The sequence below is a fragment of the Thalassospira sp. B30-1 genome (genome assembly GCF_015767575.1).
In the GTDB taxonomy this organism is placed as follows: Bacteria; Pseudomonadota; Alphaproteobacteria; order Rhodospirillales; family Thalassospiraceae; genus Thalassospira; species Thalassospira xiamenensis.
On sequence record NZ_CP065232.1, the window covers coordinates 2,713,187 to 2,770,857 of the forward strand.

General features: G+C 54.9%; 54 protein-coding genes and 2 tRNA genes (2 of these 56 running past the window's edge). 27 read left to right on the plus strand and 29 right to left on the minus strand.

The window, feature by feature from the left end:
• Positions 1 to 621, plus strand: the 3' portion of a protein-coding gene (locus IT971_RS13090; protein ID WP_007090375.1) for a tetratricopeptide repeat protein. 141 nt of this gene lie to the left of the window's left edge; 621 of the gene's 762 nt are visible here — the last part of the coding sequence; the start codon falls outside the window, past its left edge; it ends in the stop codon at positions 619 to 621.
• 62 nt (positions 622 to 683) lie between these two features.
• Here the strand turns inward: IT971_RS13090 and IT971_RS13095 are convergent, their stop codons facing one another.
• The 4 genes from IT971_RS13095 to fliN all read right to left on the minus strand — a co-directional run bounded on the left by IT971_RS13095 (position 684) and on the right by fliN (position 6,939).
• Complete coding sequence (locus tag IT971_RS13095; RefSeq protein WP_063095609.1) at positions 684 to 1,712, minus strand: ribonucleotide-diphosphate reductase subunit beta; 1,029 nt, start codon at positions 1,710 to 1,712, stop codon at positions 684 to 686.
• 40 nt (positions 1,713 to 1,752) lie between these two features.
• Positions 1,753 to 3,627: a ribonucleoside-diphosphate reductase subunit alpha gene (locus IT971_RS13100; protein ID WP_063095883.1), complete on the minus strand. Its 1,875-nt coding sequence runs from the start codon at positions 3,625 to 3,627 to the stop codon at positions 1,753 to 1,755.
• A 470-nt stretch (positions 3,628 to 4,097) separates the two neighbouring features.
• Complete coding sequence (locus IT971_RS13105) at positions 4,098 to 6,434, minus strand: glucose/quinate/shikimate family membrane-bound PQQ-dependent dehydrogenase (RefSeq protein WP_063095607.1); 2,337 nt, start codon at positions 6,432 to 6,434, stop codon at positions 4,098 to 4,100.
• Between the two features lie 202 nt (positions 6,435 to 6,636).
• Positions 6,637 to 6,939 (minus strand): flagellar motor switch protein FliN, encoded by a 303-nt coding sequence (gene fliN, locus IT971_RS13110; protein ID WP_007090379.1) that lies wholly within the window; start codon positions 6,937 to 6,939, stop codon positions 6,637 to 6,639.
• Positions 6,940 to 7,122: 183 nt separating this feature from the next.
• On the opposite strand from fliN, the gene IT971_RS13115 reads away from it, so the two are divergent.
• Entirely contained in the window at positions 7,123 to 8,226 is a 1,104-nt protein-coding gene (locus IT971_RS13115) for a PLP-dependent cysteine synthase family protein (protein WP_063095604.1), read from the plus strand.
• Positions 8,227 to 8,307: 81 nt separating this feature from the next.
• Here IT971_RS13115 and IT971_RS13120 read toward each other — a convergent pair whose 3' ends face one another.
• On the minus strand, positions 8,308 to 8,811 hold the full coding sequence (locus IT971_RS13120) for an Hsp20/alpha crystallin family protein (RefSeq protein ID WP_063095602.1): 504 nt from the start codon (positions 8,809 to 8,811) through the stop codon (positions 8,308 to 8,310).
• A 309-nt stretch (positions 8,812 to 9,120) separates the two neighbouring features.
• Here IT971_RS13120 and IT971_RS13125 point away from each other — a divergent pair, with 309 nt between their 5' ends.
• Complete coding sequence (locus tag IT971_RS13125) at positions 9,121 to 10,215, plus strand: NADH:flavin oxidoreductase/NADH oxidase (protein WP_063095600.1); 1,095 nt, start codon at positions 9,121 to 9,123, stop codon at positions 10,213 to 10,215.
• 123 nt (positions 10,216 to 10,338) lie between these two features.
• On the opposite strand, the gene groL is transcribed toward IT971_RS13125, so the two are convergent.
• Together groL and groES are read right to left on the minus strand one after the other, a co-directional pair.
• Positions 10,339 to 11,994: a chaperonin GroEL gene (gene groL, locus IT971_RS13130; protein ID WP_007090383.1), complete on the minus strand. Its 1,656-nt coding sequence runs from the start codon at positions 11,992 to 11,994 to the stop codon at positions 10,339 to 10,341.
• 59 nt (positions 11,995 to 12,053) lie between these two features.
• Entirely contained in the window at positions 12,054 to 12,341 is a 288-nt protein-coding gene (gene groES / locus IT971_RS13135; protein WP_007090384.1) for a co-chaperone GroES, read from the minus strand.
• Positions 12,342 to 12,763: 422 nt separating this feature from the next.
• Between groES and rfbC the strand changes: the two genes are divergently transcribed.
• On the plus strand, positions 12,764 to 13,321 hold the full coding sequence (gene rfbC, locus IT971_RS13140) for a dTDP-4-dehydrorhamnose 3,5-epimerase (RefSeq protein ID WP_063095598.1): 558 nt from the start codon (positions 12,764 to 12,766) through the stop codon (positions 13,319 to 13,321).
• A gap of 8 nt (positions 13,322 to 13,329) precedes the next feature.
• Here rfbC and rfbA read toward each other — a convergent pair whose 3' ends face one another.
• The 5 genes from rfbA to glmU form a co-directional block, all read right to left on the minus strand.
• Positions 13,330 to 14,211 (minus strand): glucose-1-phosphate thymidylyltransferase RfbA, encoded by an 882-nt coding sequence (gene rfbA / locus IT971_RS13145; RefSeq protein ID WP_063095596.1) that lies wholly within the window; start codon positions 14,209 to 14,211, stop codon positions 13,330 to 13,332.
• Between the two features lie 3 nt (positions 14,212 to 14,214).
• Positions 14,215 to 15,117 (minus strand): dTDP-4-dehydrorhamnose reductase, encoded by a 903-nt coding sequence (gene rfbD / locus IT971_RS13150; protein ID WP_063095594.1) that lies wholly within the window; start codon positions 15,115 to 15,117, stop codon positions 14,215 to 14,217.
• Between the two features lie 2 nt (positions 15,118 to 15,119).
• Complete coding sequence (gene rfbB, locus IT971_RS13155; RefSeq protein ID WP_063095593.1) at positions 15,120 to 16,175, minus strand: dTDP-glucose 4,6-dehydratase; 1,056 nt, start codon at positions 16,173 to 16,175, stop codon at positions 15,120 to 15,122.
• A gap of 55 nt (positions 16,176 to 16,230) precedes the next feature.
• A complete protein-coding gene (gene glmS, locus IT971_RS13160; protein ID WP_063095591.1) occupies positions 16,231 to 18,054 on the minus strand; it encodes a glutamine--fructose-6-phosphate transaminase (isomerizing) in 1,824 nt (607 codons plus the stop codon).
• 64 nt (positions 18,055 to 18,118) lie between these two features.
• Positions 18,119 to 19,462 carry a bifunctional UDP-N-acetylglucosamine diphosphorylase/glucosamine-1-phosphate N-acetyltransferase GlmU gene (glmU, locus tag IT971_RS13165; RefSeq protein ID WP_063095589.1) on the minus strand — a complete coding sequence of 448 codons (1,344 nt, stop codon included), beginning with the start codon at positions 19,460 to 19,462 and terminating at the stop codon, positions 18,119 to 18,121.
• A 245-nt stretch (positions 19,463 to 19,707) separates the two neighbouring features.
• On the opposite strand from glmU, the gene IT971_RS13170 reads away from it, so the two are divergent.
• Positions 19,708 to 20,391 (plus strand): HAD-IA family hydrolase, encoded by a 684-nt coding sequence (locus IT971_RS13170; protein ID WP_063095587.1) that lies wholly within the window; start codon positions 19,708 to 19,710, stop codon positions 20,389 to 20,391.
• A gap of 79 nt (positions 20,392 to 20,470) precedes the next feature.
• Positions 20,471 to 20,547, plus strand: a tRNA-Val gene (locus IT971_RS13175).
• A gap of 154 nt (positions 20,548 to 20,701) precedes the next feature.
• On the opposite strand, the gene araD is transcribed toward IT971_RS13175, so the two are convergent.
• From araD to chvE, 4 genes are all read right to left on the minus strand, one after another.
• Entirely contained in the window at positions 20,702 to 22,450 is a 1,749-nt protein-coding gene (gene araD / locus IT971_RS13180) for an L-arabinonate dehydratase (RefSeq protein WP_007090392.1), read from the minus strand.
• 153 nt (positions 22,451 to 22,603) lie between these two features.
• Positions 22,604 to 23,791, minus strand: a complete 1,188-nt coding sequence (mmsB, locus tag IT971_RS13185) for a multiple monosaccharide ABC transporter permease (RefSeq protein ID WP_007090393.1) — start codon at positions 23,789 to 23,791, stop codon at positions 22,604 to 22,606.
• 11 nt (positions 23,792 to 23,802) lie between these two features.
• Positions 23,803 to 25,326 (minus strand): multiple monosaccharide ABC transporter ATP-binding protein, encoded by a 1,524-nt coding sequence (mmsA, locus tag IT971_RS13190; protein WP_063095585.1) that lies wholly within the window; start codon positions 25,324 to 25,326, stop codon positions 23,803 to 23,805.
• A 148-nt stretch (positions 25,327 to 25,474) separates the two neighbouring features.
• Entirely contained in the window at positions 25,475 to 26,554 is a 1,080-nt protein-coding gene (gene chvE / locus IT971_RS13195; RefSeq protein ID WP_007090395.1) for a multiple monosaccharide ABC transporter substrate-binding protein, read from the minus strand.
• A 223-nt stretch (positions 26,555 to 26,777) separates the two neighbouring features.
• Between chvE and IT971_RS13200 the strand changes: the two genes are divergently transcribed.
• The 5 genes from IT971_RS13200 to msrB all read left to right on the plus strand — a co-directional run bounded on the left by IT971_RS13200 (position 26,778) and on the right by msrB (position 30,688).
• Positions 26,778 to 27,764 carry a LysR family transcriptional regulator gene (locus IT971_RS13200; RefSeq protein WP_007090396.1) on the plus strand — a complete coding sequence of 329 codons (987 nt, stop codon included), beginning with the start codon at positions 26,778 to 26,780 and terminating at the stop codon, positions 27,762 to 27,764.
• Between the two features lie 122 nt (positions 27,765 to 27,886).
• Entirely contained in the window at positions 27,887 to 28,924 is a 1,038-nt protein-coding gene (locus IT971_RS13205; protein WP_037990931.1) for a hypothetical protein, read from the plus strand.
• 170 nt (positions 28,925 to 29,094) lie between these two features.
• The gene (locus tag IT971_RS13210; RefSeq protein WP_007090398.1) at positions 29,095 to 29,649 is read left to right on the plus strand and encodes an AAA family ATPase; all 555 of its coding nucleotides are present in this window, start codon (positions 29,095 to 29,097) and stop codon (positions 29,647 to 29,649) included.
• A 32-nt stretch (positions 29,650 to 29,681) separates the two neighbouring features.
• The gene (locus IT971_RS13215) at positions 29,682 to 30,146 is read left to right on the plus strand and encodes a thermonuclease family protein (protein ID WP_082822714.1); all 465 of its coding nucleotides are present in this window, start codon (positions 29,682 to 29,684) and stop codon (positions 30,144 to 30,146) included.
• Positions 30,147 to 30,247: 101 nt separating this feature from the next.
• Positions 30,248 to 30,688, plus strand: a complete 441-nt coding sequence (gene msrB, locus IT971_RS13220; RefSeq protein ID WP_007090400.1) for a peptide-methionine (R)-S-oxide reductase MsrB — start codon at positions 30,248 to 30,250, stop codon at positions 30,686 to 30,688.
• A gap of 45 nt (positions 30,689 to 30,733) precedes the next feature.
• Here the strand turns inward: msrB and IT971_RS13225 are convergent, their stop codons facing one another.
• From IT971_RS13225 to IT971_RS13250, 6 genes are read right to left on the minus strand one after another with little or no spacing between them, the layout of a single operon-like run.
• Positions 30,734 to 31,225, minus strand: a complete 492-nt coding sequence (locus IT971_RS13225; RefSeq protein WP_082822713.1) for an HAD family acid phosphatase — start codon at positions 31,223 to 31,225, stop codon at positions 30,734 to 30,736.
• The gene (locus IT971_RS13230; protein ID WP_063095584.1) at positions 31,222 to 31,812 is read right to left on the minus strand and encodes a histidine phosphatase family protein; all 591 of its coding nucleotides are present in this window, start codon (positions 31,810 to 31,812) and stop codon (positions 31,222 to 31,224) included. The genes IT971_RS13225 and IT971_RS13230 overlap by 4 nt, the downstream gene beginning before the upstream one ends.
• A 17-nt stretch (positions 31,813 to 31,829) precedes the next feature.
• Positions 31,830 to 32,918, minus strand: a complete 1,089-nt coding sequence (locus IT971_RS13235) for an MBL fold metallo-hydrolase (RefSeq protein ID WP_063095583.1) — start codon at positions 32,916 to 32,918, stop codon at positions 31,830 to 31,832.
• Complete coding sequence (locus tag IT971_RS13240) at positions 32,918 to 33,994, minus strand: ABC transporter ATP-binding protein (RefSeq protein WP_063095582.1); 1,077 nt, start codon at positions 33,992 to 33,994, stop codon at positions 32,918 to 32,920. The genes IT971_RS13235 and IT971_RS13240 overlap by 1 nt, the downstream gene beginning before the upstream one ends.
• Positions 33,982 to 35,718 carry an iron ABC transporter permease gene (locus IT971_RS13245; protein WP_063095580.1) on the minus strand — a complete coding sequence of 579 codons (1,737 nt, stop codon included), beginning with the start codon at positions 35,716 to 35,718 and terminating at the stop codon, positions 33,982 to 33,984. The genes IT971_RS13240 and IT971_RS13245 overlap by 13 nt, the downstream gene beginning before the upstream one ends.
• The gene (locus IT971_RS13250; RefSeq protein WP_037990943.1) at positions 35,718 to 36,701 is read right to left on the minus strand and encodes an ABC transporter substrate-binding protein; all 984 of its coding nucleotides are present in this window, start codon (positions 36,699 to 36,701) and stop codon (positions 35,718 to 35,720) included. The genes IT971_RS13245 and IT971_RS13250 overlap by 1 nt, the downstream gene beginning before the upstream one ends.
• A gap of 228 nt (positions 36,702 to 36,929) precedes the next feature.
• On the opposite strand from IT971_RS13250, the gene IT971_RS13255 reads away from it, so the two are divergent.
• Positions 36,930 to 37,703, plus strand: a complete 774-nt coding sequence (locus tag IT971_RS13255; protein ID WP_063095578.1) for a DeoR/GlpR family DNA-binding transcription regulator — start codon at positions 36,930 to 36,932, stop codon at positions 37,701 to 37,703.
• 2 nt (positions 37,704 to 37,705) lie between these two features.
• Here IT971_RS13255 and IT971_RS13260 read toward each other — a convergent pair whose 3' ends face one another.
• Complete coding sequence (locus tag IT971_RS13260; protein ID WP_007090408.1) at positions 37,706 to 38,500, minus strand: class II glutamine amidotransferase; 795 nt, start codon at positions 38,498 to 38,500, stop codon at positions 37,706 to 37,708.
• A gap of 220 nt (positions 38,501 to 38,720) precedes the next feature.
• Here IT971_RS13260 and IT971_RS13265 point away from each other — a divergent pair.
• The 12 genes from IT971_RS13265 (at position 38,721) to IT971_RS13320 (ending at position 46,491) form a co-directional block, all read left to right on the plus strand.
• Positions 38,721 to 38,796 (plus strand) — tRNA-Thr (locus tag IT971_RS13265).
• 197 nt (positions 38,797 to 38,993) lie between these two features.
• Positions 38,994 to 40,748, plus strand: coding sequence for a hypothetical protein (locus tag IT971_RS13270; RefSeq protein ID WP_063095576.1), 1,755 nt, complete (start codon positions 38,994 to 38,996; stop codon positions 40,746 to 40,748).
• Positions 40,748 to 41,389, plus strand: coding sequence for a hypothetical protein (locus tag IT971_RS13275; RefSeq protein ID WP_063095575.1), 642 nt, complete (start codon positions 40,748 to 40,750; stop codon positions 41,387 to 41,389). Before IT971_RS13270 ends, IT971_RS13275 begins: the two co-directional genes overlap by 1 nt.
• Before the next feature lie 259 nt (positions 41,390 to 41,648).
• Positions 41,649 to 42,863, plus strand: a complete 1,215-nt coding sequence (locus tag IT971_RS13280; protein ID WP_063095573.1) for an RNA polymerase sigma factor — start codon at positions 41,649 to 41,651, stop codon at positions 42,861 to 42,863.
• Between the two features lie 230 nt (positions 42,864 to 43,093).
• A complete protein-coding gene (locus tag IT971_RS13285) occupies positions 43,094 to 43,417 on the plus strand; it encodes a RebB family R body protein (RefSeq protein ID WP_007090412.1) in 324 nt (107 codons plus the stop codon).
• 202 nt (positions 43,418 to 43,619) lie between these two features.
• Positions 43,620 to 43,955, plus strand: a complete 336-nt coding sequence (locus tag IT971_RS13290) for a RebB family R body protein (RefSeq protein WP_007090413.1) — start codon at positions 43,620 to 43,622, stop codon at positions 43,953 to 43,955.
• Between the two features lie 126 nt (positions 43,956 to 44,081).
• The gene (locus IT971_RS13295) at positions 44,082 to 44,381 is read left to right on the plus strand and encodes a RebB family R body protein (protein WP_037990913.1); all 300 of its coding nucleotides are present in this window, start codon (positions 44,082 to 44,084) and stop codon (positions 44,379 to 44,381) included.
• Positions 44,382 to 44,392: 11 nt separating this feature from the next.
• The gene (locus tag IT971_RS13300) at positions 44,393 to 44,638 is read left to right on the plus strand and encodes a RebB family R body protein (protein WP_007090415.1); all 246 of its coding nucleotides are present in this window, start codon (positions 44,393 to 44,395) and stop codon (positions 44,636 to 44,638) included.
• Positions 44,639 to 44,873: 235 nt separating this feature from the next.
• A complete protein-coding gene (locus tag IT971_RS13305) occupies positions 44,874 to 45,098 on the plus strand; it encodes a RebB family R body protein (RefSeq protein ID WP_007090416.1) in 225 nt (74 codons plus the stop codon).
• A gap of 93 nt (positions 45,099 to 45,191) precedes the next feature.
• Positions 45,192 to 45,515, plus strand: a complete 324-nt coding sequence (locus tag IT971_RS13310) for a RebB family R body protein (protein WP_037990938.1) — start codon at positions 45,192 to 45,194, stop codon at positions 45,513 to 45,515.
• Between the two features lie 59 nt (positions 45,516 to 45,574).
• Positions 45,575 to 45,832 carry a RebB family R body protein gene (locus tag IT971_RS13315; protein WP_007090418.1) on the plus strand — a complete coding sequence of 86 codons (258 nt, stop codon included), beginning with the start codon at positions 45,575 to 45,577 and terminating at the stop codon, positions 45,830 to 45,832.
• Positions 45,833 to 45,921: 89 nt separating this feature from the next.
• Positions 45,922 to 46,491, plus strand: coding sequence for a hypothetical protein (locus IT971_RS13320; protein WP_063095571.1), 570 nt, complete (start codon positions 45,922 to 45,924; stop codon positions 46,489 to 46,491).
• 24 nt (positions 46,492 to 46,515) lie between these two features.
• Here IT971_RS13320 and IT971_RS13325 read toward each other — a convergent pair whose 3' ends face one another.
• The 3 genes from IT971_RS13325 to IT971_RS13335 all read right to left on the minus strand — a co-directional run bounded on the left by IT971_RS13325 (position 46,516) and on the right by IT971_RS13335 (position 50,252).
• On the minus strand, positions 46,516 to 47,820 hold the full coding sequence (locus IT971_RS13325; protein ID WP_007090420.1) for an adenylate/guanylate cyclase domain-containing protein: 1,305 nt from the start codon (positions 47,818 to 47,820) through the stop codon (positions 46,516 to 46,518).
• A 165-nt stretch (positions 47,821 to 47,985) separates the two neighbouring features.
• Entirely contained in the window at positions 47,986 to 49,530 is a 1,545-nt protein-coding gene (locus tag IT971_RS13330; RefSeq protein ID WP_063095570.1) for an ATP-binding protein, read from the minus strand.
• Complete coding sequence (locus IT971_RS13335; protein ID WP_063095568.1) at positions 49,527 to 50,252, minus strand: response regulator; 726 nt, start codon at positions 50,250 to 50,252, stop codon at positions 49,527 to 49,529. Before IT971_RS13335 ends, IT971_RS13330 begins: the two co-directional genes overlap by 4 nt.
• Before the next feature lie 211 nt (positions 50,253 to 50,463).
• Here IT971_RS13335 and IT971_RS13340 point away from each other — a divergent pair, with 211 nt between their 5' ends.
• Positions 50,464 to 51,114: a hypothetical protein gene (locus IT971_RS13340; protein ID WP_063095566.1), complete on the plus strand. Its 651-nt coding sequence runs from the start codon at positions 50,464 to 50,466 to the stop codon at positions 51,112 to 51,114.
• A 196-nt stretch (positions 51,115 to 51,310) separates the two neighbouring features.
• Positions 51,311 to 51,763, plus strand: a complete 453-nt coding sequence (locus IT971_RS13345; protein ID WP_063095564.1) for a GNAT family acetyltransferase — start codon at positions 51,311 to 51,313, stop codon at positions 51,761 to 51,763.
• A 17-nt stretch (positions 51,764 to 51,780) separates the two neighbouring features.
• Here the strand turns inward: IT971_RS13345 and IT971_RS13350 are convergent, their stop codons facing one another.
• The gene (locus IT971_RS13350; protein WP_223305153.1) at positions 51,781 to 53,592 is read right to left on the minus strand and encodes a Na/Pi cotransporter family protein; all 1,812 of its coding nucleotides are present in this window, start codon (positions 53,590 to 53,592) and stop codon (positions 51,781 to 51,783) included.
• An 85-nt stretch (positions 53,593 to 53,677) separates the two neighbouring features.
• Here IT971_RS13350 and IT971_RS13355 point away from each other — a divergent pair, with 85 nt between their 5' ends.
• Positions 53,678 to 53,968, plus strand: coding sequence for a TfoX/Sxy family DNA transformation protein (locus tag IT971_RS13355; protein ID WP_007090426.1), 291 nt, complete (start codon positions 53,678 to 53,680; stop codon positions 53,966 to 53,968).
• A 10-nt stretch (positions 53,969 to 53,978) separates the two neighbouring features.
• Here IT971_RS13355 and glpD read toward each other — a convergent pair whose 3' ends face one another.
• Together glpD and asnB are read right to left on the minus strand one after the other, a co-directional pair.
• Complete coding sequence (gene glpD / locus IT971_RS13360) at positions 53,979 to 55,517, minus strand: glycerol-3-phosphate dehydrogenase (RefSeq protein WP_063095558.1); 1,539 nt, start codon at positions 55,515 to 55,517, stop codon at positions 53,979 to 53,981.
• Between the two features lie 258 nt (positions 55,518 to 55,775).
• Positions 55,776 to 57,671, minus strand: the 3' portion of a protein-coding gene (gene asnB, locus IT971_RS13365) for an asparagine synthase (glutamine-hydrolyzing) (RefSeq protein WP_063095557.1). The gene runs 45 nt beyond the window's last position; only the last 1,896 of its 1,941 coding nucleotides appear in the window; its start codon lies beyond the right edge, outside the window; the stop codon is at positions 55,776 to 55,778.

Sequence of the window (57,671 nt, forward strand, 5' to 3'; positions counted from 1 at the left end):
GCGGGGAATTATGAAATGGCCCGCGCACAGTGGCGCGTTGCCGCACAGGAAGACGATCCACGTGCGCAATATGCGCTTGGCCTGCTTTACTATCGCGGTCTTGCCGGACCACAGGACTACCGACAGGCGGCAGATTGGTTTGCCCTTGCAGCACGCTCTAATCATGCAAATGCAATCTATTACCTTGGGCTGATGTATTTCAATGGCTGGGGGCTACGCTATGACCAGTTCCGCGCCACAGAATTCTTTAAACGCGCTCTTCATGCCAACGGGAACAATACCGATGCCGCCTTTCTGATTGGCGAACAGTATTTTCACGGGCGTGGAGCGGAACAAAACTATGTTGAAGCCGCCCATTACTACAGGATCGCCGCCGAAAAAGGCATGCATGCCGCCCAATTCATGCTCGGCGCGATGCTGGAACGCGGCTGGGGTATAGAACAGGATTATGCAGATGCCTATTACTGGCTGCGCCGTTCAGCCCTTGGCCCACGCCCCCTGCCTCCCGGTGTCGAACTTGAAATGGATCCGGCAACGGCAATTACCAATCTTGAACCAAAGCTGCGCCTTGAAGAAATCAGACGTGTTGACAAAAGGCTACAGGAATTGGCTGTTCCCTGAACCAGAACACAAAAGGCCACCCGAAGGCGGCCTTTTGCATGATATTCGTTCCTCAAACGGGATCAGGAAAATGCTTCGTCCCAAGTACCGCGCGTTGCGGCTTTTGAATATTCCGTCGCGCGGTTTTCAAAGAAGTTGGTGTGCTCAACCGCATTCAGCATCGCATCCATCCAAGGCAACGGGTTCTGTTCAATCCCGTATTGCTCCTCAAGACCAAGCTGGCTAAGGCGACGATCAGCGATATAGCGGATGTATTTCTTGATATCTTCCGCTGTCAGGCCCTGCACCGCACCGGCTTCGAAGGACAGATCGATAAACGCATCTTCGTGACTGACGATGGTTTTGCAGGCCTCGATCAGGTCGCTGCGCATTTCGTCATCCCAGATTTCCGGGTTCTCTTTGCAGAATGTCCTAAACAGGCGGATGATGCTTTCGCAATGCAGGCTTTCATCGCGCACAGACCATGTCACGATCTGCCCCATGCCCTTCATCTTGTTAAAGCGAGGGAAATTCATCAGCATCGCAAATGAGGCAAACAGCTGCAAACCCTCGGTAAAGGCGCCAAACACCGCCAGCGTTTTGGCGATGTTCCGTTTACCCTGTGTGGTCAGACGCAGGTCACCATGCTCGTCGGTATACTCGTCTTCCGGACCAATGCCCCAGATTTGCATATAGTCGTATTTGTCCTTCATTTCCTTGTACTGGAAGAAGGCTTCATACTCGGTTTCGGGCATGCCAATGGTATCAAGAAGGTGCGAATAGGCGGCTACATGGATGGTTTCCATGTTGGAAAATGCCGCCAGCATCATCTGGACTTCGGTTGGTTTGAATACGCGCGTATAATGGCGCATATAGCAGTTATTGACCTCGATATCCGACTGAGTGAAAAAGCGGAAAATCTGCGTGAGCAGGTTGCGCTCGGCATCGGAAATCGTGTGGTTCCAATCCTTGACGTCATCGGCCAGCGGCACTTCTTCCGGCAACCAGTGAATTTGCTGCTGGGTCAGCCACGCCTCATAGGCCCACGGATAACGGAACGGCTTGTAGACCGGGTTTTCCGTCAGAAGATCAATTACTTTATCGTCAGACATATTGTCACTTCTCGCAAAATTTCTGTGTGCTAAAGCCGCTTTACTGGCAGGCGAGACATTCATCATAATCGGGTTCGCTGGATGCCTGTGCGGCGGCGGCCGCAACCAGTGCCGGGATTTCAAACGAGCTTTCCGGGCTTGGCATATCGTCATCATTCGACTTCGCACGCCCCGGAATGTTCGCAACCACCTCGGCCCGCTGGATCGATTTCGACCGGCAGTAATAAAGGCTTTTGACCCCCTTTTTCCATGCCTGGAAATGGATCTGATGCAGGTCACGTTTATGAACATTCGACGCCAGGAAGATGTTCAGTGACTGTGCCTGATCAATCATCGGCGTGCGATCACCGGCAAGTTCGATCAGCCAGCGCTGATCCAGCTCGAACGCAGTCTTGAAGATGTCCTTTTCCAGATCAGACAGGAAATCAAGATGCTGAACCGATCCTTCATGCACCGTGATGGATGTCCAGACTTCTTCATTATTCCGACCTTTTTCTTCCAGAACCTCGGCAAGATACTTGTTCCGCACGTTAAACGAGCCCGAAAGCGTCTTGTGGGTGTAGGAGTTCGCCGCCATCGGCTCGATTCCCGGCGAAGCACCGCCGCAAATGATCGAAATCGATGCGGTCGGCGCAATCGCGGTTTTGTTCGAGAAACGGGCTTTGATGCCGTATTCGGCCGCATCCGGGCATGAACCGCGTTCTTCCGCCAACTTCTCGGACGCAGCATCGGCATGCTTTTTCAAGTGATCAAAAATCTGCTTGTTCCAGACCTTGCTCATCACCCCTTCAAGCGGCACTTTCTGCGCCTGAAGGAAGGAATGGAAGCCCATCACGCCAAGACCAACCGAACGTTCACGCATCGCGGAATATTTCGCACGCGCCATGGTATCGGGCGCATGATCGATAAAGTCCTGAAGCACGTTATCAAGGAAACGCAGAATATCTTCGATGAACTGCGTGTCATCCTTCCAGGTCAGATAATGTTCAAGGTTCAGCGACGACAGGCAGCAAACAGCAGTGCGATCCCCGCCCAGATGATCCTTGCCGGTCGGCAACGTGATTTCCGAACACAGGTTCGACGTCTTAACACTAAGCCCGGCCAGCTTGTGGTGTTCCGGCACCGCACGGTTCACAGTGTCGATGAACAGCATATAGGGCTCGCCGGTTTCAACGCGCGACGTCAGCAAACGTATCCACAATGAACGTGCGCTGATCTTGCGCACAACATGCCCGTCTTTCGGCGATGTCAGTGCCCATTCTTCATCATTTTCGACCGCACGCATGAAGGCATCCGAAATCGCAACGCCCTGATGCAGGTTCGGCGTCTTACGGTTCGGGTCACCACCGGTCGGGCGGCGCATTTCGGAAAACTCTTCGATCTCTGGATGGCTGACCGGCATATAAACCGCGGCCGATCCGCGGCGCAACGATCCCTGACTGATCGCCAGTGTCAAGCTGTCCATCACGCGAATGAACGGCACTACCCCGGACGTCTTGCCATTCTTGCCGACCTTTTCCCCAATCGAACGCAGATTGCCCCAGTATGAACCGATTCCGCCGCCACGTGCCGCAAGCCAGACATTCTCTGTCCAGATATCGACAATACCGCCAAGATTATCGTCTGCCTCGTTCAGGAAGCAGGAAATCGGCAAGCCTCGCGTGGTCCCGCCATTCGACAGGATCGGAGTGGCGGGCATGAACCAAAGCTTGGAGATATAGTCATAAAGACGCTGTGCATGCGCTTCGTTGTCACCATAGTAGCTGGCAACACGCGCAAACAGATCCTGATAGCTTTCGCCTGGCATCAGATAACGGTCGTTCAAAACCGCCTTGCCAAAGTCAGTCAGCAATGCATCGCGCGAACGATCAACAATAACGCGCGCACCTTTTTCGTGCTGCACCACATCCAGCATCTTCATGCTTGTAGTCCCCTTACCTGAACGGTCGCACGTTGGCGGCGATCCGCTTCCTGTTTGTTATCTTCATCAAACGGCGTTTGCCTGATCCGGCCCCGGTTGACGGCCTGCCAGATCATGAAAAATAGCCGTTTCCAATGCCCGTTTGAAAATGGTTATGCCTGCTCAAAGCCGGATTGAAAACACAATATGTAGTGGGAATGAATAAAAAATCGTCAATTGATTGTATCAGTTCCGTTACAATCCCGGATATCCAATGATTCGCGGCAAAGGCATTTTTTACTCCCCCTGCGGTCAAGCAAAAGATCAGCAAAATTTTTGCGAACAGCTTGATCCCAAAGGTTGAGTTTGGGGTGATCAGCATCCTACAAATTCGCAAAACGCCAGTTGCGATTCCCGATTTGAATTGTCCCAAACAAAAAGCGCCCGGACAAACCGGACGCTTTTTACAGATATTCGAAACGTGCTTAGGGCAGTTTATAGGCCACCACGTAATCACCGGCCTTGGTTCCGATGGAACCGTGCCCACCAGCAACGATCAGCACATATTGTGTGCCGTCATCGGTGGTGTAGGTCATCGGCGTTGACTGCCCACCAGCAGGCAGCCGCGCCTCCCAAAGCTGTTTGCCCGTGGTGACGTCATAGGCACGGAAGTAGTTATCAACCGCCGCACCAAGGAACGCCACACCACCCTTGGTGATGATCGGACCACCGATGCCTGGCACACCAAGCTCGAACGGTAATGGCAGGGGTGTCATGTCCTCAACCGTACCGTTTTTATGCTTGTAAACAACCTCGCCAGTGCGAAGGTCCGCCCCCGCGACATAGCCCCATGGCGGAGCCTGGCACGGTACGCCAACTGGTGACAGGAATGGCCCCATATTGACTGCATAAGGCGCGCCTTCATTGCGGTTGATCCCCATCTCGCTGGCTTTTTCCGTACCGCGCGGCGGCACTTCGTCGCGTGGGATCAATTGCGATGTGAAAGCAAGATATGTCGGCATGCCGAACATGATCTGTTTTTCGGGATCAATCGCCACACTGCCCCAATTGAATGTGCCGAAATTACCGGGATAAACCAGCGTCCCTTCCAAAGAAGGCGGGGTGTAACGGCCTTCATATTTCAACTGATGGAACTGAATGCGACATGCCAGCTGATCAAACAGTGTAATGCCCCACATGTCCTTTTCCGTCAGCGGTTCGGGCATGAAGGTCAGGTCCGATACCGGCTGTGTCGGCGCCGTGAAATCCTCCGGGATCGCACCGCCAGGTGCGGGAACTTCCCTAACCGGAATGATCGGTTCGCCCGTTCGGCGATCAAGGACATAGATATCACCCTGCTTGGTCGGTCCGACAAGTGCCGGGACATTTTCACCATCGGATGTGGTGATATCGAGCAACGCGGGCTGGGCCGGAACATCCATATCCCAAAGGTCGTGATGCACCGTCTGGCGCACCCACTGGACCTGTCCGGTTTCAAGGCTAAGCGCAACGATGGATGATGAATAGGTTTCAACCTCTTCACTACGCCCCATACCCAATTGATCGGGCACCTTGTTGCCCAGCGGCACATAGATCATGCCGAGCTCCTCATCTGCGCTCGACACTGACCAGCTATTGGGTGAATTCGCGGTATAGGTCTGACCTTCGGGGATCGGTTCGGTCTGTTCCGGATTGCCAGAATCCCAGTTCCACACCAGCTCACCGCTATTGACGTCATAGGCACGAATGACACCCGACTGGGATTTGGTCGAATAATTGTCATTCACCGCACCGCCAATAATGATCTTGCCATCAGCAACAACCGGCGGCGAGGTAGAATAATAATATCCGGCCGGGTTGTAGGGCATGCCCTCTTCCAGATGGACGGTTCCCTGATCACCAAAGTCGGCGCAAATCTCGCCGTTATTAGCATCAAGGGCAATCAGTCGCGCATCCGACGTCGGCAGATACACCCTTGCGGCACACGATGCATCTGCTGACATCGCGGTATCCTGATAGAATGTCACTCCTCGGCAGGTTTGGTGCTGCCGGTCGGTATTATCGGGAACTTCCGGATCAAACCGCCATTTTTCCTGCCCGGTTTTGGCATCAATCGCCATTGCCCAGCTATGTGGCGTACACAGGTAAAGCGTGTCATTGATCTTAAGAGGCGTCACCTGATAGGTCGTTTCAGGCACGTCTTCGGACCGCCTGACATCGCCGGTCTGAAAAACCCACGCCTGTTCAAGTGTCGCAACATTATCGGTGTTGATCTGATCAAGAGGCGAATAACGTTGCCCGAACGGTGTCCGTCCATATTGATGCCAGTCACCTGCCGGAACATCGCCGCCCAGGTCAGGACTGGAAACAACCGGGCTGTCGTTTAACTGGCCCTCGATTGCATGGGGGTTATTCATCATCGAATACACCGCAACAACAATCGCCAGGACAAGGCTGCCCTCCAGCACGAACGAACGTGTTGGTTTGACTTCCGGCACTGGCTGCCCGACCAGAAGCGTCTTGCGATAGGCAGGCATGGCAAGCCAAAGGCCGATCAAGACAATCAAACCACCGCGCGGTCCCAACTGCCACCAGTCAAACCCGACTTCCCAAACGGCCCAGCCAAGGCTTGCGATCATGAAAAGTGCGTAAAACGGTAAAACGACAGGTCGTTTTGCGAATGAAAGAGCTGCGGCAATCAGAAATGCCAATCCGGCAAATGCATAATACCAGCTACCATCCAGCAAAATAAGCCAGACGCCCCCGGCACCAAGTGCCAGTCCGATCAAGGCCAGCAACCCGGATGTCAGAATATTGATCATGAGATTGTCCTCGTTGTGCGTAAAAGCGGGACATACCGACACAGCCTTTGACCACAAAATGGCAGGTTAAAGGCAGTATCGGCATTTTTTCCAGAACGCACAGACAGCAACAACGGTTCCAACCAACATCGGGAAAAATAAAAACCACCGGCCGTCAACAATCCGGTGGTTTGCAAAATGGCCGAGTTCTTTGGAAAATCTCTTAGTGATGGGTCTCGATAATGGTACCGGATTTAACAACTTCGGTGATCGTTACACCCAGGTTTTCATCCACGACAACGAGTTCCCCACGTGCCACCAACCGGTTATTGACGTAAATATCAACCGGCTCCCCCACTTTGCGATCCAGTTCAAGAACCGCACCGCGGGTCAGGCGCATCAATTGTGCAACCTGAATCTGGCTTTTGCCGATCACGGTCGATACGCGTACCGGCACATCATACGCCGCCCCGATTTCAGATGCAGCGTGACGTTTGGCAAAAGGATCGTCGTCGTTTTTAGCCATGGTAACCAGATCACCCGGATAAAATGGAAGAATCGCGAAACTCTATTCTAGAGGTTAGCTTTGAAAAAAGTGTTAGCAAGCTTATTCGCAAAATTTACGGTAGTTTTCTGTATAATAATCGCCTACATGAAGAAACCTTCAACGATCGCGTCACCAGCGCCAAACAGAAATACAGGACTTTTCATGAGCTACGATCGCCAATGGGTGGCTGATGCCATCAACATCATCGAAGCCGACTTCAACCGGTCTGCAGACACCCATCTGATCCGTCTTGATCTGCCGTCACTTGATGGCATCGGGCTTTACCTCAAGGATGAATCGACCCATCCGTCCGGCAGCCTGAAGCATCGCCTGGCGCGCTCATTGTTCCTGTATGGCCTTTGCAATGGCTGGATATCCAAAGACACCCCGATCATCGAGGCATCAAGCGGCTCCACTGCCGTGTCCGAAGCCTATTTTGCCCGCCTTCTGGGGCTTCGCTTTATTGCGGTGATGCCCAAATCAACATCGCAACAGAAAATCGATCAGATCGCCTTTTATGGCGGCGAAAGCCATCTGGTCGAACACAGCGGCCAGATTTATGCCGAATCCCAACGCCTGGCGCGGGAACTGGGCGGCCATTACATGGACCAGTTCACCTATGCCGAACGCGCAACTGACTGGCGGGGTAACAACAATATCGCCGAAAGCATCTTTGACCAGCTCAAACGCGAACCCCACCCTGTTCCGCGCTGGATCATTGTTGGTGCCGGTACGGGTGGAACATCTTCTACCATTGGTCGCTATATCCGTTACGGACAGATCCTTGGCATGGGATGCGAACTTTGCGTCGCGGATCCGGAAAACTCTGTTTTCTATGACGCTTATGAAACCGGCAAATGTGACATCACCGGGCAAAAGGCATCACGCGTCGAAGGCATCGGTCGCCCGCGCGTTGAACCAAGCTTTAATCCCAACGTCGTCGATCACATGATCCGCGTACCGGATGCCGGCAGCTTCGCCGCCCTGCAATATCTGGAAAAACATATGGGCCGTCGCTGCGGCGGGTCGACCGGCACCAACCTGATCGCCACCCTGTCACTGATCAGTCAGATGAAAAAGACCGGCGAAAGCGGATCGGTTGTTACCCTTCTGTGCGATGGCGGTGATCGCTATCGCGATACCTATTACAATCCCGACTGGATCACCAAACAGGGCATCGACCTTGACCCTTGGCATGCCGCCCTCGAAGCCTTCGATAAAACCGGTGTGTTTGAAATGCCGATGGATTGCTGCACGGCTCACTAACCATCGCCATGCGACCGCAGACAAAAAAGACGGGCGGATTTCTCCGCCCGTTCAGGTGCTTCGTCAAGGTTGAGGCAAAACTTACCCGGAAATCACGATCTTGCGCGGCTCCGGCTTCACTTCCGCTACTTTAGGGAGAGTGAGCGTCAGGACACCGTTCTTAAACGATGCCGCAATCTTGTCTGCATCGACGGTATCAGGCAGACGGAATGAGCGTTTGAATCTGCCATAGGTGCGCTCAACAACACGGGCACCATCATTGCTTTCACGGGTTGATTTCTTTTCACCCGTAATCGTCAGGACACCTTCAAGCACCGAGACATCAACATCGCCCTGTTCAACACCCGGAAGTTCGGCGGCAAGTTCGATATTGTCATCAGTTTCGTGGACGTCGATGCGCGGGGTCAAAAGCTTTTGCGACACCTCGTCACCACTTGCACCAGCAGAATTCACAAGCCCGTCACGTCCAAAGATCGAGCCGATCATACGATCAAAATCACGTCCGAAAACACCAAACGGATCACCATATGCCGGACGCGAAGCCAGACGACGAGCAGTACCATTTACAGTCTGAAGACCAGTCATAATTACCCTCCTAAACAGACAGGTAGTTCTTGCGCCACAGGTCCAGACATGCTGCAACCCTGACGCGTACAAGGCCACCATGGCCCTTCGATTCAACAAATAGATCAGGGTCATTTTTCCGCAAGTAGGTGCACGCATTTTTTTGAAAATTTTTTCGCTCCTTATCTCGCCCTCATCGGTGTCCTTATCTGGCCGACCATTCCACAAGACGGAAAAGCCTAGGATCCCTATGGCGCGAACTGCAATTTCCAACTAGCTTCATGTCATTGTCGGTAGGAACCCCTGCCCCCACTGATACAGGACACCTCCATGAGCCACCTTTTTACTCCGCTCTGCCTTGGCAAGCTTGAACTGGAAAACCGCATTGTCATAGCGCCGATGTGCCAATATTCCGCCGATAACGGTAAAGCCACGGCATGGCACGACATGCATCTTGGCAATCTTGCCCAATCCGGTGCCGGCCTTCTGATAATCGAGGCATCTGCGATTGAACCCGAAGGCCGCATTACCTATGGCGATCTTGGACTATGGGACGATGAAACCGAAGCAGCCCTTGGCAAGACCCTCGCCGCTGTGCGCAGCCATTCCGACATGCCAATTGCCATCCAGCTTGCCCATGCTGGGCGTAAGGCATCCTGCGAAAAGCCTTGGGATGGTGGTGGCGCAATTGAACCGGATCATGAAAATGGCTGGCAGGTTGTTGCCCCGTCCGCTGTTCCGTTCCGTGCAGGCGACCCGGAACCAGAGGCACTCAACACCTCACGCATCCGCGAAATCATTCAGGGCTTTGCCGATGCGGCCAAGCGCGCGGATCGACTTGGTCTTGATGCCATAGAAATTCACGGGGCACACGGGTACCTGCTCCATCAATTCCTCTCACCACATTCCAACAAACGCGATGACGACTATGGTGGATCGCTTGAAAATCGTATGCGGATCGTGATCGAGGTTTATGACGCAGTTCGCGCTGCTTTCGATCCAGCCAAACCGGTCGGCATTCGGATTTCGGCTTCTGATTGGGTCGAAGGCGGCTGGGATATTGATCAAAGCGTCGAACTGGCCCGTGTCCTGAAGGAACGCGGTTGCGATTTTATCCATGTGTCATCTGGCGGTCTTCACATCGATCAGAATATCCCCGTTGGCCCGAACTATCAGGTCCCCTTTGCAGATCGCATCAAATCGGAAACCGGCATGACCACCATCGCGGTTGGCCTGATTACCGAAGCAGAACAGGCAGAGGCCATTGTCTTCACCGGTCAGGCCGATGCCATTGCGCTGGCGCGTGGCATTCTTTATGACCCGCGCTGGCCGTGGCATGCGGCAGCAAGCCTTGGCGCCGAGGTCAAGGCGGCCAATCAGTATCTGCGCTGTCAGCCACGCACACTTAAAAAGCTGTTCGGTTAATCTGGAAAATCCCCGCAACTTATATGATTGCGGGGATTTTTGTCGCAATCGATACAAAAAATGAAAAGGGCCTCGCAAATGCGAGACCCTTTCCTTAGCAAGAAGGTCGGTTGGTGGTAAGGCTTAGAAGCCCATACCGCCCATGCCGCCCATACCACCCATGCCGCCCATGTCAGGCGCGCCACCGGAGGATTTATCTTCCGGCTTTTCAGCGATCATGCATTCGGTGGTGATCAGCAGACCTGCGACCGATGCTGCGTCCTGCAGGGCAGTACGAACAACTTTGGCCGGGTCAATGATGCCGGCTTTGACCAGGTTGGTGTATTCACCTTTCTGGGCGTCGAAGCCGAATTCAACATCATCCTGCTCAAGCAGCTTGCCAGCGACAACCGCGCCATCAACACCAGCGTTCTGAGCGATCTGACGGACCGGAGCCTGCAGCGCGCGACGGACGATGTCGACACCGATGGTCTGGTCATGGTTTACACCTTCAAGACCGTCAAGAGCGCGGGTCGCGTACAGCAGAGCCGTACCGCCACCAGCAACGATACCTTCTTCAACAGCAGCGCGAGTTGCGTGCAGGGCATCGTCAACGCGGTCTTTGCGTTCTTTCACTTCGATTTCCGAAGCGCCACCAATTTTGATCACGGCAACACCGCCAGCGAGTTTCGCAAGACGTTCCTGCAGTTTCTCGCGGTCGTAATCCGAAGTGGTTTCTTCGATCTGTGCACGGATCTGGCCAACGCGGGCTTCGATCTGGGCTTTCTCACCGGCACCATCAACGATGGTGGTTTCTTCTTTGGTGATAGTGATCGATTTCGCGGTACCGAGCATATCGAGCGTAACGCTCTCAAGCTTGATGCCGAGATCTTCGGAGACAACCTGACCACCGGTAAGGATGGCGATGTCTTCGAGCATTGCTTTGCGACGGTCGCCGAAGCCCGGTGCTTTGACAGCAGCGATTTTCAGACCACCGCGCAGCTTGTTAACGACGAGGGTCGCAAGAGCTTCGCCTTCGACGTCTTCAGCAATGATAAGAAGCGGCTTGCCCGACTGAACGACAGCTTCCAGAAGCGGCAGCAGCGGCTGCAACGAGGAAACTTTTTTGTCGAACAGAAGAACATACGGGTTGTCGAGTTCGGCAACCATCTTTTCCGGATTGGTTACGAAGTACGGCGACAAGTAACCACGATCAAACTGCATGCCTTCGACAACGTCGAGTTCGGTGTGCAGGCCCTTGGCTTCCTCGACGGTGATAACACCTTCGTTGCCAACTTTTTCCATGGCTTCAGCGATCATGTCGCCGACTTCACGGTCACCGTTGGCCGAAATGTTACCAACCTGTGCAATCTCGTCCTTGCCCGAAACTTTACGAGCGCGGCTCTGGATGGCTTCGATTACTTTGGTCGTCGCAAGATCAATACCGCGTTTCAGGTCCATCGGGTTCATGCCAGCAGCAACGGACTTGTTGCCTTCACGAACGATTGCCTGTGCCAGAACGGTTGCGGTGGTGGTGCCGTCACCAGCCAGATCGGCGGTTTTGGAAGCCACTTCACGCAGCATCTGTGCGCCCATGTTTTCGAACTTGTCAGAAAGTTCGATTTCCTTGGCGACCGAAACGCCGTCCTTGGTCACGCGCGGTGCGCCAAAGGATTTTTCGATGACAACGTTACGGCCTTTCGGGCCGAGCGTCACTTTAACGGCATCAGCAAGGATGTCGACACCGCGCAGCATTTTGGCGCGGGCGTCGGTGGAGAATTTTACTTCTTTAGCAGCCATAGTATTCTTTCCTCTCTATGAGACGGATGAACGTGGATTTAAGTCACCAAAAGGCTGACTTATTCCATGATGCCCATAATGTCGGACTCTTTCATGATCAGCAGCTCTTCGCCATCGACCTTGACTTCTGTGCCCGACCATTTGCCGAACAGAACCTTGTCACCAGCCTTGACGTCAAGCGCTACAAGCGAGCCGTCTTCTTTGCGAACACCGGAACCGACAGCGATGATCTCGCCTTCCTGCGGTTTTTCTTTCGCGGTATCCGGGATAATGATGCCACCGGCAGTCTTGGTGTCGGATTCGACACGACGGACCAGCACACGATCATGTAACGGACGGAACTTCATGTTAGACAACTCCGTGTTTAAGTATGGCTCGATTAAGTACAAAACTAACCGGGATGAGTCCGTATTAGCACTCACCCCCAGCGAGTGCTAACAGCATGTATTGAAGCCATCGGAATTTGTCAACAGAAGAGAACAAAAGGACGCAAAAATGTCATGATTTTGGGGATTTTCTCGCACTTGCGACAATTAAGCTGGCGCGCTTCGCCCACGCGCCGCGCCACGATCATTTTCAAGAGGCATCTTTATCACGCGAGGACAATCATGACAAAGGGCAATATTATGACGAAAACCCCTTCGATGGGTACACGGCGTTAAAAAGTTCAGAGCGCCTTTTAAAATCATCAGAAGTGCGATATTCGTTTCCTCGCCTATTTGCCGGGCACTAATCCCTATATCGAACACCGCTCCTCAAAGGTGACTTTATGAAGCTCGAACTTCTGGAAATTCCCGATATCAAACTACTTTACCCTAAGAAATTCGAAGACGAGCGGGGGTTCTTCTCTGAAACTTACAATCAAAAAATGTTTTCGGAAATCGGCATCGATACCAAGTTCGTTCAGGACAACCAATCACTGTCACGCAAGGTCGGAGTTCTTAGGGGGCTTCACTTCCAGAAAGCCCCCTTTGCACAAGATAAACTGATACGGGTTATCAGGGGAAGCATCCTTGATGTGGCTGTCGATATCCGCGTCGGCTCACCAACCTTCGGCAAGAATGTTTTTGCCGAAATCAGCTCGGACAAATGGAACCAAATTTTTGTTCCCGTTGGTTTTGCGCACGGCTTTGTGACGCTAGAGCCAGATACAGAGGTTCACTATAAGGTTTCAAATACTTACGCTCCCGAAACGGAGTGCTCCATCAGATGGGATGATCCATATCTTGATATCGATTGGCAAATAGATCCGACAAAAGTAACGGTTTCTGAAAAGGATTCGAACGCTATAAGCTTCGCTGAATATTGTCGCAATCCTGCATTCTGATACGCGAATCACATCTGCCCATATGTACGCAGTACCATCTGCAAATACTCGCGATATGAACTAGCGCCAAATCCATTGATCAAAGCTTCAAACTGATCGATGCTTATCAAGCCGCGCCGTAAAGCAATTTCCTCAGGACATGCAATTTTAAGACTTTGGCGGTTTTCCACAGTTCGAACGAAATCAGCAGCATCAAGCATTGCATCATGGGTCCCTGTATCGAGCCAAGCATACCCGCGCCCCATTTTCTCAACTCGAAGCTTACCCTGTTGAAGATAGGTCTTGTTTACATCCGTAATCTCTAGTTCGCCTCTCTTCGATGGCCTGATTGCTTTAGCAATATCGACAACTTGAGAGTCGTAAAAATATAGCCCGGTCACAGCGAAATTCGACTTCGGATTCTTTGGCTTTTCCTCCACATCGAGCGCTACTCCATCACTATTGAATTCAACCACACCATAGCGTTCAGGGTCCTGCACGAAATAAGCAAAAACCGTCGCACCATCTGACTGTTCCATTGCATTGCAAAGCAGCTCCGGCAACCCATGGCCGAAGTAGATGTTATCTCCTAAGATAAGACAGCAAGGATCGTTCTTGATAAACTTTTCGCCGACGAGAAAAGCATCAGCCAATCCACGAGGCTCATCCTGCACAGCGTAGTGCAGACTTATTCCCCATTTTGAACCATCCCCCAAAAGCTCCTTGAACAACGGCACGTCACGCGGAGTACTGATCACCAATATCTCTGTAATCCCCGCCAACATTAGAGTTGTCAGGGGATAATAGATCATAGGTTTATCATAGACCGGCTGAAGCTGCTTCGAAACCACAAGGGTTGACGGATGCAACCGCGATCCGGTTCCGCCCGCAAGAATGATGCCTTTACGCATTTTCTATCTGCCCGCTTCAAGGTTGTTCAAACATGTCGGAAGGCTTTCCGAAATATCAGGCAGCCCGTAACCGAAAGTATCGGTAAATTTCTGTGTCGACATTATGGAATAGGCTGGACGCTTGGCAATCGTTGGAAAGGCATCCGAGTTTACCGGATCAATCCTGCAATTTTTCCCAGTCCAATTTGCCCCGAACTGCGCAATCGCGGCATCCTGAATACGTTTGGCGAAATCAAACCATGTCATCTGATTATCGGACACAAGATGATAGGTCCCAAATCCGTAAAAATTCGGATCAAGTATCACCGGTAATAATCGCAAGGTCGCATTCACCAGATCAATTGCCGATGTCGGGCATCCATGCTGATCATTCACAATCGTCAGAACATCACGTTGCGCCATTAATCCCAGCATCGTTTTGACGAAATTCTTGCCAAACGGACTGTAAACCCAGGCTGTGCGCAAAATAAGGTGGCGCTCAGCCGCAGCCCTCACCGCGCTCTCGCCTGCCAGTTTGCTGGCACCGTAAACGCCAAGTGGCGCGACCGGATCATCTTCGCAGTATGGGCGCTGTGACGCGCCACCAAAAACATAATCGGTTGAAAAATGGATCAGCGGAATATCAAGATCGTCGGCAGCACGGGCCATCATATCAGCGGCATCGCAATTGACCCGATAGGCGCTATCACGATCATTTTCAGCAAGATCAACAGCCGTATAAGCAGCCGCATTGATGATCACCTGCGGATCATTGTTCCGAATCACGGCGGCAATAGACGACAGATCGGATAAATCGCACTTGCTTCGATCCAAGAGTGTCAAGCGGACTTTAGGGAAAGCCGCACCACATAGCGCCAGACTTCTTCCCAATTGGCCGTTTGCGCCAAAGACAAGTGCATTAATCATTACTATTTCACCGTTCCGAGGCGCTCACCTGCATATTTATCTTTCAGGATCGGCTCCCACCACGCCCGATTTGACAGATACCATTTCACTGTCTGCTCCAGACCGCTTTCAAAGCTGTGTTTTGGTTCCCAGCCAAGCTCGTCGCGCATCTTCGATGGATCAATCGCATACCGCCAGTCATGCCCCGGGCGGTCGGTCACGAACCGAACCTGCGCCTCAAAGTCACCTGTCACAGCATCGGGCTGAAACCGCGACACAACATCAAATATGCTGCGCACGACATCAATATTTGCAACTTCGTTGCAACCACCGACATTGTATTTCTCGCCAATTCGTCCCTCGGTCAAAATGGTAAAAAGCGCGTCTGCATGGTCTTCAACATGAAGCCAGTCCCGCGTGTTTTTGCCATCGCCATAAACCGGCAACGCCTTGCCATGCAAGATATTCAGGATCATCAGGGGGATCAGCTTCTCGGGGAATTGATAGGGCCCGTAATTGTTCGAACAATTGCTGATAATCACCGGCAACCCATACGTATGATGCCAGGCGCGCACCAGGTGATCCGATCCCGCCTTGCTTGCAGAATATGGCGAATTGGGCGCATAGGGGGTTTCTTCTGTAAAAAGCCCCTCGTCCCCAAGCGAACCATACACCTCGTCAGTCGAAATATGATGAAACCGGAAAGTCGACCGTCGTTCAGCAGACAAGCCGTTGAAATAATCACGTGCTGCTTCCAGCAGGGTGAATGTACCAACAAGATTCGTCTGAATAAATTCAGACGGCCCGTCAATCGAACGGTCTACGTGGCTTTCTGCCGCCAGATGCATCACAGCATCGGGTTGAAAATCTTCAAAGACCCGATCAAGTTCTGCCCGGTTACAGATATCCTGTTTTACGAAACGATAGTTGGGTAGCGAAGAAACACTTTCAACAGTGTGCAAATCGGCCGCATATGTCAGCTTATCAAGGTTGAGAACCTCAATCTTTTTCTGCCCGGCCAAAAGCCGGCAGACCGCCGACCCGATAAACCCTGCACCACCTGTCACAATGACTTTCATAGGCCCCGCCCGTTTATCCAACTACCTGTGCAACCTGTCGCCTGAAATATCGACCTTATTCCACCGTAACCGATTTGGCGAGGTTACGGGGCTGATCGACATCCGTACCCTTATGGACCGCCACATGATAGGCCAGCATCTGAACCGGAATAGTATACAGGATTGGCGCAACAAAATCGGCAACCTTTGGCAGCTCTACCGTGGCCGATGCCATCTCGCCAAGCTTCGCAAGTCCCTCTGCATCAGACAGGAAAATTACCCGTCCGCCTCGTGCGGCCGCTTCCTGCATGTTCGATGCGGTTTTTTCAAAAAGTTCGTCGGACGGTGCAATCACGATGATCGGAACCGACTGATCAATCAGGGCAATCGGGCCGTGCTTCATCTCGCCCGCCGCATAGCCTTCGGCGTGGATATAGGAAATTTCCTTAAGCTTTAGCGCCCCTTCCATCGCAATCGGATAGCCAAGGCCGCGGCCGATATAAAGCACATCGCGCGCATCAGCGATATTGATCGCAAGTTCACGGATTTCATCGTCATGATGAAGGACTTCGGCCGCATGTTTTGGCACTTCGGTCAGCGCGTTGACGATGGCGGCTTCCTCGTCCTTGGCAAGAGTGCCGTTATCGCGCCCGATCGTCACAGCAAGACAGGCCAGAACAGTCAATTGCGTGGTAAAGGCCTTGGTCGATGCGACCCCGATTTCCGGCCCGGCATAGGTCAGCAAGACCACATCGCTTTCGCGTGCAATCGTGCTTTCGGCAACATTGACGATGGAAACAATTTTCTGCCCCTTGGACTTCGCATAACGAAGGGCAGCCAAGGTATCAAGCGTCTCGCCGGATTGCGAAAGAAATAGCGCCACACCCCCTTTTGGAAGCGGCGGGCACCGATAGCGGAATTCAGATGCGATATCGACATCAACGCCAAGCCCGGCATAGCGTTCGATCCAGTGCTTTGCCACCATTCCGGCATAGAAGGACGTGCCGCACGCCACAATCGTCAACCGGCTGACATCGTTAAACGAAAACGGCATATCGGGCAGCTTGATCGTCCGCGTCGCCGGATTGATGAAGGCATGCAACGTGTCGCCAATCACGGCTGGCTGTTCGAAAATTTCCTTCTGCATGAAATGGTTATAGTTACCCTTGCCCATCATAGCTCCGGAAACAGCCGAAAGCTTTGTTTCACGGGTAACTTCATTGTCATGCTCGTCACGGACCTGAACACCATCGCGGGTCACTTCGGCCCAATCACCTTCTTCAAGGTAAATCAGCTTGTTCGTAAGGTGCGACAACGCCATCGCGTCCGAGCCAAGATACATTTCGCCCTCACCCAAACCAACCGCAAGCGGCGTGCCACGGCGCGCGCCAAAAATCACGTCATGCTGCCCAGCAATCATGATTACCAGCGCAAAGGCCCCCTCAATCCGATGTAATGTGGCGGCGACTGCGTCACGCGGGGTTTTGCCCTGATCAAGGAAGTCGGAAACCAGATGCACAATCACTTCAGTGTCGGTATCAGTGGCAAAAGCCCGGCCATTGCAGGAAAGCTCAGCCTTGATTTCCTGATAATTTTCGATGATGCCGTTATGCACCACGGCAACCTTGCCATCGGTATGCGGATGGGCATTGTTTTCGGTCGGCACACCGTGGGTCGCCCAGCGGGTGTGACCAATGCCGACATCCCCCGCCAGCGGCATTTCCGCAAGACGGTTGGCAAGATTGATCAGCTTGCCTTCGGCCCGGCGACGATCAATATGACCGTTCACAAGGGTCGCAATCCCGGCACTGTCATAGCCCCGATATTCAAGCCGTTTAAGCCCCTCAAGAATACGGTCGCTGACGCTGTCCTTGCCAATAATGCCGATAATGCCGCACATAGTTGTTGTCTTCCCCGTCGAAATTTTGCCCGTCGCGCACGCAAATGCCGCGCGTTAATTGCCGTTACTTACCCAAAAGGGCCTTCATCTTCTCGCGAAATACCCGCGCCCAGCCCGGTTTATCAAGCCGTTGCGCACGCTCTATCACTAGGGCATCGGCTTCGACCGTTCCGGTAATCGTGCTGCCCGCACCAATAATGGCACCATCCCCGATGGATACGGGGGCGACCAGTGCCGAATTGGAACCGATAAATGCACCTGCCCCGATATCGGTATGCTGTTTGCGGTATCCGTCGTAATTGCATGTGATGGTTCCGGCACCGATATTGGCCTTTGCCCCGACACGGGCATCACCGATATAGCTGAGGTGATTGACCTTCGCCCCGTCTTCAATAACAGCCTTTTTGATCTCGACAAAATTTCCAACCCTGGCACCGGCACCAATTTCCGCGCCCGGTCGCAAACGGGCATAGGGCCCGATATCGGCTTTGTCGCCCACCACACAGCTTTCAAGATGGCTGAAGGCCTTGATGGTTACCTCATCGCCAACCGTAACACCGGGACCGAAAAACACATTCGGCTCGATAACAACATCCCGGCCCAATCTGGTGTCGCTGGCCAGATAGACCGAACCCGGATCAATCAGGGTCGCACCATTCACCATTGCCGTCTCGCGCAGGCGTGACTGCATAATGGCTTCGGCCACGGCAAGCTGGCTTCTGGAATTCACACCAAGCGTTTCTTCCTCGGCGACCTCAACAGCAACGCAACTATTGCCGTTGGCACGCGCCACCTCGACCGCATCGGTCAGGTAATATTCGCCCTTGGCATTGGCATTTCCAATCGCTTCAAGGGTTTCAATCATGCTTTCAGCACGGAAGCACATCACACCGGAATTGCAAAATTTGATCGCACGTTGCGTTTCGTCACATTCCTTGTCTTCAACAATCGCCAACAACTCACCATTTGCCGGATCGGTCACAAGGCGACCATAACCGGTCGGGTCTTCGGGGCGGAACCCCAGAACCACAACCGCGTGATCACCATGCTCGCGCGCCGCGACAAGGCGTGAGAGGGTTTCGGTAGTAAAAAGCGGACTGTCGGCATAAAGCACAAGCACATTGCCCGTAAGGCCACGAAGGGCCTCTTTGGCGGCAAGAACCGCATGTGCGGTTCCAAGTCGATCCGTTTGTTCGAATGTAGGATGCGGCGAGACGACCTCAATCAGCTTGGGCATATCCGGCCCGACAACAACCATGGTTTTGGTTGCGTTCAGATGGGCCGCCGTATCAATCACATGATTGACCATCGGTTTGCCTGCTATCTTGTGCATGACCTTGGGGATCGCGCTTTTCATTCGCGTTCCCATACCCGCAGCCAGAACCACCACACTTAATTCACGCGACATGCTTTAACCCTGTTGTGCCATGCGTTACACGGCGTCCCCTTTGTTTTCGATCCGGTCACGATATGCTGGTCCGAACCTTTCACAGCCGATTTGAAGCAACTCCTAACCTATAATCCCCAAAGGCAAAAGCCCCGAAAGAATCACGTTTTGTTACTTCGTGTTAGCAGATGTTACCGTTTGTTAATGACACCATTTCGGTTAAGGTCCGATAAATCGATATTCGTTTTCAAAGGCAGCATCGCAAAATGGCAAAATTCATCCTGTTCGATCTTGACGGCACCCTGATTGACGGGGTGGATGATCTGCTGTTTGCGATGAACGAAACCCTCGCCGCTCACGACCTTACGCCACTTGCTCGTCCCGAACTGGAAGCCATGCTGGGCGATGGCACCAAAATGCTGACCAAACGGGCGTTTGATGCACGCGGTGTCACGATTGATGGTCAACAGCTCGATGACTGCGAAGGCGATTTCACCACACGTTATATCGACACCGACTATGGCAATACCCGCCTGTTTGAAAATGCCGAAGCAACCCTTCGAGATCTGGCATCAGATGGCTGGATCATTGGTCTGGCATCAAACAAACCGACCGCACCCTGCAAACGCATCCTTGAACGGCTGGGTGTCTCCGACCTGTTTGCCGTGATTGCCGGCGGCGATGCAACGCACGTTAAAAAGCCCGACGGCGCTCATTTGGCATTCGCCCTTGATCAAGCCGGATATGACCGGGCACGCGGCGATATCGCGATCATGGTTGGCGATCATGCCAATGATGTGAATGCCGCACGCGATTTCGGCATTCCGGCCATTGCGGTGGCCTTTGAAGTCGATGATACACGTGCAAAAAATCTCGCCGCGGATGGGGTTGTCACTGCATTTGAAAACCTGCCCGACGCAATCGGGAAAATCGTCAAACAGGCTGCTTGACACCCCCTGATCACCCCCTTATAACCCCGCGCTACCGATGGAAAGCAAGCTGCCCAACCGGGCCGCGATTTCCGTTTTCGGGCGTATAGCTCAGTTGGTTAGAGCGTTCCCTTCACACGGGAGAGGTCACAAGTTCGAATCTTGTTACGCCCACCATTTTTTCCATAAAACTTAAATCGTCATACCGTTCCCTGAACAGGGAAGCAGGCTGCATTTTCCTCTCTGGAGAATAAAAAAACCGGTCAGCAGCTTCCTGCCGACCGGTCGGGAGTGCGCAATCAACGCTATCGCGTCTTGCGGGAGCTTTGGCCTAATGGCTGTCTTTCGGGATCGCCTTGCCGCGATGACCGACGAGGAAGTCGAAATCGGCCCCCTTGTCCGCGCCAATGACGCTTTTGTAATACAGCGATGCATAACCGCTTTCCGGTACCGGTACCGTCGATTTCCAATTATCAAGGCGCTTCTTAAGCTCCTCGTCACTGATATCGAGGTGCAGCTTGCGGTTTGGCACATCCAGCTCAATCATGTCGCCATTCTGCACCACCGCCAACGGGCCGCCAGCAGCGGCTTCAGGGGATGTATGCAGAACCACCGTGCCATATGCCGTGCCGCTCATACGGGCATCGGAAATACGCACCATGTCGGTAATGCCCTTGCGTAACACCTTGGGCGGCAAGCCCATATTGCCGACTTCGGCCATGCCCGGATAGCCTTTCGGCCCGCAGTTTTTCAGAACCATGATGCAGTTTTCATCGATATCAAGGCTTTCGTCATAGATCTTGGCCTTGTAATCATCAATGTCCTCAAACACCACGGCACGACCACGATGGGTGAGCAAGGAAGCTGTTGCCGCCGACGGTTTCAACACCGCACCATTGGGTGCAAGGTTGCCTTTGACAACCGCGATGCCACCGCTTTGGGTCAGGGCCTTTTCGAACGGGCGAATGACATCGTCATTCCAGTTCTGAACATCCTTGACCTGATCCCACATGGTGTCACCCGAAACGGTCAGTGCATCATTATGCAGCTTGCCCGCCTCGCCCAGTGCCTTGATGACCACCGGTAAACCACCGGCATAGAAGAATTCCTCCATCAGGTATTTGCCCGATGGCTGCAGATTCACAATCGTCGGAATATCACGACCCAGACGGTCCCAATCATCAAGTGTCAGGTCGATGCCAACACGCCCGGCAATGGCGAGCAAATGGATCACTGCATTGGTCGAACCACCAATCGCACCATTGACCCGGATCGCGTTTTCAAACGCTTCCTTGGTCATGACGTCCGATGGTTTCAGATCATCCTTGACCATCTGCACGATCCGGCGGCCCGTCACATGCGCCATCACGCGGCGGCGGCTATCCACGGCCGGGATCGCAGCATTGCCCGAAAGCGCCATGCCCAATGCCTCGGCCATGCTGGCCATGGTGGATGCGGTGCCCATCGTGTTGCACGAACCAGGCGAACGCGACATGGCGATTTCGGCTTCAAGGAAATCCTCGGTGCTTATCTTGCCAGCCTTGCGGTCTTCGGAAAGCTGCCAAAGCGACGTGCCCGAACCGATATCCTGACCGCGCCATTTACCGTTCAGCATCGGCCCACCGGTAACCACAATCGCAGGGATATCAACACTTGCAGCCCCCATCAAAAGGGCTGGGGTGGTTTTATCGCAGCCCACCATCAGAACCACACCGTCAAGCGGCGTTCCGCGCAGCGCTTCCTCGACATCCATCGCGCACAAATTACGGAACATCATGGCGGTCGGGCGCAATGTGCTCTCGCCCGGCGAGAAAACCGGGAATTCAAGCGGTAAACCACCAGCTTCGTAAATACCGTGTTTGACGCGTTCCGCCAGATCGCGCAAATGCGCGTTGCAGGGCGTCAACTGCGACCAGGTATTGCAAATCCCGATCACCGGACGACCGTCAAACAGGTCCGATGGCAGGCCCTGGTTCTTCATCCAGCTGCGGTGATAGATATTGTCCTTGCTGGTTCCGCCGAACCAACCTTCCTGCGAACGCAGGACGCGGGGCCATGCTGCCGGTTTGAACTTCGTCATGCCCGTTCTCCTTTATGAGTTTTTATCGAGACGGGTCCGATTCCATATGGATGTGGCATTCCATATGGGGGACTTTGAACGGCACGACTGTGCAATTGCTTTATCCAAGCAACTGATCCTGTCAGAACCGTGCCGTTCCTCGTCTGCATGTTGTTACGCTTTGTTCTTGTTATAGACGTCAAAGATCACAGCCGCGAGCAGCACCAGACCCTTGATGACCTGCTGCCAGTCGATACCGACGCCAATGATCGACATGCCGTTATTCATGACACCCATGATCAAAGCGCCAACCACCGCACCGATCACCTTGCCAACCCCGCCCGACATCGATGCGCCACCGATAAACACGGCTGCAATCACATCAAGCTCGAACGCAAGACCGGCTTTCGGGGTTGCCGTATTCAAACGCGCGGCAAACACAAGACCGGCGAGCGCGGCCAGCATGCCCATATTGGCAAAGGTCAGGAAGGTCAGGCGTTTCGTATTGATGCCCGAAAGCTTGGCGGCTTTTTCATTCCCGCCCAGCGCATAGATACGGCGGCCAAGCGTTGTGCTGTTGGTGATGAAGGTGAATATCGCAATCAGAAGCGCCATCACGATCAAAACGTTCGGCAACCCGCGATAGGTTGACAAAAGATAGGTGACATAAAGTATCGCGATACCGGCAATCGCATGTTTGGCGGCAAAGAACGCGATCGGCTCTTCGACTTCGGCGAACTTCGCCTGCTTGGCGCGTGCCCGCAGACCAAGAACCGGCAGGATCACCGCAATTGCAACGCCCAGAACCATCGAAAAGATGTTAAACCGGCCTTCGATCAAACCGGCAAAGAAATCGGGAAGAAAACCCGAAGACATCGCCTGGAAGCTGTCAGGGAACGGACCAACCGATGCCCCGCCCAGAAGCGCCAGCGTCAAACCTTTAAACACCAGCATACCGGCCAGCGTCACGATAAAGGACGGAATGCGCCAATAGGCAACCCAGTATCCTTGGGCGGCACCGATAATCGCACCGACGATCAGACAGGCCGGGATCACAATAATCGTCGGCAAATCCCAATGGACAATCATCACCGCAGCAAGCGCACCGATAAAGCCGACGACCGATCCAACCGAAAGATCGATATGGCCGCCGACAATCACCAGCAGCATGCCCACTGCCATGATGATAATATAGCTGTTCTGAAGGAACAGGTTGGTCAGGTTGACCGGTTTAAGCATCACGCCATCGGTCATCACCTGGAAGAAGGCCAGAATCGCGATCAGCGCGACCACCATGCCATATTCGCGCATATGCGTGCGCAGGTAATAACCCATCGATTTGCTGCTAGAAGTATCCGTCATTGTCTGCTTCCTTACGCTTTCAGGATCATGCGCATGATTTTTTCCTGGCTGGCATCATTTGCCGCCAGTTGCCCTTTGATCTCACCCTCGTTCATCACATAGATGCGATCGCACATGCCCAGAAGCTCCGGCATCTCCGACGAGATCATGATGACCCCCTTACCATCGGCTGCCAGCTGGTTGATAATCGTATAAATCTCGTATTTCGCACCAACATCAATGCCGCGCGTCGGTTCGTCCAGAATAAGGACCTCCGGCCCGGCAAACAGCCATTTCGCCAAAACGACTTTCTGCTGGTTACCCCCCGAAAGATTGACAGCCTTCTGTCCGACATTCGGGGTGCGGATATTGATTTTGTTGCGATATTCTTCGGCCACCTGACGTTCGGCCCCTTCATTGATGACGCCGTGTTCGGCAACACCGTCAAGATTGGCCAATGTGATATTGGTCGTGATGCTTTCTTCAAGCACCAGCCCCATTTCCTTGCGATCCTCTGTCACATAGGCAAGACCCGATGCAATCGCCTTTTCAACGGTCGACACATCGGCAGGTTTGCCATTGATCAGGACCTCGCCGCTGATATCCGCGCCATAGGCACGGCCAAAGATGCTCATGGCAAGTTCGGTACGCCCGGCCCCCATCAGACCGGCAATCCCGACAACCTCGCCTGCCGCCACATCGATACTGACATTTTTGACAACCTTGCGTTCGGGATGTAGCGGATGGGTCACATTCCAGTTGCGCACTTCCATTAGCTTGGTCGTGCCGATATTGGGTGTGCGATCAGGGTAACGATGCGCCATATCACGCCCGACCATATCCTTGACGATATCGTCTTCGGTAATTTTGCCGCCACGCGCATCAAGTGTCGAAATCGCCTTGCCATCGCGAATAACCGTGATGCGGTCAGCCACGCGATTGATTTCGTTCAGCTTGTGCGAAATCAGGATCGATGTGATCCCCTGCGCCTTGAATTCAAGCAACAGGTCCAAAAGTTTCTGGCTGTCATTTTCCTGCAAACTTGCCGTCGGCTCGTCAAGGATCAGAAGCTTGACCTTTTTCGAAAGCGCCTTGGCAATTTCAACAAGCTGCTGCTTGCCGACACCGATATTGGTGATCAGTTCGCTGGGTGTTTCGCGAAGCCCGACTTTTTTCAAAAGCTCGCTCGTGCGTGCAAAGGTCGCGGGCCAGTTAATCACACCGTTTTCGCAAATCTCGTTGCCCAGAAAGATGTTCTCGGCAATCGACAGCAACGGCACAAGAGCCAGTTCCTGATGAATGATGATAATGCCGCGTTCTTCGCTGTCGCGGATATCCTTGAATTCCTGCACATCCCCGTCATAAAGGATGTCACCTTCATAGGTGCCAATCGGGTAAACGCCGCTCAATACCTTCATCAGGGTCGATTTACCGGCCCCGTTTTCGCCGCAAAGGGCGTGGATTTCACCACGTTCCACTTTCAGGCTGACATCGTCCAGCGCCTTCACCCCCGGAAAGGTTTTGGTGATATTGCGCATTTCCAGGATGGTATCCATCCGGTCCTCCCACTGCCGATGTTTTCACAACGGCGCTATTCTCGCTCGCAGTCTTGTTTGACTGTTACCGTCAGTTTCAGACAGCACAGAAAAAGGCGGGCCAGCATTTCAGAGCGAGCCCGCCCTCTGTCACATTCAGATCAACGGATTACTGGACTTCGTCCTTGGTGTAGTAACCCGAACCCACCAGGATTTCTTCCCAGTTGGATTTATCAACCATAACCGGCTCCAGCAGGTAGGAAGGAACAACCTTCACACCGTTGTCATAGGTTTTGGTATCGTTGATGGTCGGCTTTTTACCGGCAAGAACACTGTCGACCATCGAAACGGTGACGCGTGCAAGTTCACGGGTATCCTTGAAGATCGTGGAATACTGTTCACCAGCAAGGATCGATTTGACCGACGGCAGTTCGGCGTCCTGACCGCTAACAACCGGCATTTTCATGTCGCCGGAACCATAGCCAACGCCCTTAAGCGACGACAGTATGCCGATCGAAAGACCATCATAGGGTGACAGAACGCCATCAACCTGATCGTCGGTGTAATAAGCCGACAGCAGGTTATCCATACGTGCCTGTGCAACCGCGCCATCCCAGCGAAGGGTACCGACCTTGTCCATGCCCATCTGGCCGGATTTGACAACAACCGTGCCTTCATCGATCAGCGGCTGCAGAACCGACATCGCACCGTTATAGAAGAAATAGGCGTTGTTATCATCCGGCGAACCACCGAACAGTTCAACATTATAGGGCGGCTCACCAGCCGCGGTCAGACCTTCAACCAGCGAGGTTGCCTGCTGAACGCCGACTTTGAAGTTATCGAAGGTCGAATAGTAATCAACATTGGCGGTATCACGGATCAGGCGATCATAGGCGAACACCTGAATACCGGCTGCCTTGGCATTTTCCAGCGCGTTCGAAAGCGTGGTGCCGTCGATTGCCGCGATCACAAGAACATCAACGCCTTTGACGATCATGTTTTCAATCTGGGAAAGCTGGTTGGGAATATCGTCTTCTGCATATTGCAGATCGGTTTTGTAACCGGCGTCTTCGAACTGCTTGACCATGGACTCGCCGTCCGAAATCCAGCGTGCCGAGGATTTGGTGGGCATCGCGATCCCGACATATCCTTTTTCATCGGCATGTGCATAGCTGCCGGAAATCATCGGGCTCATCATTGCGGCCGCGCCAAAGGCGACCCCTGCCATTACGGCACTGAGACGTTTCATATCTTTCCTCCCTAAAAGACACGGCCTTTACAGCCTTTTGCCCGACTTTCCAGGCAAAGCTGCCTGTCTGTGCCGCGTCTTTGTTTTCGCTTGATAATGCATCCCGTTTTCCCGCGAGATGCGGCGCCATTATTCCGGGGCCAGACATAACAATCAAATAAGTATTTTCGAAACTTGCATATCAATAATGATATATTAAACTCGCCGGGAACGGAGGATCACAATGACTGAGCCCGCAAAAACATTACCGCTGAGTTCCGCAAAATCCCTGTTGTTTCGATCCGGCAATCTGTTTCAGCGCGGCCTGAAGCTTAGCCATCTGCGCATGATTGTCGCGATGGAAGAAACCGGGCAGATCAGCCAGGCCGCCGCCATGCTGCAAACATCGCAGCCCGCAGCATCACGTCTGTTATCAGAAATGGAAACCATTCTTGAAGCCCGGCTTTGTGTGCGCGGATCGCGCGGCATTGAAATGACCAATGCTGGACGCGCACTGGCGAGGCGCGCGCGCAGCATGCTGATTGAAATCCGCGAAGCCGAACGCGAGATCGAGGATATCAAGCATGGCGGCGGCACGGTTTTCATCGGCGCTGTGACCGCAGCAGCAGTTGATCTTGTCGTGCCGGCCATCCGCACGGTGCAGTCGATCAACGCCCTGCTTGAAGCACATGTGTCGGTCGGACCATCGCATCTGCTGATCAAGGATCTGCTGGCGGGGGATCATGATTTTGTCATCGGCCGCGTCCCCGAAGATATGGACCCTCGCCAATTCAACATCCGCGAAATCCGAAGCGAGAAAATCCGCCTGATGGTTCGCGCCGGGCATCCTTTGCTTGCCGAAAACAAGCCTGTTTCACTGGCCCGTCTTGCCAAATTCGAATGGCTATTACCGCCACCAGGCAACCTGATGCGCCGCACCATCGAAGACGTGTTTATCTCGCGCCATCTGCCGCTGCCGCATTCCAGCCTGAATTCCGCGTCACTGCTGGTTACCCTTGCCACCCTGTCGGGCACGGATGCCATCGCACCGATGGCCGAGGAGGTCACATCGCTTTTAAGCATCGGGGGCATGATTGCCGAACTGCCGTTTGACGGAACGATTGAAATCAAACCCTACAGCCTGATTACCGCGCGCGGACACCGCCTGTCACCATCCGCGCAACTGGTTTCTGACCATATTCTTGCCCGTATCGAAAAGCCCGATGCCTGATTTCATGCCGGGGCCTGTCCTCTACCAAAAGCGAGTGGCGCGATGGCATGTCTTTCGCATAAAGTTCCGCACAAGCTTTCAACACAAAGACCAAACATTCCGCCGGACAGATAATGCAATTAATGCAATCAGCAACACTTGCCGTTTTGACACTGGGCTTGACCCATTTTGCCTTTGCCAGCACGGCACAGGAAAATCCTGTCGCGATACCGGAAACCGATCCCTATGTTCTGTTTGATCTGCGCGATAATTTCGTCTGGAACCTGACGCATTATCAGATCCTTGATCCCGACGAGACAATGGTGGAAACCCTGATCACAGAAGCAGATCAGGGTCAGATGGTTTTTGACATGGTCCTGCGCGATACGGTCCCGCCCTATTGCGAATTGCGGTTTGATCCGACGATTTGCGATGATCGTGGCTCCCCGGTCAACTGGTTCAGCGACCTGCCCCAGACCATCTGTATGGATATCCCGGCCAACGTTTCATTCAATCATGCAAAACAGCTCAAGGGCGCAAAGTTCCTGTGCCTTGAACCACGCGAAAAGCTGTTTCTGCCCGAAAGCTGGCAAAGCCAGCAGACCGGTGCTCAGACCTATTTATCGCAACGCATCGAACCTGGTGCGGTCACTGTACGCGATGATATCGCCACCATTGATATCCTTGTACTTGATGCCATAAACACCCCGCTTGCGACCCTGTCGCCCGAAGGATATGGCGATGCCAAAATCGGCATGACCGAGGATCAGGTCCGTACAGCCATGGTCGAGCCCATGACATCAACCCGCGAAGGGAGCGAAAATAACGCCTGTTATCACCTGCAATCGGCAGGCGGCCCGACCGGGCTTGGCTTTATGATGCTTGATGAAAAGCTGGCCCGGGTTTCGGTTTATGCCGATGAATATGATATCGCCACCAGCCTGATCCGAACCGGCCATAATATTCAGGTTGGCGATACCATTGATGATGTCCTTGCGGCCTATGGCGATAACCTGATCGATGAAGAACACGAATATGAAGGCCCAGATGGCCGTTACCTGACCTGGTGGGAAAATGATGCCAAAACATCGGGCATCCGCTTTGAAACCGGGCCGGATGGCACGGTAACCGCCATGCATGCAGGCACCGGTTCGATCACGCTGCTTGAAAGCTGCTATTAAAGCAGATCCCATCGGGCAATCTCTGTATTGACAGTCCTTGCGGTGCGGATTAATGCCCTGCCTCCCCATGCCTTTCGGGCGTCCTGCCCCAAAGGCCCAAACAATCATTTTTACGCCATCAGCTTGCCGCAAAGCGCTTTCATATCGTGCGCCTTGTGCAGGGAATACGAATGCAATCGCCTTATCCATCCAATCTTGTTGTCATCACCGGCGGGCCCGGTGCTGGCAAAACCACATTGATCAATTATCTTCATGAACGCGGCTATGAAATAAGCCGCGAAGTCGCGCGCGCCGTGATCGAAGAACAGCAGGAACGCGGCGGCAATGCCCTGCCCTGGGGCGATAATGAAGCCTATGCCGGGTTGATGACGCGCGGCTCGATCCGCGCATGGCAACACGGCATGGGTCAGGATCCGCAAACCGTGTTCTTTGATCGTGGCCTTCCCGATACGCTGGCCCATCGGGAACTTTCCGGTCTACCCGATGACCCCGGCCTTAAACGCGCCATTGAAACCTATCGCTATCGCAAAACGGTTTTCATCCTGCCGCCATGGTCGGAAATCTACAAAACCGACAGCGCGCGAACACAAAGTTTCGCGGACGCCGTCAGAACATATGTCGTTCTGTATCGCACCTATCTGCAATGCGGTTATGAACCGATTGAAATCCGCAAAGGCCCGGTCGAACAGCGCGCCGCCCAGATCCTTGCCCGCCTGAAACTTTAATCCGCCTTAGACAAGTCAAAAGAACACCCCACATGCCCCGCACCTCAATCCGACTCACCATCGCACCTCTAACACTTTGCAGCATGTTTCTGCCCGCGGCCTCCATCTCGGCTATCGCTGCCTGCTATGACTGGCCGCTGCGCGAACGGCACGGTGAATACGCTTATGATGGCGATACCATCTATGTGAATATCCCCGGCCTTCCCGGCGAAATTGCCGAAATGTCGGTACGTGTGCGCGGCGTGGACACCCCCGAAATACGCGGCAAATGCGAAAGCGAAAAGTCCCTTGCGGGCAAAGCCCGCGATTTCGCCCGTCAAAGCCTGAAATCGGCCAAACGCGTTGAATTCTGCGAACCGGAATGGGGCCGTTATGGCGGACGCGTCGTCGCATCGGTGCGCATTGACGGCAGGGCACTCGATCAGGAACTGATCAATCAGGGTCTCGCCCGCCCCTATGACGGCAAAACAAAACGCCAACCCTGGTGCCAAGGGTGATCCGGTCCCAAAATCCATAACTTTGCCGTGAAGGCACTGGACATTGCGCCCAATCCGACCATCTTCGGAAGCATGACCAAATCACGCCTCCCGGAGAAACCATGACGAAATACACCAAGAACCCGGACGCAATCAAAGCCCTTGACGCCAACCAGTATCACGTCACGCAAAACAGCGGCACCGAACCACCGTTTCGCAATGAATTCTGGGATCACAAGGAAGACGGGCTTTATGTCGATATCGTCTCGGGCGAGCCGTTATTTACATCCCGCGACAAGTTTGATTCCGGCTGTGGCTGGCCAAGCTTCACCCGACCTGTCGAAACAGATCATGTCGTCGCACGAGAGGACAATACCCACGGCATGCGCCGGATCGAAGTCCGCTCCAAACATGGTGACAGTCATCTGGGCCATGTCTTCCCCGATGGCCCCAAAGAAGCCGGTGGCCTGCGCTATTGCATCAATTCCGCATCGCTGCGTTTTATCCCCGTCCGCGATCTAGAGGCCGAAGGATACGGCGAATACAAACCGCTTTTTGATTAAAACAGCAAAGACCGGCACACGCGCCGGTCTTTCTCTATCAAGGCCTTAAAAATCCCCCGGCGCACATTGCAGGCAGGTCAACCCCATATCGCGCCATTTGTCCACCACGCGCTTGCGGTCATCGACTACCAGCCACGGGTTGAAGCCGTCGGCACGGATTTGTGCCAGAAGGTCTTCTTTGACTTCCTCGTCCGTGCGGTGATCGGCATCTTCCGGGCGCAGATACATGCCATCAAACGGAATGCCATGTGCCCGAAGCCATGCTTCGGACCGGTGCTGCCACCCGGCCGGGCGGCCCGAACAAATCACAATCGCCTGCCCGGATTGGTGCAAAACGCGCAAAAGCCGTTCGATATCGGCAATCGGGGCGGCTTTATCCATTGCATCGAAAAACGCATCCCAATGCTTTTCCACCCCATGCACCAGATGCCCCAATTCATCGGCATCGAAATAGGCCAGCGTGCCATCCATATCGAACACCACCGCATCACGCGGGTTACTGATCGAACCGGATATTATGGTTTCTGGCTGGGTCACGCGGAAATCTCCCTGATCAGATCTTCGGTCAAATTTTCATATTCCCATCCCGTTCCGACCGGGCGGAACAGAATCGGCGTTGCATTTGCAATACGCGGACCTTCGGCATCAAAACCGGTCATATAAAGAATGCAACGCCCGACACCGGAATGGGCAACCACCACGGTCAAACGGTCGCTTACCTCGGCCAGAGCTGTTTGCATGGCAAACGATACCCGCTGACACATCGCATCGAACCCTTCGCCATTGGGCGGGGTATCGAACCGTGATCCAGCCTCGGCAATCGGGCGGCCTTCAAGGTCACCCCAATGGCGTTCGCGCAACCCGTCAAGAATATGCAAATCATAATCGGGCAAAACCAGTTCGGCTGTTTTGCGCGCCCTGTCCTGCGGGCTGACATAAACCGCCTGCCATTTTGCCATCGCCATCAATGGCGCAATCGCACGCGCCTGTTCGCGACCGGCATTGTTCAATGGCGGCTCGCTTGACCCGGCGATGATTTCGGCCTTGTTGGCATCGGTTTCCCCGTGCCGAATAAACACAAACGGCACTTTCGGAAAATCGAACGTCTTTGCAGGATAAATCATGTCTGGTCATTGCCCATTTACAGATAAAACCGATCCGAAAGCTGTAACCGCCCGTCAAAGCCATCGACAAGGCTAAAGTCCTCGGGACGGCCATTAAACAGCGGCACGATCTGCATCGCGTGGCAATCATTGGCCATCGCGACCACATCATCAAACAACGGATGCACGTTCCAGCGCCGGAAATGCGCATGCCCCTTTTCGACCATGCGGCGCGCCTCGGCTGGCATGAAACCGGTAAAGATTACATGCGCATCGCGGCCCAGCCGTCCGTCCTGCCCCCATTTTTCAATCAGTTCGCCCGCCATGCCATATGTTCCGCACGGCGCGTGACACAAAAGCAATCTGGCATCCGGATTGAAATCACGCGCCTTGTCCTTAAGCCCTCGCAGCTTTTTGATCGCATCAAACGATACATAATCCGATCCGCCATCCCCCAGAACCTGTTTGACCCGGCCATAGCACCGCGCATCCATCGACCAATCGGTCATGCCGTGCTTTTCAAACAGCAATGCCATTTCAGCTGCCCGTCCGCTCGGCGGTACGGGAAACAGGATTTGGCCGTCAAGTTTGGACATCTTGGTCAAAAGCCCGTCGATCCGCACCTGTTGTGTCAGGCGCTCCATACCATAGGACGCATCCATCAAAACCGTCGCAGCATCCGGTGGTATATCATAAAGGAAGTAATCAGACTCCTTGCAGAAATCACCGGTGTAAAGAACCCCGCCGCCCAGTTCGAAATGCAGCCACACCCCGCCAAAGGCATGCCCGGTCCGCCCGGTGGTGACGGTCACACCGTCAACCTGGATTTCCCCATAGGGCGGCAGAATGATCACATTCGCCCCTGCAGGCAGGGATCGCGCCGTGACCTCGGTACAGTAAATCGGTAAACCGGCTGCTATCACCTCCGCCGCGGCACCGATATGATCGACATGGTCGTGTGTAATGAAAACGGCGTTAACCTTGTTCAACCATGCCGGATCAAAACCGCTGTCATTTTCCGGGCCGACCCCGCAATCCAGCAACCATCGCCGATTGAAAAATTCCAACCGCAAACAGGCCGGGCCTTTTTCACCAAGGCCCGATAAAACACGCATCCGGGCAGACATCAGGCGGCCTCACCTTCTGATCGGTTAAACACCCAGCCATCGGAAATCACCAATCCGACGGCTTCGCCGATCCGTGCGCGTTTCGTCGCATAAACCGGTAAAACCTGGTCGGCACCGACCCGCACCTGAAGACGGAACCGACCGCCCAGATAAACGCAATCCTCAACCGAACCGCGCAATGTCCCGGCCTCGTCGACCCAGACATCCTCTGGCCGCAAACACAAACCAAGTTCGTTCATATTGCTGGCCGCCTTCTGGCAAATCCGCGCATGGATCGCCGCATCGCCCAATCGCACCGAACACCGTCCGGCACCCCGCATGGATACGTCACCAATCGGCAACACCGCCCCGGCCCCGACAAAGCCCGCGACCATATGATCCGCCGGTTCACGGTAAAGGGTTTCCGGGGCCGCCATCTGACGAATGCAGCCCTTGTCCATCACCGCAATCCGGTCGGCCATGGCCATGGCTTCGGCCTGATCGTGGGTGACGTAAATCATCGTCGCCCCGGTCCGGCGATGGAAATCCAGAAATGCCTGCTGCATGGTTTCGCGCAGATGCACATCAAGGTTTGCAAGCGGTTCATCCAGCAACACCGCGCGCGGCTCCATCACCAGACATCGCGCCAATGCAACCCGCTGGCGCTGCCCACCCGAAAGTTCCGTCGGGCTGCGGTCGGCATAAGGTTCAAGGGCGACAATCGACAATGCCTCGGCAATTTTCGCCTCACGTTCCGCCCGGCCAAGCCCGCGCACCTCCAACGGATAACCGACATTGCGCGCCACCGACATATGCGGCCAAAGCGCATAGGACTGAAACACGATGCCAAGATTGCGTGCCTCTGGATTGATCATCACCCCGTTGACCGGATCGGCAACTGCCTGCCCGCCCAAGGCTATGACGCCCTGATCGGGTTCTTCGAAACCGGCCAGAAGACGCAGCAACGTCGTCTTGCCACAACCCGACGGCCCCAAAAGGGCAACAAATTCGCCATCATGGATATCAAGCGATACCTGATTGACCGCGCGGTAATCGCCAAAAGATTTGGTAATCCGCGAAAGATTTATGTCTGCCATGGTACAACTCCCTTGGGCAAACGACGTGATGCCAGTTGGAAACCGGTCATCAACGCAATAACAACCAGCACGACCAATACCGCCACGGCCGAGGCCAGAACGGTATCGCCACTGTCATCCAGATTGAAAATCAAAACGCCCAGCGTCTCGTTTCCGGCCGACCACAGAAGGGCCGAAACCGTCAATTCGTTAAACGCCGTCAAAAACACCAGCAACGCCCCAGCCGCTGCCGACGGTGCCGCCAATGGCAGCAGAATATCGCGCAACCGGCGACCAAGTCCTGCACCGCACGCCTGTGCCGCCTCTTCCAATGCCGGATCAAGCTGGGAAAAACTGTTCATCACCGGGCGCAGCGCAATCACCAGAAACCGCGCCAGATAGGCAACAAAAATGATCGCAAGCGTGCCATACAAACTGACATCGATTACCGGAATGCGGATGAACAGAAGAATGCAGGCAATCGCCAGAACCACACCGGGCAAGGCATAGGGCACCTCGACCAGAAGATTGACCATATGGGTCAACCGGGTCGGCCGCCTTACAATCACATAGGCCAGCGGCAAACAGATCGCGACCAGCGTCACCGCCGCCCCGACCGACAACATGAAACTGTTATGGAACGCCCGGATGGTCGATGGCTGAACAAACAGGACTTCGTAAAACGCATCAAAACTGTAATTGGCAAGGCTCAGCTTAACACCAAATGCCGGGACCAGTGCGGTCGCAACCAACGCCATCAACGGGATCACCAGAATGGCCATCAAAACCGCCCAAAGCACCGCTTCAACCAATGTCCTGCGTGCGCCCAACCGGATATCAAGTGGCCGCCCCACCATCCCCATCAGACGATAGTCACGCTTGCCTAGTAACCGGTGATGCACCGCCACACCCAAAATCGCAATCATCCCGATCAGCATCGCCAGCACCGATACCTCGCCCAGAACCGACGGGCCAAATCCGGCCAGCTTCTGATAAATCAGGGTCGGTAATGTCGAATAATTGGCGGGTATCCCCAGCATCGCCGGTATCCCGAAATTGCCAAGGGCCGTGACAAACGCCATCGCGGTTCCGGCGATCAGACCGGGACTGGTCAGTGGCAAAATGATCTGCCACCACAAACGACCGCCACGCGCACCCGCCAAACGGGCTGCTTCGATCTGTTCGCGCGGCAGCATGCGCAAATTGGCCCGAAGGGTCAAAAACACGATTGATGCATGCTGAATCCCCAGCAAAAGCGCAATCCCCTCGGCCGAATAAAACGGCTGGGGCGATCCCATCGGGGGTGCCATGCCAAGCGCATTCAAAAGTGCACTGCTCGGCCCGGTCAGTTGCACCCACGCCAACGCCGTGATCTGCGGCGGGATCATCATCGGGATCATGAAACAGAAAACCAGTACCGCCTTGGCGCGGATATCGGTCAGCGCGACCAGAAAGGCAAATGCGCCCCCAATCAAAAGCGAAATGATCGTTCCAAGCCCTGCGGTATAAAGACTGTTGGCAGTTGCCCGCCATGTCGTCGAACTACCCAGAACATCGCGGATGTAATCCGCACTGGGCACACCACCGACAAACACGCCTTCAATCGCAAGGCGCGCAATCGGTAAAATCGAAATCACGAACACCGGCAATAAAAGCCACGGTAACAACCGGTCCGAAGACCGGTTGCCAACCGTTGGGCTTGCAAAGCCGGGCATGAAGCCGCGAAGGCGACTTGCAGCCTGCATTATTCAGCCCCGAAAATGTCCGCGAACTTTTTCTTGTTCGCTTCTGCCTGCTCCAGCGCCACTGCCGGATTGAAATCCATCAGCTTGATGTCGCTGCGTGCCGGGAAACCTTCCGGCAATGCCATGTCGCCGCGCGCCGGGACATAACCCATGTCCAGAACCAGTTCCTGGCCTTTGCTCGACAGAACGAAATCAACAAACTTGTGCGCCGCATCGACGTTTTTGGCGTCTTTCATGATCGCAACCGGCTCGGTCACATAAGTGACACCCTCGGTCGGGAAGACGAAATCAACGGGCGAACCTTCGGCCTTGCCACGGATCGCAAGGAAATCGACAACCACACCATACGGCTTTTCGCCCGATGCAACGGCCTTGAACACGCCGCCATTACCACCCTGTGCGCGCGCTTCGTTCGCAGCCAGTGCCTGATAATAGTCCCAACCCAGTTCCTTGTTTTCCGTCAGGGTCGACAGATGAATAAGGGCCGCACCGGAATAAAGCGGGCTTGGCATCACGACCTGATTTTTCATCGCCGGATCGGCAAGATCGGCCCAGCTTTTCGGGGCTTTCTCGACACCAGTATTATAAACAATTCCGGTCGTAATCAGCTTGGTCGAATAGTAATAACCATCCGCATCATAAAGGGCGGCTTCATAGGCCGATGCTTCGGGCGATTTATACGCCTGCAACAGGCCTTCGCCCTTCATGCCTTCCAGTGTCACGGTATCCGCAATCAGCAAAACATCCGGGCGCGGATCACCTGCTGCAATCTCGGCACGCAGCTTTGCCATCAGCTTGGTGGTGCCATCACGCACCCATTCGACTTCAACATCCGGATAGGCAGCCTTGAAGGCATCGACGGTGGTCTGGGCATCCTGATTTGGCTGGCTGGTATAAAGAACCAGTTTCTCGGCGGCCTGACCAACAACTGGCAGCATCATCGCAGCCGAAGCCACGGCAGCAAGAAGAACGTTACGCATCATCCACATCCCTTGATTGCGTGGGGCGTACCTTTGCGGCCACCCCGAAGGTTTCGTTCGAAAACAATCCGACGGGGACGCTATATGGATTTCGATTTCAGTTGTGTGACAAAGCAAAGAATTAAATGTTTCAACAAGCGTACCGGGCTTTTCAGACACAACCAAGCCTGTCTATACTCCGTGACATCGCGAAACACATACTTTCGAACGAAAGAATATCAAAGGAAACCAATGTCCGATCCCGTGCCACTTGACCGCCGCCGCGACCGGATTGTCGCCCTTGTCAAATCCTGCGGCTTCATGGCAGTCGAAGAACTGGCACGCCGCTTTAACGTCTCGGTCCAGACAATCCGGACCGATCTGCGCGATTTACAGGAACAGGGGCGCATCTTCCGCCGTCATGGCCTTGCCGGTCCGGCACCCGATCCGGATAACTCGGCCTATGAAAAACGCGAAGTCTGGAATCGCAGTGGCAAACGCGCCCTTGCCGCCAAACTCGCCGATATCATCCCCGAAGGCTGCACCATCGCGATTGGCACCGGCACCACCGCCGAACTCGCTGCTCAAAGCCTGGCCTCGCACCGCAATCTGACGGTGCTGACCAACAATATCCATGTGGTACTGACATTACAGAACGCGCCCAGTGTCACGTTACGCCTTGCGGGCGGGACCATCCGCACCCGCGATCTTGATATCATCGGGGCTGACAGTGCGGAATTCTTTGGCACCTACCGCGCCGATTTCGGGATTGTCAGTGTCGGGGGGATGTCGGAAACCGGGGACCTGATGGATTTCAACATGGACGAAGTCCGCGCACGTCGCGCCCTTGTCGCCTGCTGCGATCACGCGATCCTATTGGTCGATGAAAAAAAGGTCGGCAGAAAGGCCCTGTGCCGCGATGGTCATGCATCGGATTTCAAAACCGTAATGCTTAACACCGCACCGGGCGATATTTTGCAACAGCAACTGGTTCGGGGCCGATCACAGGTGATCGTCGCGAACTAGGATTACGCTGCGCCCTTGCACCCGGTCGCCGACAGTGTCGGTTCTTCGCAGATATTCAAATCACGGCAAACATGCAGGGTATGGTTGGGTGCCACCGCGATCCAGCTATCGCTTTCGGCATCCAGCGGTTCGGACACGACAATCACATGATCCCCACGCTTGCGCCAGTAAAGCGATGGCGGCTTGTCATCGCTGGCATGGCGGATGGCACAAACGCTTTCGCCATTTGACAGACAGGCGGTGAAACGGAAGGGCGCAGTTGCGCCTCTTTCGTTCATTTCACGTTCGACAACTTCGATGGTTTTGCGGATCGCGCGATGCGGATCGGTGCGCAAACCAAATGTCAGCATCAGACAGAAAATAAGCTCGCTATCGGTCGTGCCATGGCGGGTGGCGTAAAATTCATCATCGATCATCGCTTCCAGCACGCGCCGCACCAACGGATAATCCCCGATCTGGCCGTTATGCATGAACAGGTAATTGTCATGCGCAAACGGATGGCAGTTGGTGCGGCTGGTTTCGGTCCCCGTCGATGCCCGGACATGGGCGAAAAACATGCCTGATCGGATATGATGGGCAAGCGACCGCAGGTTTGGATCATTCCAAGCCGGAAGGATTTCACGATAAAGACCGGGCGTCTTGCGCTCGTCATACCAGCCGATACCAAAACCATCGCCATTGGTCGGCGTTTTGGCCTGTTCGGCATGCAGGCTTTGTTCAACAAGGGAATGGCGCGGCTCGAACACCAGTTTTTCAAGATAAACCGGATCTCCGATATAGCTCAGCCAGCGGCACATATGACTTCCCTTGATTGACGTTACGGCATGAAGCGGCGCGACGCGTTATCTATGCCGGGGAACTACATAACGGTCAATGTGATATTTATGGTTTTGGTCGATCTTCCGGCGGCCTTGCGCAATCTGTCCGATACAGTTGGGGATGGATAATAAAAAGAAGAATAAAGCACTTGCCAACCGGGGGGATTATCCGTATTTTCCGCGCCACAAAATGAATCGTGCTGATGTAGCTCAGCTGGTAGAGCGGCGCATTCGTAATGCGTAGGTCGTAGGTTCAAATCCTATCATCAGCACCACTATAACCCCGTCGGGCGAACAGCCCTGCGGGGTTTTTTGTTGCCTTTCCCCGGACGCGATTTGACGTTTTTTGTCACAACCTCCGGTGCTCCCCGTCCTTTTGACATGTGAACCGTCGCAATCCTTGTGAAATCCGGTTCGGCGCAGGCGTGCACCCTCCGCAGCGTTTCGCAAGTGCAACCAGGGGATTGTCAGCATGACCGACAAAGACCAACAGCCCAACAGCACCGAAAATGGCGGAAGCAATCCCGCCGCCACCAACGGCCCCAAAAGCCCGGCCGTCGATAACTGGCCGTGGGCCCATGTGCTGGGTTTCGACACGGCAAAGGAATGGGGTCTTGACGCCGTCATTCCCCGCCCGTCATCGGCCTCCCCGATCCCCGATCCGTCCAGTGGCGCGACCGGCGGCAACAATCCGGGGCCGCTCGATGGGCTATCGGGCCATACACCACTGCAAGGCCAGAATCTGATCGAATATGCCATGCAGAAAATTGAACAAGCCCTTGGCCAGCCGATGCAGGCGGTCCCGCCACTGTCATCTTACAGCTACGACGAATACGGCAACCTGACCACAACGGCGAGCACGACCGTACCGGCCCCGGCCCCGCAAAACGCGGCACCGGAAACATCATCTACCGGCTCCCCCCCTACCGCTGCCGACACCCCCGACAGCGGAGACGACCGGGACGACGATCTCACCGACGAAGAAGTCCCCCCCCGCTTTCAGGATCACGACGACACCGTAACCACGCCAAGCCGCCCGACATCCGGCATGTCCAGCCCCACAGGCCCGCAATCCTATCGCGTTGACCTGATCCGTGATGACGGCCGTGTGACACGGCTCGAAGGCAGCGTGACGTATGGCGATCTTTATCGCCCGCTTCTGCCCGAGCTATCTGGCAATGCCCAAAATGCCCAGACGCCGGACTGGTCGATCACACTTGATCAATTGCCCAACCCCGGCCCTACCGGCAGCGACACGGATGCCATTGTCACCGCACGGCTTGATGCCGCCGAAACCCCGGCTGATATCCGGCAATGGGCGCTATCGGTAGGGCCACAAGACATCAACACCGCCCGGCTGGCACTTGATATCCCGGCAACCCTGCCGTCTCTGACACGGGCCAGCATCATCGGTGGATTACCATCTAGCGAATGGCACATGGCCGCGGCAACACTGGCAGCGGGCGGCGTCAGTACGGACAACTCCGGCACTTCGATCCCGGACGCTGCCGAACCCGTTGCTCCGGCAAGCCTTGGCATGGATCAGCAACTCGGTACGATTGACAGCACGCAGGATCCGTTCATCGCCACCCTGCGCATCACATCGGCCATCACCAGCATCCCGACCTCGATCCCGGTTCAACTGCAATATACAGGTGCTTTGCCCAGCCCGATCTTGCAGGGTGACGTCCCCCTCACGACCGAAACCAGCCTGTCGCTTCGCATGCAGGTCATCGCCCCCAACGACGGTAAATCGGGCGCAACCCTTGTCGCGCTGATCCTGCGCGGGGCTGCGTCGGGCTTTTCGGTCACCGCACAACTGCGCGGCGATCACAAAATCTCGACCCCGACCGCGATGCTCGGCTGCATCGATCCGGGCCAGGATACCGAATGCCGCGCCGAAAGCATGATCGCCAATGCAACATCCAGCCTGCAAACCAGCCTGATCAGCATCACCGATACCCCGGACGATGACGGGCTTGCCGCCTATGGGTTTGTGCTGCCCGCACCGTCCGGTAACGACAACACCACCGACGCAACCCAGACCGACAAACCGGACAAAGGCACAAATATCGCCAAATCAGCCCCGGCGAAGCCAGCATCGGTAAAAGGCAAGGCCGCCATCACTGACAACACCAACAGCCCCCCCGATGCTGACAGCAGTAACGGCGATACCGGCACTACCGCCACCAACAGTCCCGGAAAACCCGACAAGGGAGCCTCCTGATGACAAGCGGCCCGAACTTTCCCGGCGTCGAAACGGCAAGCAGTAAAAAGGATGCGGTAAAAAAGGCCTTCAATCAGGAATATCAGGCCACCATGAAAGCCATGGCGAATGCCGCGGACCGTGCGCGTGCGCAAGTTTTGAACCAGAAACTCGCCGCGGGAAGCCACGCACAATCAAGCCAAAGCACAAAAGCCGTCGCAACCGCCCCGAATGCACCGGGCACCAACAACGCGCCATCAACCCCGATCGAGCCGGGCGCAATGGTCATGATCGAAATCGCCAATGAATTGCGCCGCATCATCGTCGCGGAAATTGACATGCGCATGAACCATCTGGCGGGACAGGTCGAACAGGCAATCGCACAGTCAATTCCGCCTGTGGCATCAAATGCACCTTCCGATGCAAAACCTGCGGCCGCCCAGCCTGCCGGAAGCGAAACCGGCACTGCCCCACAAACGTCTCAACCAAATATTCCCGCCACGCCGCAAAGCAACGCGCAAAACCCAAGCGCCGCAGCGCCTCCCCAACCTACACCTTCTCCGGAAACCGCCCCTTCGGAAAACACCCGGCTCACAGCACCACAAACTGCCAATGCCGGTTCCGAAAATCCACCAAACGCCGCCCCACCGGCGGATGGATGATTCGGCTTTTGCCAAAGGTTGCAAGTCCGACCTGCAACTCGATCCCGCAGGACGTGGGTCACGACCTAGGCGAGAAATCTGAAAAACATCTTTTAAAACAGAAGGTTAAAGGGTGTCATTCGCGACTTTCCCAGCCAAGAATTGCGCAACCTTAAATAGTATTTTTCTTTTTCTTCACAATTAAGACTGCGCGCCGTCATAATAGTCGCGAGAGACCTAAACAGCCTTTGGTTGTAATCTTTCTGAGGAGGGGTCCGAAGTGCAGTACGAAAAGAATACCGAACAGGGACAGACAGAACTATCGGAAAACGAAATCACGTTTGCCCAATCCCTAGACGATGCCTTGGAAAAGGCATTGGGGACAGGCGACAATGTCACATCAATCTGGTCGCACCTCAAAGATGAACAGCGCGCCAGACTGGCTGCGGACTACCTTGCTGCATTGAATACCGATTCTCGTAAAAGTAGTAATTTTGAAAGCAATTCGTCAGCCTCACCCACCACGCCAGAGGCACCGCCAGAAGCACAGCAAGGAACAGCAGCAGCCTACACAGCCCCCCCGCAAACCGGGCCAGAAACCTCTGCCGTGCCGCGTGGTTATCCGGCGAATTTCAATCCATTGGCCGGATTTCCGGGACTGGAACCATCGTCAAACGGCCCAAGCCCAACCGATATCATCGCCGGTAGTCTTGGCAATCCTGGCAGTCTTGCCGGGCTGGCCGGGTTGCAGGGAATGTCGGGAATGCCCGGCTCGCGAGGATCGGGCAACACCGGCAATCAGATCGACCAGATGCAGCGATCCCTGCAGGATGCGATGTCGCTGCTGGGCAATCTCGGTTTCGAACAACCGGCTCCTTGCCAGCCCCTTGGCACCCCGCCAACACACGCCCCCCATCCACGAGCATGGCAATCCGATCCCCTCGATGATTCCGACCTTCCCGGTATGGAACCGGCCGCGCCAAATTTCTGGCCGCTCTGGATGGATCAACAGGACAGCCTTCTCAAGCAATGCCTGAAACTGATGTCTGGCAATATGGATGACGCGCAGGATGCACTGTCCGAAGCCATGCTAAAGGCATCGGTAAAGTTCGAGGATTCAATGGACGAAATCCGTAATCACCGCGCCTGGCTGTCACGGATCGTGCACAATGCCTGCATTGATCTGCATCGGCAAAACCGCCGAAAGGCGGAATACAAGGAAGAAAACCACGGCACCGCGGATGCCGCCCTGCCGCCGATTTCCGGTCGCAACGAACCCAGCCCTGAGGAATCCTTCCTTGCGACCGAAATGTTCGACCATCTTGAACGCGCCTTACGCGCCCTTCCTGAAAAACTGCGCAAACCGCTTCTGATGCGATGTGTCGAAGACCGCAGCTACGATGATATCGCGGTCAATCTCGGACTAAGCAATTGTGCCGTGCGTAAACGCGTTCAGCTTGCCCGCGACCATCTGCGTGGCGCAGGCATCCAGTAACCGCACGTGAAACCTGTTTAACGGGCAGAATGACAAATGCCATTCTGCCCGTTTCAACGCCGGGCTTGGAAAAGATCCGGCCCGCAAAAGACTTACAGAAATCCCCTTGCTGGCAAAAAAAATCATCCGTCCTGTCACAACCCCGAATTGCCAGCGTCGATAGGGTGAATTCGGGACGGAGAAACCCCGTCAGGATTTCCACCGCAAGCAGCATACGAAGGAGTTTTGAAATGGCGATTCCGACCCCGGTAAACGGTCAAATCACCGATGCCGTCACCCAGGCAAACGTCAAGGTGCTCGGTGATGCCCCGGCCATGGCTATGGGCTCGATCTTCCAGTCACTGGCCCATTCCACGGGCATTCTCTATGAAAATGCCGTCAGCGCCCAGCAGCAGCTTGGCATTTCTTCTCAGGCGGCAACCAACCAGGGTGTCATCCAGATCTATTCGATCGACACCATGGCCGATGCCGTCGCGACCTCGAAAATTGCCCAGAGCGACGTCCCCGACAACATGCTTTCGCTTCTGACCACCCTTCAGGCCGTCAAAAGCTAAGCCCCGTCCTCCAAGACCTCCCCGATTGGGCGGCCCGTTTTCCGACCGGCCGCCCAATATCGTTTCCCGGCAATTCCGCCCGCAGTTTTTGACGGTTTGACGTCACAAAGGCATATCCTCACCGTCAAATGACTGATCGCCGCGCACCACGCGGAACGGGCCGGTTTCCGGCATATTTATCCAGGCAACCAGGAGACAGATTATGGCTGATAATACCCCGGTCAATGGCATGATTACCGATGCAGTGACCCAGGCCAATGTCAAAGTACTGGGCGATGCACCGGCCATGGCCATGGGCTCGCTGTTTCAGTCGCTGGCACATTCCCACGGCATTCTTTACGAAAACGCCGTCAGCAACCAGCAGCAGGTCGGCATCTCGTCGCAGGCTGCAACCAACCAGGGCGTCATTCAGGTCTATTCCGTCGACACCATGGCAGGTGCCGTGGCAACGCAGAAAATCGCAACCAGCGACGTTCCGGACAACATGCTTGCATTGCTGTCCGCCCTGAAGGCAACCACCGGCACCGCAGTGTCGTAAACCTTCATTGGTTTCGCCGCCCGAACCGGCCCGGCATGCAAAAGCTTGCCGGGCTTTTTTTGTGTCACAAATTCCGATCCTCACCGTCATTGCGATGTAGTTCACGCGCCAGCCAAGGAGACCGCGATGGCACCGGCAAATACCGACCCGTCCGACAACAATTCCGACGCAACCTCCGTCGCAGACGCGGTGGAAAATTTGCAGGATCAGGTATCCCATCAGATCAGTGACGCTGTCAGTCTGGTAAATGTTGGCACCCTTGGTGTCGGCCCGGCCTATGCCACCCTGCAATCCATGCTGGCCCAGTCACAGGCACAGGGTGTTTTGATGGCCAACATGGTTTCCGGTCAGCGGCAACTATCCATGACCGGTATGGCCACCCTGACCAAAAGCATCGAACAGATGATGTCGCGTCCTAACCGATAAGGATCAAAACGATGAGCAACCCGCGCGAAGTCGACGAACAGATCACCGATGGCGTGACACAGACCAATACCACCGTCATCGGCTCCGCACCCGCCATGGGAACCATGCAGACTTACCTGTCGCAGGCCCAGGCACAGGGCGTGCTGTTTGCAAACATGGTCAATGAACAGCAACAGCTTGCCGTCGCCAGTCTGGCGACCACCATGGAATGCGCCCGCAATACGCTGGCGATCGGGGACAAAGGCCCAAAGTCCTAAGGGGGGATAATAATGGGACAGCAAAGCGCCCCCCCGACCTCAAGAGCGCACCGCCTCCCGCCCCCAAAATACCGGAAGACCCGAACAGCAATATCGAACTGACCGACGACGAACTTAAACGCCAGCAGGACGAATACGAAAGACAGAGACAGGCCGGACAATAACGGCACTTTAACCGGCTCCGTCGGTTCTGACCCGACCTGCGGACAAACCTTCAAGACAAAGGCATGACGTCATGAGCGATATCGTCAATCCGCAAATCACCGATGCCGTGACTCAGACCAACGTAAAGGTGCTGGGCGAAAGCCCGGCACAGGCGGTATCGATCGCCCTGCAATCGCATTCCCATTCAACAGGCCTGGCCATGGAAAACGCCACCCTGACGCAGGGAAACATGCAACAGGTCGCCAATACCGCAACCTCAAAACTGGTGGCCATGATCACAGCCCAGGCGGGTTGATAAAAAGGTCATCATTCAGGATTTTTGTCACAAAGATCAATCATCTGCGTCAAAACGGGTACGGTCATCGTGACCGCCAAATCGGAGGAAGAAATGGCTATTCCAACCCCAGTGAACGGTCAGATCACAGATGCGGTGACCCAGACATCGGTCAGCGTTCTCGGCTCGGCCCCGGCGAATGCCATGGGCATGATCTATCAAAGTGCCGCGCATTCGACATCCATCCTGTTCCAGAACGCTATCCAGGCCCAGCAACAGGCCTCGATGTGCTCGCAGGCCGCGACCAATATGGGTGTGATGCAGCTTTACTCGGTCAATACAATGGCCGGCGCGCAGGCAACAACCAAGCTGTCGCGATCCGACAACAGCAACACACTTCTGACCCTTTTGGTCATTTTGGCAGCAACTCGCCGGTAGGCAGCATTCGGATGTCACGCGCCGTGCGTGTTATCCGGAAATTTCAGTGAGGGCGTGACATGGCAGACAACACCCCGGTAAATTCCCAGATTACGGACGCGGTCACGCAGACCAACGTCAAGGTTCTGGGCGAGGCTCCGGCACAGGCAATGGGGCTCGTGTATCAGACGATGGCACATTCCATCAGTCTATCGATGCAGAACGCCATGCAAACCCAGGGCGGACTGCAACAGATCGGCAATGCCGTAACCTCCAGTGCGTGCAAAATGATTCTCGACAGCTCCGGTGGCGGCATGGGTGGCGGCGGCAAATCCTGACGCCGCCAACATGATTTCCCACGCCTTAAACGTCCGGCAACTTTGCGCCAAGCTCCTGAAACCGACCCGTTAACGCGATGAGGCCCGTCATGGCTGACGAAAACGAAAATCCCCCAAAGGACACCCCGCCCGCTGGTGGAAATCCCGCCGATGAACAGGGTGCCGCCGATCCCGAAAAAGCCGGAGACAAAACCTCCCCTGCGGCCGATGCCCAAGGTGGTGCTGGTGGCGGCAAAGCTGCCGGCGGCGACACTCCGCCCGCGAATGGTGGCGCTGCTGGCGGAGGAGGAGGAGGAGGCGCAAACAACACACCGCTCAGCACCGCCCTTAACCCGCAAATCGTTCAGGCCGTCGGCACCACCAATCACGCCGTACTGAACGGGGCCGGTCCCGGTGCCAACGGGATCGCCTATCAGAAGGTCGCGCAGGCCGCCGCCTACGCCGTACAGGACAGCACCGATTACATGCGAAACATCATGTCGATGGCGTCTGCCACAACCGGTGTCGCGCTGCAAAAGATGCTGGTGGAAAAAACAACCGATCCCTATGCCGATATCATCAAGGCGGCAACACAGGCCGTCACCGATGCCCAGCAAACATTTACCAATGTCGGCACGGCATCAAGCGGTGTGGTCAAGGATTTCGACAGTATGGCCTGATGGCCTGATGATCGCCAGGCGGGATCACCCCGCCTGCATCAACTGGATACGCTCGCACGCTTCGGTAAAGTCCGGCGCAAACAGTTTCAGGCTCAGACCCGTGCCATGAAGCTCGAAGGCACCCATTTCTTCCGTCGGACAGGAAATGAACTTCGCCACCTGATGACTGACCAGAACCCGTTTGCCAAGCTGCTTGGTCAACTGTTCGATCCGGGCGGCTTCGTTGGCCGCCTGCCCGATCACGGTAAAATCGACCCGGTCAGGCACGCCGACATTGCCGTAAATCACATCACCAACATGCATGCCAAGCCCGTAATCAAAGGCCGGCAATCCGGTTTCTTCGCGCTGGCGGTTAAGCTGATCGATATTAAGCTGCGCCTCGGCTGCGGCGTAAACCGCGGCCGTACAGGCCTGTTCCAGATCCTGCTCATCCTCGCGGATCGGGAAAATCGCCAATGTCGCATCCCCGATATAGCGCAAGACCTGCCCGCCATGCTTCAGGACCGCACCGGCCGTCGCGGCAAAGAAATCATTCATTTCACCCAGAAAAGCATCATCCCCGACACTGGCGGCAACCGATGTCGAATTGCGCATATCGGAAAACCAGATCACTGCCCGCGTCTTGGTACTGTCGCCAAGCTTGATCTGCCCGTCGCGCACCCGATGCCCGGCATCCGACCCCAGATAGGTTTCAAGGATCGTCTTGGTTTCTTCGTGCATGATGCGCATTTTGCACGACACGGCAAAACGGCGCTGGATCGATGACAGGATTGCCAGATCCTCGTCGGTAAAGCCGCTGGGCCGACGCGTCATATAGGTCATGAAGATACGGTTCGTACCCAACGTGCTGTCGCGGTCCGTGGTAAAGGGCGTCATCAGCGCCAGATAATCCGTGCCGCCGGATTTGCGGAAAGTCTGCAAAACATTGAAATCAAGGATCGCCCCCGGCCCGATCAGATGGCGACGCATGAAGGTGACATCGTTATCGGACATCCACTTCATCGGGCTATCAAGCCAGTCGGGGTTCTTTTCGCGCACATCAAGATGCAGCGACCGTTCAACCCGGCCCTCATCCTTGGACCAGATATAGGAAACGCCTTCATAAAGCGGATGCAGGGTCTTGAAACCAACCATGACGCGTTCGATCGGAATGCCCGCGGCAACAAGCCGCGACACCATGCCTTCAACAATCGCATCAATATCGGTATCGTCGAGTGCGCGCTCCATCAGCCAGTCATTGACCGCCCGCACAAAGCCACCGCCAGACAGGGCACTGTTCGTACCCGGCAGCGACGTGACATTGTTGTTGGACTTCGTGTTTTCCGGCATGATGGGCTCCGTCCGATTCTTAAGCGACTATGACATGAATATGACATCGCATAAATGGGACAGGCTTGTGATTTCGCAATCGCAAAATCACAAAAACTGCACTGACCAATATTATTCCTGACAAATTTCGGTCAATCCAGCGAAACCTTTTGCCCAAGCCCCGGATCACTGCGCAATCGGCGGCAGGTAAATCCGCGCCAGAAGCCCGCCAGACGGCGCATCTTCCAGATAAATCTCGCCGCCATGCGCCCGGATCGCGGTGCGGGCAATCGCCAGACCAAGGCCAATTCCACCCGTTTCACGATTGCGCGAGGATTCAAGCCGGAAGAACGGCTCGAACACCTGATCGCGCTGATCGGGTGGAATTCCCGGCCCGTCATCACTGACTTCGATCCACATGCCACCATCATCGGCGGGCTTCAACAATACGTCGACATGATCGCCAAATGTCAGGGCATTTGACATCAGATTGCCCATCGCCCGCTTGATCGAAAGCGGACGGCATGGATAAACCCGTGGTTCGCCATCACCCACGAACCGGATCGGTCGCCCGGTTTCGGCAAGGTCTTCGACCGCGGCCTCGATCAGGGCGGCAATATCGATCTTGCGGGTCGCCTCGTTCGCGGTTTCTTCGCGCGCAAAGGTCATGGCCGCTTCGACCATCTGTTCCATTTCATTCAATGTCTCGATGATCCGAGACCGGTTTTCCGCATCCTCGACAAATTCTGCCCGCAGCCGAAGAGACGTGATCGGAGTGCGCAAATCGTGCGAAATCGCGGCCAGCATCCGGGTGCGATCCTCGACAAAACGTTTCAGCCTTGCGGTCATGCGGTTGAACGCCTTTGCTGCTCGGCGGATTTCAAGCGGGCCATCTTCGGGCACCGGTTCGGGATAATCACCACGCCCCACCCGGTCGGCGGCCTGTGCCAGAACCGCCCAGGACCGTGTCATGCGACGCGCCAGGAAAAACGCGATGATCCCGATCAGGACCGCCGAAATAACAATACGCAGGATATTTTGCAAAACCGCACGCGGCGGCGGTGCAACACCATTGATCCGCGCTTCAAGCCAGACAACAGGCTGTACACTTTCAGCCGCCGCCGATCCGGCAGCGTTTACCGTCGCCCCCACCGGGAAGATCGGCACACTGATCTGCATTAATGGTGCGGCAACACAGTCAAGGTGATCAAAGAAACGCGGCCCGTGATGTCCGTCGCGAACAAAGTCATCCTTGCGCCATTTCTTGTCGCGATCATCATCATCGTCATCGTCACCATGCTTTTCGTGTTTCTTTTTCTCGCGCTCCTCAACCGCCTCACAATCATCCTCCGACAGGATATGCACTCGCGCGGGCACCGCGGGACCGTCAAGCGCCTGATTAAGCCGCTCGCTCAGTGTGTAACTGATATCAGACATCGGCAGGCTGCTATCGGGCTTGTCCGCCAGACGCATGATGCTTTGCGGCGACTGGCCGACCTTCAGGACATCACGCCAGTTTTCCGATGGGGTTGCCGCCAGAATGCGCGAAATGGCCGCAACGCGCGCCAATGCACCGCCACGCCGCTCGCTTAACAACGCATCGCGCCGTTCTTCGGCCAAAAGCAATCCTAACACCACATGGGTCAGAACCACGGCACCGAGGATCAGCAACACCAGCTGACCGACAAGGGTTTCTGGCCACAAACGGGAAATGAAACCGCGCCGTTTCATTTTTTCACCACGTCGCAGGTAAACATATATCCCCCGCCCCAAACGGTTTTGATCAGGGTCGGGTTCTTCGGGTCGGGCTCGATCTTTTTGCGCAGGCGGCTAACCTGATTATCAATACTGCGATCAAACGGAATGGCTTCGCGCCCCTTGGTCAGGTCAAGCAACTGGTCGCGGTTCAGCACCATATTGTGGTGATCGACAAAGGCGCATAACAGGGCAAATTCACCAGCACTCAGCGGCACGACAACATCGTTTTCGTCACGCAATTCATGACGCGTGCGATCCAGTATCCAGCGATCAAAGGCAATTTCACCCCCGGTCTTCTGGCCGCGCCGCCCGCTTGGCAAACTTTGCGCCCGACGAAGCACCGCCTTGATACGGGCCAGCAACTCACGCGGATTGAAAGGCTTTGCCAGATAATCATCTGCCCCCATTTCAAGGCCGATGATCCGGTCGGTTTCCTCGCCAAGCGCGGTCAGCATCACAACCGGCACATCATAATTCTCGCGCAGCCACCGGCAAAGACTCAACCCGTCTTCGCCAGGCATCATCAGATCGAGCACGATCAGATCGGGCAGAACATTCTCACCCATCAGCTTGCGCAATTCGCGCCCGTCAGACGCCAGCGTCACGCGGTATTCATGCTGGCGCAGATACCGCCCCAGCAGATCACGAATATCGCGGTGGTCATCAACGACGAGAATATGGGCCGGATCACTCATCAAGCTGTGCCTGTCTTTCCAAAGATTATCTGATCCCAGCTTATCGCGCCCGGTGGCCCATCAAAAACAGCAATTTGTATCAGATTGTCGCAAAAGCCGGTTTTGGTAGACATTGCGACCATTTCCCCGGTTTACCGGGATCATTTCGCGACAAATCAGCTTCATAAAAGGCCTCAGCCAAACAAAAGTCCCCCAACGAAAAGAGGCCCACATGACCCGTAACAGCAAACTTAAAATCGCATCCCTCCTGATCGCGACCAGCATTGTCGCAACCCCCATCGCCACCGCGCTTGCATCGGGCGGCGATCATCGACCCTGGCAGATGAGCGATGATGACCGTGGCGATGGCCCGAAATTCCGCGATCATGACCGCGACCACCACAAAGGCATGTATGGCAAACATGGCATGCGCCGCAGCACTCCGCTGACGATCGAGGAAGCCAAAATTCTGGTCGATGCAATGCTTCTGCGTCGCGGCACTACGGAGCTTAAAACCGGCGATGTCAAATCGGTCGATGACGGCGAGGAAATCGAAGTCACCCTGCTGAATGCCAACGGCGATGTTGTCGATACCGTGAGTTTCGATGCCAAATCGGGCCGCCCGGATCGCGACGAAATGCGTGATATGCACCGCATGATGCCCAAACCGGACGCGGAGGACCGCTTTGACCGTCGCTTTACCACTGAACAGATGACCCTTCTGGCAAATGCCATGGTGATCCGGTTTGGTGGCGGTGAACTGACGCTCGGCGAAATCAAGGAAACGCCGCGCGGCACCTATATCGCGACCATCACCAACAAGGCCGGCGACATCGTTCGCGAAATGGAGCTTAGCCGCGTGACCGGTCGCCCGGTCAGCTAACCGGCTTTGTCCGAACACGCACTTCCCTTCTACCCAACTCCCATTGTCCGGGTCCTTCCCCCACCCAACCGATAGCCCGGACAACACTGGCGCCCCTCTCCCCGGGGGCGCCACTTTTTATATTTGCATGACTTTTGGTTTGACGCGCCTTCGATCCCTGATCATTCTGCGTTTTTAGGAACCAAGAAGCTGCATCATGACTGCCACCCACCTTTCCCCCGCCCCACGTACCGCCCTTGAAACCGACATTCCCGCAATCACCAAACTCTGGCAGGAAACCGGGCTTTACCGCCCGTACAATCCGCCGGAATGGGATGTGCGATTTGCGCTCTCGGATCGCAATTCGACCCTGATGGTATGGGAAGATATCAACGGTGTTATCATTGCCACCGTGATGGTCGGCCATGACGGGCATCGCGGCTGGATTTATTATCTGTCGGTTGCACCAAGCCATCAGAAAACCGGGCTTGGCAAAAAGCTGGTTGCCATCGGCGAAGACTGGCTGCGTGAACACGGCGTCTGGCGCATGCAACTAATGGTGCGGTCGGAAAACAGCGCGATGCAGGATTTCTACCGCCATCTTGGCTATCGGGCCCTTGATGTCACGGTCATGCAAAAAGATATAGATATCCCGCCCGCTGACCGCTGAGAAAAAGAAAACAGCTGTTAAGGTGCAACCGGATGCCCGTGCGGCGTTCGTTCCGGACTGTTGCTGTTGTCATCCCGGTCATCGCGCGTAATTGCCAGTGACGCCCGCGCAATGCGGCGTGCGCGTTCATATAAGCGGTTGATACGCTCGACCAGCGCAACTTCTGTGCGGTAACGGCGGATATCCGCATCTCTTGGCCCGATCTCGTCGCTGATCCGGCGCAGGGTGACGTCCATTTTTTCGATGAACTCTGCCTTACGAGCCAACACACGATTGGCGGCCTCAACATCGTCACTGGCAAAGGCCGTTAGTGCCTGCTTGAGGCATTCTTCAGAAAAAGTGAATAATTCGGACATTTTTTCACGGCTATCTAATAATGGCAGATTGCGTTCGGCTAACAATCTGCCAACCAGCTCGGTCATTTCCTCGCTGATAATATCGCCGATGGCCTCCAGATGATTGCTGATCGCAAGCTTGTTCAAAAGCCGGTTCTGATCCGATGGCAGCAACTCCGAATGGCGCAGTTTTCCAGCAAACCGCGCAATCGCATCCTGAAGGCTGTCAACCCCGTCATCAAGCTCGGCAATCTTTTCAAGTTTCTCAAGTGTCGGGTTTTGCATGGTTTCGCGCCCACGCCTTACAACATCGCACACGATATCGCCCATATGCATGACTTCTTTGCGCAAAAGCATCAGAGCGGCAGACGGGGTATTGGCAATTTCATTGACCAGAAATTTTGGTGCCGGGTCAAGCGGCGGTTCGAACACATCACGCACCGGCACACATTTTTCGATCAGACGCGCAATCCACGGCACGAAACCGATCATGATCGCGACATTGGCGATGTTGAAAATGCTGTGCGCATTGGCGATTTCACGCGCGATGTCGACCTGACCACCCTCCTCGCCCAGCGACACGGCATGGACGAAACCGGCCAGTTGCGGGATAAACGGCAGCCAGATCAGCACCCCGACAACGTTAAAGAACACATGACCAAGGGCGGTGCGCATCGCATCGCGATTCTTGCCAATCGTCACCAGAAGGGCCGTGATACAGGTGCCGATATTCGCCCCGAAGATCAGGGCAATCCCCCCTTCGAGCGGCACAAGCCCCTGCCCTGCAAGGGCAATCACAATGCCGGTCGTTGCCGAACTTGATTGCACAAGGGCGGTAAAGGCCGCGGCAATCGCAATCGACAAAAACGGGTTTGTCATCTGCGCCATCAGATTGATGAAGGGGTCATAGGTGCGAAGCGGTTCCATCGCCTCGCTCATCATGCCCATACCGAAAAACAACAGCCCAAGCCCCAGCAGGGCACGCCCGCCAAGTGACCAGCTTCGATCACGCCAAAACGCCATGACGCCAAAGCCGACCGCAATCATCAACGGCGCGACGGCATCAATCCGGAAGGCGATAATCTGCGCCGTCAGGGTCGTTCCGATATTGGCCCCCATGATCACAGCAATGGATTGGGCGAAGCTCATCAATCCGGCAGAAACAAAGCCGACCACAAGAACAGTTGTCACACTCGACGATTGCACCAGCCCGGTGATCGCCACCCCGGAAAGGACGGCCATAAAACGGTTGCGGGTCATTTTGGCAAGGATCACACGCAACCTTGCCCCGGCCAGCGTTTTAAGCGCCGTTGCAAGATGATCCATGCCATACAGGAAAAGGGCAAGGCCGCCCAAAAGGCCAATCGCCATCCAGCCCAACTGCAAATCCGGCACCGAAGGATCATTGGTTGCCGCAAGGATGCCGCGCATCGGCAGGACAGTCAAAACAGCCGTCAGGGCAGATAAAAAGGCGGATAAGCGAAGGGATGACATCGGCATGGAACCTGCCATAAACTATTGATATGCCATCATAGCACACAGAAATCCCGCGTATAGATCAGACTGGATTCCCGCCATAATGCCTGCCCCGAACCCGCACGGAAAAATGCGCAATATCGGCCCGACATCGTCGCGCGAACTGGCCGAGATCGGCATTGAAAACCGATCCGACCTGATCAAGGAAGGGTTGGAGGAAACGGCAAGACGGCTATTGTTCCGGTTTGGCGGGGAAAAACAGATCAGCGTGAATTATCTTTATGCACTTGAAGGTGCCATTCACGACCATGACTGGCGCGATATTACCCCATCGCGCAAACAGGAACTCCGCGATTTGCTGGTGCGGTTACGCAGCGAAATCGCGGCGCATTAAGGCCAGCCGATTACTGGGCCGCGATCTGGTCCGATGACACGGATGCCAGACGTTTGCGAAGTCCCGCAATCTGATCTTCTGACAGGCGCAAACCAAGTTTGGAGCGACGCCAGACAAGGTCTTCGACGCCACGCACCCATTCCTGATCAATCAGATAACGCACTTCGGCTTCATACAGGTCATAACCATAACAAACACCAAGGTCGGCCACGCTGTTGCAGCCATCAAGCAGTTTTTCGATCCTACTGCCATAGGCACGCAGAAGACGTTTCAGGGTTGCTTCCGGTAACCAGTCATATCGGGCACCATAGGATTGCAGAGCCTTTTCAAAGGATGCATCGGGCAGATCACCACCGGGCAGTACTTCGCCCGCCGTCCAGGGACGATTAGTCACCCCAAGCTGTTTTGAAATCAGTTGCAAGGCATGCTCGGCCAGTTTGCGATAGGTGGTGATTTTGCCACCAAACACATGCAGCGCCGGGGCTTTGCCCTGCCCGGCTTCGAGTTTGAGCGTGTAATCACGCGAGACTTTGGATGCGTTGGCAACTTCGCCCTCGCCCGCATATAGCGGACGCACCCCGGAATAGGACCAGACGACATCCATCACCGAAATCGGTATTTCGAAATAATCACCAGCCAGCTTGCACAGATAATCGACTTCGTCAGCGCCGATTTCAACCTTGGCCGGATCGCCGTTAAAATCGACATCGGTGGTGCCGATCAAGGTGAAATCATCCTGATAGGGAATGGCAAAAACGATGCGGCCATCCGGGTTCTGGAAAATATAGCAATGATCATGATCGAAAAGTTTCGGAACCACGATATGGCTACCCTTGACCAGACGGATATTTGCCTTGGTTTCGGCATCGACCACACCATTCTCAGGATCAATCAGCGAGGCACACCACGGACCGGCGGCATTGATCAGCATCTTGCCACTAACGATGCGTTCGGCGTTGCTGTCGCGATCACTCAGGGTGACCTGCCATTTGCCATCCTGTTGGGTTGCACCGACACAGCGGGTCCGCGTCAGGATTTCGGCACCGCATTCGCGGGCATCCATGGCATTCAAAACCACAAGCCGTGCATCATCGACCCAGCAATCTGAATAGACGAATGCCTTGTCCATCCCGGTCTTGAGCGGCTGCCCCGCAACGTGCTTGCGCAGTGAAATGCCTTCGCTGCCCGGCAGTTTTTTGCGTCCGCCAAGATGATCGTAAAGGAACAGGCCAAGGCGGATCATCCATGCCGGACGCAGGCCAGGAACATGGGGAAGAACAAACCGCAGCGGCCAGATGATATGCGGCGCATTGCCCAGAAGGACTTCGCGTTCGTTCAATGCCTCACGGACCAGACGGAATTCATAATGTTCAAGATAACGCAGACCGCCATGGATCAGTTTGGTGCTGGCCGAAGATGTGGCACTTGCCAGATCGTTCATTTCGCACAACAGGACCCTGAGCCCGCGCCCGGCTGCATCACGGGCGATCCCCGCCCCGTTGATCCCGCCGCCGACGATGATCAGGTCATATTCCGAATGGTTCTGCATGGCATGACTTCCGCGCTTTAGTTTCGATATTGACCATAAAATATTTCATTTTCGAAAATTTTCAAGCGATGAATTGTGACAATTTATAGCCAATAGCAATCGACACCCTTATTTACCGAGGCCAAAACCTCAACACTCGATAAAAATTTCGATTTTGAAAAAATTGATAACTCTGGGATCAAATCCCATTGGCCGAAACAAAAAAACCCCGCCAAACGGCGGGGCTTTCAAAGTTAGATTTTTTGCAATCAGCTTAGCTTAACCAAGCCAGCGACGCTGCCAATCCGACAGCATGGCAATTGCCCAAAGCTGGTGCGACCAGTTCCGGCAACCCGAAACATGTTCAGCAAAGCGTTTGTCGATTTCCGCACGGTTAAGGCCAAGATCGGAATAAAGCGCATCGCGTGCCAGCAAATCCCCAACCCATTCCTTAAGTGGCCCACGCAACCATTCCGCCAGCGGCACACCAAAACCGGTTTTGGGGCGGTCGATCAATTCGCGCGGAACATATTTATAAAGGATGTTGCGGAGGGCAACCTTGCCCACCGAACCGTCCAGCTTAAGGTGCGCTGGCATACGCCAGCCAAATTCGATCACCCGATGATCGATCAAAGGCACGCGCACCTCAAGCGAGCTTGCCATTGATGCCCGGTCAACCTTGGTCAGGACGTCATCGACCATATACATCATCGTATCCATGACCTGCATCGCGGACACATGATCAAGGTTTCGGTTACGGCAGAATTTTTCGCCCGGAATGCGGAATTTCTTTCGCGGTTTTCCGGGTTCATCCGCCATCAGGACATCGGGATTCCAAAGCGAAAGCAGCGCCTGATAGCGATCCAGATCATCGCGGATCGACAGAAGCGGTGCCACCTTGTGGATTTTATCGCCCAATGCCGCCGTCCCGCGCTTGCCGGGCACAAGACCGATCAGGGCATCCCATTGCCCGGGCGACAGGGCCGTCAGCCCCTTGGACATCAACGACGATCCGAACGGGATGTTTTTGGCGATATTGCTGATCTGGCGCGCCCAAAGATACCGATTATAGCCGCCAAAAGTTTCATCGCCGCCATCGCCCGAAAGGGCAACCGTGACTTCCTTGCGGGTCAGCGATGAAATCAGGCAGGTCGGGATGGATGAGCTGTCAAAGAACGGTTCGTCATAGATTTCCGAAAGACGCGGCACCAGATCAAGCGCGTCCTTGGCGGTGACATAAAGCTCGGTGTGGTCGGTGCCAAGATGTTTGGCAACTTCACCGGCAAAGGCCGCCTCGTTATAGGCATCATGATCAAAGCCGATGGAATAGGTTTTGACAGGCCGATCCGAAACCGATTGCATCAGGGCAACGACAGTCGAGGAATCAATACCACCCGACAGAAACGCGCCGAGTGGCACATCGGCAATCATCCGCCGTTCAACAGCATCGCGCAGCAAATCTTCCAGCGCATCAATCGCGCTTTGATCATCACCACTCCAATGATGGTTCTGACCGCTGATGACCGCGTCCTCGACCGACCAGTAGGCAAATTCGGATGCGTGCCCCTCCCCGGCGATTTCCAGGATATGACCGGGTTGCAGCATTTTGGCATGGGCATAGATCGAATGCCCCGATGGCACATAGCCAAACCGCAGATAGGCATCAAGGGCAATGCGATTAACCTCGCGCGAGATGACATTGCCCGCGATCAGGCCTTTAAGCTCGGACGCAAAGGCGATGTTCCCGTCATAACGCGACCAGTAAAGCGGCTTGATCCCCAACCGGTCACGAACCAGTGTCAATTTGCCGGTCTTTTTATCCCAAAGGGCGATGGCGAACATGCCGATCAGGCGTTTAACCGTATCACGCACGCCCCAGCGCGCCATGCACTCAAGGATAACCTCACTGTCGGAATGGCCGCGCCACGCGACATTTTCACCGGCCAGTTTGGCACGCAGGTCTTCGGCGTTATAGACCTCGCCATTATAAACCATGACGTATCTGCCATCGGCCGAATGCATCGGTTGTTTACCGGCATCGGAAAGATCGATGATGGCAAGGCGACGCTGCCCCAGCGCCAGTCCGGCATCGCTATCGCACCAGACATCGCCGCCATCCGGCCCGCGATGCAGCAACGCATCGGTCATGCGCGTGATGGTGTTGCGCAATTTATC

Bases quoted from the DNA above. Each gene is read 5' to 3' on its own strand.
- IT971_RS13275 (WP_063095575.1), top strand. From the start codon at position 40,748: ATGACAAGCGGCCCGAACTTTCCCGGCGTCGAAACGGCAAGCAGTAAA.
- IT971_RS13120 (WP_063095602.1), bottom strand. From the start codon at position 8,811: ATGACTGGTCTTCAGACTGTAAATGGTACTGCTCGTCGTCTGGCTTCG.
- IT971_RS13245 (WP_063095580.1), bottom strand. From the start codon at position 35,718: ATGCAGGCTGCAAGTCGCCTTCGCGGCTTCATGCCCGGCTTTGCAAGC.
- glmU (WP_063095589.1), bottom strand. From the start codon at position 19,462: ATGTCGCGTGAATTAAGTGTGGTGGTTCTGGCTGCGGGTATGGGAACG.
- groL (WP_007090383.1), bottom strand. From the start codon at position 11,994: ATGGCTGCTAAAGAAGTAAAATTCTCCACCGACGCCCGCGCCAAAATG.
- IT971_RS13205 (WP_037990931.1), top strand. From the start codon at position 27,887: ATGCAATCAGCAACACTTGCCGTTTTGACACTGGGCTTGACCCATTTT.
- IT971_RS13125 (WP_063095600.1), top strand. From the start codon at position 9,121: ATGAGCCACCTTTTTACTCCGCTCTGCCTTGGCAAGCTTGAACTGGAA.
- rfbA (WP_063095596.1), bottom strand. From the start codon at position 14,211: ATGCGTAAAGGCATCATTCTTGCGGGCGGAACCGGATCGCGGTTGCAT.
- IT971_RS13170 (WP_063095587.1), top strand. From the start codon at position 19,708: ATGGCAAAATTCATCCTGTTCGATCTTGACGGCACCCTGATTGACGGG.
- rfbC (WP_063095598.1), top strand. From the start codon at position 12,764: ATGAAGCTCGAACTTCTGGAAATTCCCGATATCAAACTACTTTACCCT.
- IT971_RS13100 (WP_063095883.1), bottom strand. From the start codon at position 3,627: ATGCTGGATGTGGTGCAGCACGAAAAAGGTGCGCGCGTTATTGTTGAT.
- IT971_RS13350 (WP_223305153.1), bottom strand. From the start codon at position 53,592: ATGTCATCCCTTCGCTTATCCGCCTTTTTATCTGCCCTGACGGCTGTT.
- IT971_RS13240 (WP_063095582.1), bottom strand. From the start codon at position 33,994: ATGGCAGACATAAATCTTTCGCGGATTACCAAATCTTTTGGCGATTAC.
- IT971_RS13335 (WP_063095568.1), bottom strand. From the start codon at position 50,252: ATGAGTGATCCGGCCCATATTCTCGTCGTTGATGACCACCGCGATATT.
- IT971_RS13215 (WP_082822714.1), top strand. From the start codon at position 29,682: ATGCCCCGCACCTCAATCCGACTCACCATCGCACCTCTAACACTTTGC.
- IT971_RS13320 (WP_063095571.1), top strand. From the start codon at position 45,922: ATGGCTGACGAAAACGAAAATCCCCCAAAGGACACCCCGCCCGCTGGT.
- IT971_RS13250 (WP_037990943.1), bottom strand. From the start codon at position 36,701: ATGATGCGTAACGTTCTTCTTGCTGCCGTGGCTTCGGCTGCGATGATG.
- IT971_RS13295 (WP_037990913.1), top strand. From the start codon at position 44,082: ATGGCACCGGCAAATACCGACCCGTCCGACAACAATTCCGACGCAACC.
- fliN (WP_007090379.1), bottom strand. From the start codon at position 6,939: ATGGCTAAAAACGACGACGATCCTTTTGCCAAACGTCACGCTGCATCT.
- IT971_RS13285 (WP_007090412.1), top strand. From the start codon at position 43,094: ATGGCGATTCCGACCCCGGTAAACGGTCAAATCACCGATGCCGTCACC.
- IT971_RS13310 (WP_037990938.1), top strand. From the start codon at position 45,192: ATGGCTATTCCAACCCCAGTGAACGGTCAGATCACAGATGCGGTGACC.
- IT971_RS13210 (WP_007090398.1), top strand. From the start codon at position 29,095: ATGCAATCGCCTTATCCATCCAATCTTGTTGTCATCACCGGCGGGCCC.
- IT971_RS13105 (WP_063095607.1), bottom strand. From the start codon at position 6,434: ATGATCAATATTCTGACATCCGGGTTGCTGGCCTTGATCGGACTGGCA.
- IT971_RS13115 (WP_063095604.1), top strand. From the start codon at position 7,123: ATGAGCTACGATCGCCAATGGGTGGCTGATGCCATCAACATCATCGAA.
- chvE (WP_007090395.1), bottom strand. From the start codon at position 26,554: ATGAAACGTCTCAGTGCCGTAATGGCAGGGGTCGCCTTTGGCGCGGCC.
- IT971_RS13340 (WP_063095566.1), top strand. From the start codon at position 50,464: ATGACCCGTAACAGCAAACTTAAAATCGCATCCCTCCTGATCGCGACC.
- rfbB (WP_063095593.1), bottom strand. From the start codon at position 16,175: ATGAAAGTCATTGTGACAGGTGGTGCAGGGTTTATCGGGTCGGCGGTC.
- IT971_RS13200 (WP_007090396.1), top strand. From the start codon at position 26,778: ATGACTGAGCCCGCAAAAACATTACCGCTGAGTTCCGCAAAATCCCTG.
- IT971_RS13315 (WP_007090418.1), top strand. From the start codon at position 45,575: ATGGCAGACAACACCCCGGTAAATTCCCAGATTACGGACGCGGTCACG.
- IT971_RS13325 (WP_007090420.1), bottom strand. From the start codon at position 47,820: ATGCCGGAAAACACGAAGTCCAACAACAATGTCACGTCGCTGCCGGGT.
- araD (WP_007090392.1), bottom strand. From the start codon at position 22,450: ATGACGAAGTTCAAACCGGCAGCATGGCCCCGCGTCCTGCGTTCGCAG.
- IT971_RS13305 (WP_007090416.1), top strand. From the start codon at position 44,874: ATGAGCGATATCGTCAATCCGCAAATCACCGATGCCGTGACTCAGACC.
- IT971_RS13355 (WP_007090426.1), top strand. From the start codon at position 53,678: ATGCCTGCCCCGAACCCGCACGGAAAAATGCGCAATATCGGCCCGACA.
- mmsA (WP_063095585.1), bottom strand. From the start codon at position 25,326: ATGGATACCATCCTGGAAATGCGCAATATCACCAAAACCTTTCCGGGG.
- groES (WP_007090384.1), bottom strand. From the start codon at position 12,341: ATGAAGTTCCGTCCGTTACATGATCGTGTGCTGGTCCGTCGTGTCGAA.
- mmsB (WP_007090393.1), bottom strand. From the start codon at position 23,791: ATGACGGATACTTCTAGCAGCAAATCGATGGGTTATTACCTGCGCACG.
- IT971_RS13235 (WP_063095583.1), bottom strand. From the start codon at position 32,918: ATGTCTGCCCGGATGCGTGTTTTATCGGGCCTTGGTGAAAAAGGCCCG.
- msrB (WP_007090400.1), top strand. From the start codon at position 30,248: ATGACGAAATACACCAAGAACCCGGACGCAATCAAAGCCCTTGACGCC.
- glmS (WP_063095591.1), bottom strand. From the start codon at position 18,054: ATGTGCGGCATTATCGGCATTATTGGCAAGGACAGCGTCAGCGACCGT.
- IT971_RS13345 (WP_063095564.1), top strand. From the start codon at position 51,311: ATGACTGCCACCCACCTTTCCCCCGCCCCACGTACCGCCCTTGAAACC.
- IT971_RS13230 (WP_063095584.1), bottom strand. From the start codon at position 31,812: ATGATTTATCCTGCAAAGACGTTCGATTTTCCGAAAGTGCCGTTTGTG.
- glpD (WP_063095558.1), bottom strand. From the start codon at position 55,517: ATGCAGAACCATTCGGAATATGACCTGATCATCGTCGGCGGCGGGATC.
- IT971_RS13330 (WP_063095570.1), bottom strand. From the start codon at position 49,530: ATGAAACGGCGCGGTTTCATTTCCCGTTTGTGGCCAGAAACCCTTGTC.
- IT971_RS13270 (WP_063095576.1), top strand. From the start codon at position 38,994: ATGACCGACAAAGACCAACAGCCCAACAGCACCGAAAATGGCGGAAGC.
- IT971_RS13260 (WP_007090408.1), bottom strand. From the start codon at position 38,500: ATGTGCCGCTGGCTGAGCTATATCGGAGATCCGGTTTATCTTGAAAAA.
- IT971_RS13290 (WP_007090413.1), top strand. From the start codon at position 43,620: ATGGCTGATAATACCCCGGTCAATGGCATGATTACCGATGCAGTGACC.
- IT971_RS13095 (WP_063095609.1), bottom strand. From the start codon at position 1,712: ATGTCTGACGATAAAGTAATTGATCTTCTGACGGAAAACCCGGTCTAC.
- rfbD (WP_063095594.1), bottom strand. From the start codon at position 15,117: ATGATTAATGCACTTGTCTTTGGCGCAAACGGCCAATTGGGAAGAAGT.
- IT971_RS13300 (WP_007090415.1), top strand. From the start codon at position 44,393: ATGAGCAACCCGCGCGAAGTCGACGAACAGATCACCGATGGCGTGACA.
- IT971_RS13255 (WP_063095578.1), top strand. From the start codon at position 36,930: ATGTCCGATCCCGTGCCACTTGACCGCCGCCGCGACCGGATTGTCGCC.